Source organism: Photorhabdus khanii NC19 (assembly GCF_000517265.1).
Taxonomy (GTDB): Bacteria; Pseudomonadota; Gammaproteobacteria; order Enterobacterales; family Enterobacteriaceae; genus Photorhabdus; species Photorhabdus khanii.
Genome location: NZ_AYSJ01000014.1, coordinates 142,215 through 185,468, shown reverse-complemented (window position 1 = coordinate 185,468; position 43,254 = coordinate 142,215). Strand labels below are relative to the sequence as shown.

Annotated in this window: 34 protein-coding genes, 1 tRNA gene and 1 pseudogene; 16 read left to right on the top strand and 20 right to left on the bottom strand. The window is 43.1% G+C overall.

Going from position 1 to position 43,254, the window contains the following annotated elements; genetic code table 11:
- Nucleotides 1-585: tyrosine-type recombinase/integrase (locus PTE_RS16395; RefSeq protein WP_036848887.1), on the bottom strand; the 585-nt coding region annotated here is incomplete at its 3' end.
- 173 nt (nucleotides 586-758) lie between these two features.
- Nucleotides 759-846 (bottom strand) — tRNA-Ser (locus PTE_RS16390).
- Nucleotides 847-1,028: 182 nt separating this feature from the next.
- Here PTE_RS16390 and tusE point away from each other — a divergent pair.
- Entirely contained in the window at nucleotides 1,029-1,358 is a 330-nt protein-coding gene (gene tusE / locus PTE_RS16385; protein WP_036848885.1) for a sulfurtransferase TusE, read from the top strand.
- Between the two features lie 12 nt (nucleotides 1,359-1,370).
- Here tusE and yccX read toward each other — a convergent pair whose 3' ends face one another.
- Nucleotides 1,371-1,649: an acylphosphatase gene (gene yccX / locus PTE_RS16380; protein WP_036848883.1), complete on the bottom strand. Its 279-nt coding sequence runs from the start codon at nucleotides 1,647-1,649 to the stop codon at nucleotides 1,371-1,373.
- A 225-nt stretch (nucleotides 1,650-1,874) separates the two neighbouring features.
- Between yccX and hspQ the strand changes: the two genes are divergently transcribed.
- Entirely contained in the window at nucleotides 1,875-2,195 is a 321-nt protein-coding gene (gene hspQ, locus PTE_RS16375) for a heat shock protein HspQ (RefSeq protein ID WP_021326539.1), read from the top strand.
- An 80-nt stretch (nucleotides 2,196-2,275) separates the two neighbouring features.
- On the opposite strand, the gene PTE_RS16370 is transcribed toward hspQ, so the two are convergent.
- Together PTE_RS16370 and helD are read right to left on the bottom strand one after the other, a co-directional pair.
- Nucleotides 2,276-2,716 carry a CoA-binding protein gene (locus tag PTE_RS16370; RefSeq protein ID WP_036848880.1) on the bottom strand — a complete coding sequence of 147 codons (441 nt, stop codon included), beginning with the start codon at nucleotides 2,714-2,716 and terminating at the stop codon, nucleotides 2,276-2,278.
- A gap of 63 nt (nucleotides 2,717-2,779) precedes the next feature.
- Nucleotides 2,780-4,834 carry a DNA helicase IV gene (helD, locus tag PTE_RS16365; RefSeq protein ID WP_036848877.1) on the bottom strand — a complete coding sequence of 685 codons (2,055 nt, stop codon included), beginning with the start codon at nucleotides 4,832-4,834 and terminating at the stop codon, nucleotides 2,780-2,782.
- Between the two features lie 119 nt (nucleotides 4,835-4,953).
- Here helD and yccS point away from each other — a divergent pair, with 119 nt between their 5' ends.
- The gene (gene yccS / locus PTE_RS16360; RefSeq protein WP_036848873.1) at nucleotides 4,954-7,089 is read left to right on the top strand and encodes a YccS family putative transporter; all 2,136 of its coding nucleotides are present in this window, start codon (nucleotides 4,954-4,956) and stop codon (nucleotides 7,087-7,089) included.
- A 63-nt stretch (nucleotides 7,090-7,152) separates the two neighbouring features.
- Here the strand turns inward: yccS and PTE_RS16355 are convergent, their stop codons facing one another.
- Nucleotides 7,153-7,755 carry a TfoX/Sxy family DNA transformation protein gene (locus PTE_RS16355; protein ID WP_036848870.1) on the bottom strand — a complete coding sequence of 201 codons (603 nt, stop codon included), beginning with the start codon at nucleotides 7,753-7,755 and terminating at the stop codon, nucleotides 7,153-7,155.
- Nucleotides 7,756-8,002: 247 nt separating this feature from the next.
- Between PTE_RS16355 and sulA the strand changes: the two genes are divergently transcribed.
- Together sulA and ompA are read left to right on the top strand one after the other, a co-directional pair.
- Nucleotides 8,003-8,527: an SOS-induced cell division inhibitor SulA gene (gene sulA / locus PTE_RS16350; protein WP_036848867.1), complete on the top strand. Its 525-nt coding sequence runs from the start codon at nucleotides 8,003-8,005 to the stop codon at nucleotides 8,525-8,527.
- A gap of 552 nt (nucleotides 8,528-9,079) precedes the next feature.
- Nucleotides 9,080-10,177 (top strand): porin OmpA, encoded by a 1,098-nt coding sequence (gene ompA, locus PTE_RS16345; protein ID WP_036848864.1) that lies wholly within the window; start codon nucleotides 9,080-9,082, stop codon nucleotides 10,175-10,177.
- Nucleotides 10,178-10,359: 182 nt separating this feature from the next.
- On the opposite strand, the gene matP is transcribed toward ompA, so the two are convergent.
- Complete coding sequence (gene matP, locus PTE_RS16340) at nucleotides 10,360-10,815, bottom strand: macrodomain Ter protein MatP (protein ID WP_036849585.1); 456 nt, start codon at nucleotides 10,813-10,815, stop codon at nucleotides 10,360-10,362.
- A gap of 207 nt (nucleotides 10,816-11,022) precedes the next feature.
- Between matP and PTE_RS16335 the strand changes: the two genes are divergently transcribed.
- The 3 genes from PTE_RS16335 to PTE_RS16325 all read left to right on the top strand — a co-directional run bounded on the left by PTE_RS16335 (nucleotide 11,023) and on the right by PTE_RS16325 (nucleotide 14,122).
- Nucleotides 11,023-12,753, top strand: coding sequence for an AAA family ATPase (locus PTE_RS16335; RefSeq protein ID WP_036848861.1), 1,731 nt, complete (start codon nucleotides 11,023-11,025; stop codon nucleotides 12,751-12,753).
- An 83-nt stretch (nucleotides 12,754-12,836) separates the two neighbouring features.
- Nucleotides 12,837-13,355 carry a bifunctional 3-hydroxydecanoyl-ACP dehydratase/trans-2-decenoyl-ACP isomerase gene (gene fabA, locus PTE_RS16330; RefSeq protein ID WP_036848858.1) on the top strand — a complete coding sequence of 173 codons (519 nt, stop codon included), beginning with the start codon at nucleotides 12,837-12,839 and terminating at the stop codon, nucleotides 13,353-13,355.
- A 425-nt stretch (nucleotides 13,356-13,780) separates the two neighbouring features.
- Nucleotides 13,781-14,122, top strand: coding sequence for a hypothetical protein (locus tag PTE_RS16325; RefSeq protein WP_036848856.1), 342 nt, complete (start codon nucleotides 13,781-13,783; stop codon nucleotides 14,120-14,122).
- Nucleotides 14,123-14,595: 473 nt separating this feature from the next.
- Here the strand turns inward: PTE_RS16325 and rmf are convergent, their stop codons facing one another.
- The 6 genes from rmf to rlmKL all read right to left on the bottom strand — a co-directional run bounded on the left by rmf (nucleotide 14,596) and on the right by rlmKL (nucleotide 22,609).
- Nucleotides 14,596-14,763, bottom strand: a complete 168-nt coding sequence (rmf, locus tag PTE_RS23945) for a ribosome modulation factor (protein WP_071992996.1) — start codon at nucleotides 14,761-14,763, stop codon at nucleotides 14,596-14,598.
- A gap of 246 nt (nucleotides 14,764-15,009) precedes the next feature.
- The gene (gene pqiC, locus PTE_RS16320) at nucleotides 15,010-15,573 is read right to left on the bottom strand and encodes a membrane integrity-associated transporter subunit PqiC (RefSeq protein ID WP_081738256.1); all 564 of its coding nucleotides are present in this window, start codon (nucleotides 15,571-15,573) and stop codon (nucleotides 15,010-15,012) included.
- Nucleotides 15,570-17,219, bottom strand: a complete 1,650-nt coding sequence (pqiB, locus tag PTE_RS16315) for an intermembrane transport protein PqiB (protein WP_036848853.1) — start codon at nucleotides 17,217-17,219, stop codon at nucleotides 15,570-15,572. Before pqiB ends, pqiC begins: the two co-directional genes overlap by 4 nt.
- Before the next feature lie 20 nt (nucleotides 17,220-17,239).
- A complete protein-coding gene (gene pqiA, locus PTE_RS16310) occupies nucleotides 17,240-18,487 on the bottom strand; it encodes a membrane integrity-associated transporter subunit PqiA (protein WP_036848850.1) in 1,248 nt (415 codons plus the stop codon).
- Nucleotides 18,488-18,575: 88 nt separating this feature from the next.
- Complete coding sequence (locus PTE_RS16305; RefSeq protein ID WP_036848847.1) at nucleotides 18,576-20,486, bottom strand: ABC transporter ATP-binding protein; 1,911 nt, start codon at nucleotides 20,484-20,486, stop codon at nucleotides 18,576-18,578.
- A gap of 5 nt (nucleotides 20,487-20,491) precedes the next feature.
- Nucleotides 20,492-22,609 (bottom strand): bifunctional 23S rRNA (guanine(2069)-N(7))-methyltransferase RlmK/23S rRNA (guanine(2445)-N(2))-methyltransferase RlmL, encoded by a 2,118-nt coding sequence (rlmKL, locus tag PTE_RS16300; protein ID WP_036848846.1) that lies wholly within the window; start codon nucleotides 22,607-22,609, stop codon nucleotides 20,492-20,494.
- A gap of 101 nt (nucleotides 22,610-22,710) precedes the next feature.
- On the opposite strand from rlmKL, the gene PTE_RS16295 reads away from it, so the two are divergent.
- The 3 genes from PTE_RS16295 to PTE_RS16285 all read left to right on the top strand — a co-directional run bounded on the left by PTE_RS16295 (nucleotide 22,711) and on the right by PTE_RS16285 (nucleotide 26,864).
- The gene (locus PTE_RS16295; protein ID WP_036848843.1) at nucleotides 22,711-23,829 is read left to right on the top strand and encodes a YcbX family protein; all 1,119 of its coding nucleotides are present in this window, start codon (nucleotides 22,711-22,713) and stop codon (nucleotides 23,827-23,829) included.
- A gap of 223 nt (nucleotides 23,830-24,052) precedes the next feature.
- Nucleotides 24,053-25,351: a glycosyltransferase gene (locus PTE_RS16290; RefSeq protein ID WP_081738255.1), complete on the top strand. Its 1,299-nt coding sequence runs from the start codon at nucleotides 24,053-24,055 to the stop codon at nucleotides 25,349-25,351.
- 226 nt (nucleotides 25,352-25,577) lie between these two features.
- Nucleotides 25,578-26,864, top strand: a complete 1,287-nt coding sequence (locus tag PTE_RS16285) for a glycosyltransferase (RefSeq protein ID WP_081738254.1) — start codon at nucleotides 25,578-25,580, stop codon at nucleotides 26,862-26,864.
- Between the two features lie 463 nt (nucleotides 26,865-27,327).
- Here PTE_RS16285 and PTE_RS16280 read toward each other — a convergent pair whose 3' ends face one another.
- From PTE_RS16280 to pepN, 3 genes are all read right to left on the bottom strand, one after another.
- A complete protein-coding gene (locus PTE_RS16280; RefSeq protein WP_036848840.1) occupies nucleotides 27,328-27,873 on the bottom strand; it encodes a cell division protein ZapC in 546 nt (181 codons plus the stop codon).
- Between the two features lie 202 nt (nucleotides 27,874-28,075).
- Nucleotides 28,076-29,086, bottom strand: coding sequence for a quinone-dependent dihydroorotate dehydrogenase (pyrD, locus tag PTE_RS16275; protein ID WP_036848837.1), 1,011 nt, complete (start codon nucleotides 29,084-29,086; stop codon nucleotides 28,076-28,078).
- Nucleotides 29,087-29,254: 168 nt separating this feature from the next.
- Nucleotides 29,255-31,867, bottom strand: a complete 2,613-nt coding sequence (pepN, locus tag PTE_RS16270) for an aminopeptidase N (protein ID WP_036848834.1) — start codon at nucleotides 31,865-31,867, stop codon at nucleotides 29,255-29,257.
- A 348-nt stretch (nucleotides 31,868-32,215) separates the two neighbouring features.
- On the opposite strand from pepN, the gene pncB reads away from it, so the two are divergent.
- The 5 genes from pncB (at nucleotide 32,216) to PTE_RS16245 (ending at nucleotide 39,593) form a co-directional block, all read left to right on the top strand.
- Nucleotides 32,216-33,427 carry a nicotinate phosphoribosyltransferase gene (gene pncB / locus PTE_RS16265; protein WP_036848831.1) on the top strand — a complete coding sequence of 404 codons (1,212 nt, stop codon included), beginning with the start codon at nucleotides 32,216-32,218 and terminating at the stop codon, nucleotides 33,425-33,427.
- Between the two features lie 203 nt (nucleotides 33,428-33,630).
- The gene (asnS, locus tag PTE_RS16260; RefSeq protein WP_036848827.1) at nucleotides 33,631-35,031 is read left to right on the top strand and encodes an asparagine--tRNA ligase; all 1,401 of its coding nucleotides are present in this window, start codon (nucleotides 33,631-33,633) and stop codon (nucleotides 35,029-35,031) included.
- A 335-nt stretch (nucleotides 35,032-35,366) separates the two neighbouring features.
- Nucleotides 35,367-36,512, top strand: coding sequence for a porin (locus PTE_RS16255; RefSeq protein WP_036848825.1), 1,146 nt, complete (start codon nucleotides 35,367-35,369; stop codon nucleotides 36,510-36,512).
- A gap of 497 nt (nucleotides 36,513-37,009) precedes the next feature.
- Complete coding sequence (ompC, locus tag PTE_RS16250; protein ID WP_036848822.1) at nucleotides 37,010-38,170, top strand: porin OmpC; 1,161 nt, start codon at nucleotides 37,010-37,012, stop codon at nucleotides 38,168-38,170.
- 232 nt (nucleotides 38,171-38,402) lie between these two features.
- Nucleotides 38,403-39,593 carry an amino acid aminotransferase gene (locus PTE_RS16245; protein WP_036848819.1) on the top strand — a complete coding sequence of 397 codons (1,191 nt, stop codon included), beginning with the start codon at nucleotides 38,403-38,405 and terminating at the stop codon, nucleotides 39,591-39,593.
- Between the two features lie 77 nt (nucleotides 39,594-39,670).
- Here PTE_RS16245 and PTE_RS16240 read toward each other — a convergent pair whose 3' ends face one another.
- From PTE_RS16240 to aphA, 4 genes and pseudogenes are all read right to left on the bottom strand, one after another.
- Nucleotides 39,671-40,318, bottom strand: coding sequence for an MBL fold metallo-hydrolase (locus PTE_RS16240; protein ID WP_036848816.1), 648 nt, complete (start codon nucleotides 40,316-40,318; stop codon nucleotides 39,671-39,673).
- Nucleotides 40,319-40,363: 45 nt separating this feature from the next.
- Nucleotides 40,364-40,912 carry a peptidoglycan L,D-endopeptidase MepK gene (gene mepK, locus PTE_RS16235; protein WP_036848813.1) on the bottom strand — a complete coding sequence of 183 codons (549 nt, stop codon included), beginning with the start codon at nucleotides 40,910-40,912 and terminating at the stop codon, nucleotides 40,364-40,366.
- Nucleotides 40,913-40,988: 76 nt separating this feature from the next.
- Nucleotides 40,989-42,683, bottom strand: a complete 1,695-nt coding sequence (ldtD, locus tag PTE_RS16230) for a L,D-transpeptidase (protein WP_036848810.1) — start codon at nucleotides 42,681-42,683, stop codon at nucleotides 40,989-40,991.
- Nucleotides 42,684-42,936: 253 nt separating this feature from the next.
- Nucleotides 42,937-43,029: pseudogene (gene aphA, locus PTE_RS24650) on the bottom strand (acid phosphatase AphA); the annotation flags it as partial.
- Nucleotides 43,030-43,254: the final 225 nt, after the last annotated feature.

Genomic DNA, 43,254 nt, shown 5'->3' with positions numbered 1-43,254 from the left:
CGCACCGGCAAGATCGGGGGCTGGATTGTATTCAGCTCTACCTGTAATAACGGCGTATTTCCATACCTCACCACAACGCTGACGGACTTTTTTCAACTTCTCAGTTGCCCCGCGCTTTTCCATTCTTGAAAGAACGTCCAATAACTCCAGTGGTTTTATGTCTGCTATTGGCCTGTCTCCAATATAAGGAAAAACATCATTTTCAAATGCACTCATCATGTCAGAGCGATATCCTACCGACCACCTATCTTTGCGCTTTTCATACCACTCGCGAGTGATTTTCTCAAAAGTATTTTCTGACGTGATGGCATTTTCTCGTCTTCGCTGCTTTCTGTCCTCGGAAGGATTAATTCCACCAGCAACCATTGAGCGGCATTCTACCGTTCTTCTTCTGGCCTCCGTTAAAGGCACCTCAGGATAAGTACCTAAAGAGATCATCTTCTGCTTATCATCAAAACGATAACGGAATCTCCACCATTTAGAACCATTCGGTTCTACTAATAGTGAAAGCCCATTTCCATCAGACAACGTGTAAGACTTTTCTTCCGGTTTGGCTTTCTTGATAGCCATGTCTGTTAGCTTCATCATCTCACCAATGTGTATAGGAAAATTTGTATAGGAAAAACTATACACAAAACTATACACAAATTCTTGTCGATTTTAAGAGATGCCAAGAGTCTTTAAGATACTTGTTTTCTATATTCTTATTGATTTTATTGGTAAAAGTAGACTTTAAGGGATGTTAGTAGAAGTTAAATTGGCGGAGGAGGAGAGATTCGAACTCTCGGATGGTTTCCCATCGGCGGTTTTCAAGACCGCTGCCTTAAGCCGCTCGGCCACCCCTCCGCAATGGCGTGCACTATAAACAGCACTGATAAAGATGTAAAGCCCCCTCTTGTTCAATTGCCGTAAATTTACTCTTTTTCACTGTTATTGGCTTATTTTCTCCGCATATATACAGACCATCCTTGGGTATAACAGTGATTTTTGCTAAATTACTACCATCTTTTCTTGATGGTTAAACGATTATGTTGGTATTCGAAGGTCGTGAGATCGAAACCGATGCACAAGGTTATCTGAAAAACAGCAGTGATTGGCAGGAAGCAATGGCTTCATTACTCGCCGAACAAGAAGATATTGATTTGAGTGAGCAACATTGGGAAGTCATTCGTTTTGTCCGGGGATTTTATGAAAAATTTAATACATCCCCGGCTATCCGTATGCTGGTAAAAGCAATCGCACAAAAGTATGGAGAAGAAAAAGGTAACAGCCGCTATCTTTACCGCTTGTTTCCCAAAGGGCCAGCAAAGCAGGCAACTAAAATTGCCGGGCTACCAAAACCGGTAAAATGTATCTAATAACAATCTGACTCAGTGGCGGACGCTAAAGTCTGCCACATCCTCCACGGCACAGGACTGAGACGAAAAACTATCGATCCGCGCCCTCGGTGGCCCACCCTGCTCCAACCAATGGGTTAATTTATCCAGTTGCTCACTTTCACCATAAGCGACAATTTTGACACTACCATCATGCAAATTACAGACGTAACCAGTCAGCTTATTGGATTTCGCCCAACGAAAAGTTTGATAACGAAATCCAACCCCTTGGACCCTGCCATAAACATAAATGGTTAACCCATATTTCATCATAATGCCCCCCTATCTACCCAGTCACCTTGCGGTATCGCTCACATATATAGTTAAGCACACCATTCTCGGTTGTGTTTTATATTTACTACAGCTAACCTGAAATTAGGTGAAGTCGCTCTCGCAATTATTAAAGCAAGAAAATGACTTCAACTACCGGGTATGCTCTTGTAATTCACCTTACTGCCCTCATATTCGTATCAATGCAAGGTTTTTTTGGAGGTGGCTATGATTATTGCCAGCAAATTCGGTCTCGGCCAACAAGTACGTCACAAGCTTCTAGGTTATTTGGGCGTTATCGTAGATATTGATGTGGAATATTCTCTGGAACAACCCCAAGAAGATGACATTGCATCCAATGCAGCCTTGCGTTCTGCTCCCTGGTATCATGTTGTGATGGAAGATGACGACGGCCAGCCTGTACATACTTATTTAGCCGAAGCGCAATTATCCTATGAAGCATCCGATGACCATCCAGAACAACCTTCCTTGGATGAGTTAGCAGAATCCATCCGTAATCAGTTATTAGCCCCACGACTGCGCAATTAACCCATATTATATTCCTCGAAAGGCAGTTATTCTGTTTTTAAACTGCCTGTACGGCAGTACACCCTCTGTTCGGTTGTTCGTCAATGAGTGAAATTTCTAAGCTGCCTATCCGGCAGTGCACCTAATCTTGGGATTTCAATTTTCGGACAGTGATCCATAACAACTTCCAGACCTGCTTCCTCCGCCAACCTTTTTGCTTGTTCGTTAATAACACCAAGTTGCAACCAGAGCACTTTTGCTTTGATATCTATAGCTTCTTGAACGATTCCATAGGCAGCTTCAGCGTTGCGGAATACATCTACCATATCAACAGGCTGAGGAATATCGGCTAATTGCCCATAAACGTGTTGCCCAAGCAATGTTTGCCCGGCAAGTTTCAAATTGACAGGAATAACCTGATAGCCTTGTTCCAATAAATAAGCCATAACTTTATAACTCGGACGATCAATTTTCTCACTGGCCCCTACCAACGCAATAGTTTTCACTCGTCTCAGTATGTCCGCAATTTGCTGGTCACTCATTTATTACTCCTTAACAAAATCCAGTATTTTCACTTTGTTTATTTATTCAGCCAAAACGATATCTTAAGGCTTACGTTGAACAAGTACATTTAACCGCTCCAGTTGATGCACAAACACAGATGGATTTTTCTTGTCCTGCATCAACCAAACCTGCTTCTTCGCCCGGGTTAATGCAACATACAAAAGACGACGTTCTTCCGCATCAGGAAATTCCTCCGGTTGTGGCAATAAAACCAGCTCTATCACCGATTCCCTTACCGGTGCAGGAAAACCATCTTTTCCCTGATGCAACCCAAGAATAATCACATAATCCGCTTGTTGCCCTTTCGAAGCATGAATCGTCATGAACTCTATTTTAAGTTTAGGCCAGCGAGTCGTTGCTTTTCTTAGTAATTCAGGTTGCAAGTGGTGATAACGTGCCAGCAATAAAATTGTTTCCTGCTCGGTGACATAGCCACTCATTTTATTTAACAAAGGTTCAAGCTGATCTTCCGGCAGGATGACAACAGACTTTTTGTTACCTTTAGTCAAACTGTTTAAGTGCTTCCTCAATTGATTTGGGTTTTGTTGCACAAATGCGTTAGCAATCTCACCAATCCGATCATTAAACCGATAAGAGGTATCCAGTACACATTCAGTACCTTTGCCAAAATAATCAGCAAATGCAGTAGTCAACACTAACTCAGCACCATTGAAACGATAAATTGCCTGCCAGTCGTCCCCTACGGCAAACAAGCAACTTTGGCTGTTTTGCGCCCGCAATGCAGCGAGCAATTTAGCCCTTAATGGTGAAATATCCTGAAATTCATCGACCAGAATATGTTTCCACGGGCTGATAAACCGTCCTTTCTCCAAAATATTCACGGCCTGATGAATCAACCCTGAGTAATCAACAGCGCCTTCTGTTTTCAATTCAGATTTCCACGCTTTTAATAAAGGCCCCATCAAGCGAATACACTTTTGAAACTGATCCAGATACTCTTCCTGAGCCAACTCTGTCATAGCCTTCTGACTACCACCGTGCATACGCATTAAGCCCAGCCAGCGCTCAAGCCTGCCTGACAAACGGTTAGCAAGCTGTTCATCACGCCAAAATTCACCTTCCGGCACTTGCCATTTCAGCCCCTCGGTCAGCCATTCCCGCCAACCCTTAGCTTGTGCTTTTTTCTCACTGCATTGTTGCTGCCAGTGTTTAATCAGAAAATCCCTTCTTTTTTGTCCGTCAGTTTCTAATGTGCTGATTTTAGGTGCTCTATTACTTCCTTGTTGAATAATATACAACGCCAGCGCATGAAACGTTTTCGCTTTGATATCTTTCACACCAAGACGAATCTGAATCCGTTCATTCATCTCATCAGCAGCCTGATTACCAAACGCGAGCAGTAATATCTGTTCAGAAATCGCCTGTTGACGAAGCAATAGCCAACCCGCTCTCGCCACCAGTACGGATGTTTTTCCACTACCTGCACCAGCAAGAACCAGTACTGAATTTTCACCATTAACAACGGCCAGGCTCTGAGAAAGGTTTAAAGGAGATGTTTCTACCCGCTGAAAAAAGTCACGGTGTTGTTCCAACATACGTTCTGTCCATTGCAGATTTATCTTTTCAACAGACTTTTCACCATTCTCAAGCCAACGCAAACAAATTCGATACCCGTCCCGGCAATTATCAAATTGCTCCAGACGCTGTAATGGCAGCGGTAAAGCCTGAAATACTGCCTGAATCCGCTGCTGTAACTGGAACAAATCCGCTTTTTTAAGCCAGTGATCCTGCTGCTCAATTTTATTGATTTCATTAACCTGAGCCGCCAGTACATCAGCACTGACATCACTCATTTCCTGGCTCCATTTCTGCCATTCATCAAGCAGATAATGATAAAAGCGCTGAGTTTGCCGCCATTCAGTGCCATGAAGGCGAATAGCTTGTCCACCGGGTAGTTCAAACTCCAGCTCACCCCAGACAATGCCTCGTTTGCACTGAATATCAATTAGCTGGTTAAATGGGATAAGGTATTGATGCTTCTCACCACTGACTTCGATACCCGCATTCAGCAAACGCACCCGGTTATAAGGATGTTGAGCAAGGCGTTGACCAATTCGTGTTGCTTTAAGTTCCATTATCGTAGCGCCATACCTGAAAAATAGTTGAACTATGTCTTATAAGGGTTTTTTATCACTAATAAACCTTTTATCATAATGGTTATTTATGACCGTTATCATTACCTCAGAGGTATTTTGTGCTAACTGTTTCCCCCGGTCCGCGCCGTTTTCTTTATAACAGTCATCTTCTCTATTATATCCGCATCCTGATAGCCCTGACTGGAACAACATTAGCGCCTTGGTTTCTGGATAAAGAACCTAAAATAACCATACCATTGACCTTGGGCGTTGTTGCCGCAGCACTGGCTGATCTTGATGATCGTCTGATTGGCCGTTTACGCAATCTGGTGATCACGCTGATTTCTTTCTTTATCGCTTCAGCCTCCATTGAATTACTGTTCCCTTATCCTTGGCTTTTCACCATCGGGCTGGCGTTATCCACCTGTAGCTTTATCTTACTGGGCACCCTTGGACAGCGTTATGCAACTATTGCATTTGGCGCGTTGTTGATTGCAATTTATACCATGCTGGGCGCATCTATTTTCCCACTATGGTATCAGCAACCGCTATTACTGTTGACAGGGGCAATCTGGTATAACCTGCTCACCCTCACCGGCCATTTACTGTTCCCTATCCGGCCGTTACAGGACAATCTGGCGCGTTGTTATCAGCAACTTTCAGCTTACCTTGATGCCAAAGCTAATCTGTTTGATCCTGATATAGAAGAAGAATACCAGCAAGCTGTCGTTAATGTGGCAATGGCAAACGGTGATTTAGTGAACACACTGAATCAAGCCAAAGCCTCCTTGCTAACCCGTCTGAAAGGCGATCGCGGCCAGCGTGGAACTCGCCAAACTCTGCATTATTACTTTATTGCACAAGATATTCATGAACGGGCAAGTTCATCTCACGTGCAATACCAAAGCCTGCGGAATATTTTCCGCTATAGCGATGTTCTGTTCCGGTTTCAACGTCTTCTCGCCATGCAAGCCCGTGCTTGTGAACAAGTTGCTCAGTCGATACTTTGGCACAAGCAATATCAGCACAACCCACGCGTTGAACGAGCATTTAATTATTTGGAAAGTTCCCTGCAACAACTCAATGAACAACAGAAACATAATCTCAAAATTACTGCATTATATAACCTGCTGAAAAACCTGCGGGCAATTGATGCGCAACTATCAAGCATCAGTTCTGGGCAATACAATCTTTCCAAAGAAAGAAAAGATGAGACCCAACTATCTGATGAGCGTTTAACTGGCTGGCGCGATATCCGTCTAAGGATCAGCCGTCATCTGACGCCACAAGCAGCTTTATTCCGCCATGCGATCCGTATGTCTGTTCTGTTGTGCAGTGGCTACGCCATGATCCAATGGTTAGATCTACAACGCGGGTACTGGATTTTACTCACCAGCCTGTTCGTGTGCCAACCCAACTACAGCGCTACCCGCCGCCGTTTGGCACTGAGAATAATAGGCACCATTGCCGGAATATTAATCGGCTTGCCAATCCTCTACTTTGTGCCATCTATTGAGGGACAATTGGTACTGATTGTTATCTCTGGGGTACTATTCTTCGCTTTCCGTAATATTCAATATGCACACGCGACCTTGTTTATCACACTACTGGTATTACTATGCTTCAATTTGCTGGGTGAAGGTTTTGAAGTCGCACTACCAAGGATCGTTGACACATTAATTGGCTGTGGTATCGCCTGGTTAGCAGTAAATTTCATTTGGCCAGACTGGAAATTTCGCCAGCTACCACAAGTGATAAGCCGGACCATGAACACCCATTGCCGCTACCTCGATGCGATTTTAGTTCAATATTGTCAGGGAAAAGATAATGGCCTGAACTACCGAATTGCCCGCCGTGATGCTCACAATAGTGACGCAGAGCTGGCATCAGTTATTTCAAACATGTCTGCCGAACCGAAAAGTTACCAGACCTCCCAAGAAGAAGTGTTCCGGTTACTGTGCCTGAATCACACCATGTTAAGTTATATCTCTGCACTGGGAGCGCATCGGGATAAATTGGATAACAAAGTTATTCTGGATATTCTTAATGATGCTATTTGTTATGTCGATGCAGCATTAAAACCGGGATTAATAGATGATGATAGAATTGAGCAAATATCTGTCAACATAGCGACAAGAATTGAGCAAACCCCGGCAGAAAGAGACAGTAAAGAACAGCTGGTATTGCAACAAACAAGTTTATTAATAGGATTGTTGCCTGAAATTGTCTCTCTGATTAAAAAAATTAATCAATAATAGCCAGGTTGATATACTGGGGCAGTTGACTGCCCCTTTTATTTAGCTGTTCACGATAAAGATCTAACAAGCCAATTCCTTATGCCAGCGTAATAAGTCATTACGAATCTGTACCGGCAAAACGGCTGAATGGCATCCTTCAATTGCACCAGCCAGAGCAAGTAATAAATTAACATTAGATTTTCTTTTATACTGATGTAGTTTTAAATAACTGGCTTTCGCGCCTAACAGCCGTAAATCTTCAACTTTACATATTCCTACCTTCCATAACTGACGCTCAAGAGACATTCCAAGATTAGGCAAATCTTTCAAGCGTGTTGGCATCTTTTTTTTACCCGTCATTTCAATTAACGAGTAGTGATAAGCCAAATACGCATATTGAGATAATAATTCTTGATCTTGCCAAAGTGATTCAACAACCTGGTAATAACGCAAAATTACCGGCACTCCCTTTTTCGAGTAAATATAGTTTTTCATCCCTCTGGCTTTAAATAATACTTCAGCATGGCCATTTCCCCGTAAATATAATTCTCCATCAGCAATAATAGCAAACATAATCCCGTCAGCCAGCAGGCTGTAACCGCCGAACTGTGGCTTCCTTGTCAATCTTCCAAATGAAGAAAAACCATTTTTGAGTTGAGTAAAACGCACCTCAGACAACAACATACTGATCACTCCATGAGTTTTGTGCAAATAAATCTTTTATCCATAGATTTGTCCCAACTATTAGAGAAATAAATAACAGGAACAAGCAATTGAAAACATACGCAATTCAATTTTCCCTGCCAATGGTTAAATGAGTTTCAAGCCATTTATCGTAAATATTTGCGAAGCTCTTTGAAAAAATAGACTTGATCTTAGCCTGACATGAAGATACTGTATATTAATACAGTTACTTGTGGCGGGGTTCATTATGGGCATTCAATCATCCTGGGTTTACCTTCCTAAACATCAGCTAACAGAAAAGCGACTATCACTCTCTTCACCTGCGCAAGATAATTCAGCCGGACGTGGTGGTATCGTGAGTGAATTGATTTATAGTGATAACCAAGCTGTCATTAATCATATATTGCTACCTTTGTTACGCCAGTCAGGAAATGAAGCCCGCTGGTTGCTATGGGTTAGTCCACATCAAAAACTGAGCCGCCAATGGCTAATTCGCTCTGGATTACCCTTAGATAAAATTGTGCAATTAAATCGCATCAACTCTATTACAACAGTAGACGCAATGGAAAGAGCGTTAGCAAGTGGTAATTACAGCGTGGTGCTTGGCTGGTTGCCAACGTTATTAGCAAGAGATACAGTAAGATTACAGTCTGCGGCACAAAAAGGTAATGCATTGGCCTTTATTATGCGCCCACAAGATGTAAATAAAGGAGCCAATGGCACTGAATCGCAATCAAATTTACTAAAAATTCATTCTATTTACTATCATTGACCAAAATTAGGAATTATTCCAATATTCATGACACAAAATAACCAATTCAGGCTTAGAATCACTAATCACAACTAAAATCAATTAATTAAGATAGGATTAGTTGTAAAGAATAGTAAAGTTTTTTTTAAAATCATACATTATCTTTTAAATTTTTTGCTCTATTAATCAAGGGCCACTTGTAACTTTTTAACTTCGTTGTAGACTTTACACCATTAAAGGTTACTGCCCTTGGTTCCTTATGTACTGTTTGGTCCATTGATTTGATAGAAGTGCAGTATTCCTAACTGAGTTTTTTAATCAATATGGCTAATAGCCTATCTCAGTAGATATAATTTAGTGCAGGCTATTCTTATGGACAAATAGTGAACACCGATAGCGTACAAAATTTAAAACGTACATGCAGTAACGGTACATGAAGAATTTGAGCCCTGCTCAGTGTTCACTGTTATTACTAAAGAATGGCAAAGGAAATAACCTAATGGGATAGGCAGTAAGTAAAAAGGCTCCCGAAGCCAATTGCCTATTGGGTGATGATAATAACGAGGCGTTAAAATGAAAAAGACAGCTATCGCGGTAGCAGTGGCAGTGGCCGCTTTCACAACTGCAACGCAAGCAGCTCCAAAAGACAACACGTGGTATACCGGTGGTAAATTGGGTTGGTCCCAATACCATGACGTAAACTTCTACGGTAACGGTTATACCAATGAAATCGGTAATGGCCCTACTCACAAAAGCCAACTGGGTGCTGGTGCTTTCTTAGGCTACCAAGCTAACCCATATCTTGGTTTTGAAATAGGTTATGACTGGTTAGGCCGTATGCCTTACAAAGGTAACGTAAACAATGGCGCCTTCAAAGCTCATGGTTTCCAACTGGCGACTAAATTGAGTTATCCAATTATGGATGATCTGGACGTCTATACTCGTCTGGGTGGTATGGTTTGGCGTGCAGATTCCAAAGCGAATTACGGTGCCACCAATACTCATCTGAGAAATCATGATACAGGCGTTTCGCCACTGGCAGCTATTGGTGTCGAGTATGCGGTGACCAAAGACTGGGCGACTCGTCTGGACTACCAATGGGTTAACAATATCGGTGATGCAGGTTCAGTCGGTGCGCGTCCTGATAACGGCTTGCTGAGCGTAGGTGTTTCTTATCGCTTCGGCCAAGATGAAGCAGCCGCTCCAGTTGTTGCCCCAGCTCCAGTTATCGCTCCAACGCCAGCGCCAGTTGTTGAGAACAAACGTTTTACTCTGCGTTCTGATGTTCTGTTCGCATTCGCCAGCGCTGAGCTGAAAGCAGAAGGCAAGCATACTCTGGATAAACTGTATACTGAATTGGCAAACATTGACCCAACTCAGGGTAAAGTGCTGGTTCTGGGTTACACTGACCGTATCGGTAAAAACGAACACAACCAGCCATTGTCTCAAAAACGCGCTCAAAGCGTAGTTGACTATCTGGTAGCTAAAGGCGTTCCTACCGGTAGCATCAGCGCAGAAGGCCGTGGTAAAGCAAATCCAGTAACCGGTTCTACTTGCGACAAAATCAAAAAACCGAATTTAATCAACTGTCTGGCTCCAGATCGTCGTGTAGAGATCGAAATCCAGGGGATTAAAGAAGTTGTTACTCAAGCGCAAAAAGCTGCTCATTAATCGCCGTTATTGATTACATTAGTCATTAAAAGCGCAGAAAGCCCCATTTTCAGATGGGGTTTTCTTTTAGCTGTCTCCCCCTAATCCTAAAAGTTCGTTTCGCTCTCCATGAGAATTTAGGCGGGAAAATTCCACAGTTTTATTAAGAATCTCGTTGCAATACCAACCCACAACAACTGAGGCTACTCGTTCTTACCCAGAATAGCTTCCAAGTCATGCTTCAAACTGGACATTTGGGTGGCGTATTTTTCTTTACGTTCAGCATCTTCAATTAATTGTATGATAGTTTCGGACAGCGTATTACCCCGTCTCTGAGAAAGTGCAGATAAACGATGCCATACAAGAAAATCTAAATCGATAGATTTCTTGCGGGTATGCTGATGTTCTGCATTAAAATGCCGTTTACGCCGGGCTCGGATAGTTTGCTTCATTCGGTTGAATAAATCAGGATTCATATGCTGCTCAATCCATTTAAGTACCCTTACCGGCTCACTCTCAAGTTTGATCAGCTTATCAACCGCTGCATGAGCTGCGCTGTTTTCTATATATTTAGTAATTGGCTCACCTTCCTGATGTTTTCTAATCAGATAAGCCCATTTCCAGCCACATTCCAGATTTTCCAGTTGTTGATATTTCATCTTATTTTCCCGGTGACAGCGTAACTTAAAAATAAGCATAGCAACTATTTTAACAAATTGCTTATAACCAAACTGATTAATACCTATTTTTTGCTCAAAATAATGCCTTACATAAAGCGTCCGAAATAGCAAACATTCAAGCATGTTGGTTTATATCTTAATCTTGTATAATCGACGCTTTCCTACTTCACATATATAGCGATCACTTTGACCAATAACAAACTAGACTGGCAGGCATTACTGCCGAATTGCGCACCCTATGAAGCGCTTTTTCATTCTGCTTCCCAACAGACGCCTGCCAGTATGGAAGCCGTTCAATCACGGCTACATAGTGGTTTGCAGCTTTTCTGCCGGATGGATTCCCGCCAGCCTTTTATGCTGTTGAAAGCCGAAGAATGTGATACTTATTTGTCAACATTGGCTGAATCCATCCATCCATTACTCCCCAAAGAAGCTCCTCAAATTGGTGGTGACTATCAGATAGAGCAACAAAAAATCAGCTGGCACCCCTCAACAGAAGGCCATTTCACACCTGAGTTGCGAGTAGCCTATCGTGAATGGATAGAAGCAGAGCAATTATTTGGTTGCGTCCATTCTCACCACGGAGAAATTCACCTGCAACCCGGCCTGGTCCATCAGGTAAATGGCGGCGTACTCATCCTGCCATTACGTACCCTGTTATCTCAGCCGTTAATGTGGGTTCGCCTGAAACAGATGATTATTCAGCAACGCTTTGAATGGTTATCTCAGGATAATAATAAACCTTTGCCATTACCGATTCCCTTCATGCCATTAAATCTGCGTCTGATTCTGGTTGGGGATCGTCTGAGCCTTGAAGAGTTTCAGGTTACCGAGCCTGAATTAGTAAAAAACGCGCTATATGGTGAATTTGAGCTGGATATGCCACTGCATAATGAGCAAAATTTAAGTCTGTGGTGTAGTTATATCAATGGGCTTATTCAGCAGTGGCAATTGCCGCCATTGAGCGATAATGCCTGGCCTGAATTTATCCAACAAGCAACCCGCTATGTAGAAGATCAATACAGCTTGCCTTTGGATATTCTCTGGCTACACCGGCAACTGACCGCTGCGGCACTCTATCAGCAAGAAAATCAGATTACCGCTCTATCAATTATACAAGCAGAAGAGAATCGTCGCTGGCGCCACAACTATCTGCCCGAACGTGGCTTAGATGAGATTCATCAAGGTCAGATTCTTATCCATACCCAAGGTATGGTTATTGGTCAGATTAACGGATTATCTGTGCTGGAGTATCCCGGTCATCCTGACCCAGTAGGCGAGCCATCCCGTATCACTTGTGTGGCTCATGTGGGAGATGGGGAATTTATTGATGTCGAACGCAAAGTCGAGTTAGGTGGCAATATCCATGCTAAGGGCATGATGATTATGCAAGCCTTTCTGATTTCCGAGCTAAAGCTAGATCAACCGCAACCTTTCTCTGCATCTATTGTATTTGAACAATCCTATGGTGAAGTTGATGGTGACAGCGCTTCACTTGCCGAATTATGCGCACTGATAAGCGCTCTTTCCCAGCAACCCATCGATCAACAGCTGGCTGTCACAGGTGCGGTGGATCAATTTGGCTATGTTCAACCCATTGGTGGTATTAACGAAAAAATAGAAAGCTTTTTTGAAGTATGCCATCGCAGAGGGCTAACCGGCCAGCAAGGCGTTATCCTGCCAACAGCAAATATCCGCCATTTATGTCTTAATCAAGCTGTTGTAGACGCGGTAAAAGAACAAAAATTTCATTTATGGTCAGTAAAACATGTTTCTGAAGCACTACCTTTATTGACAGGTGTCCCTTATTATGATGAACAAGAAGCACACTTGTTAGCTATGATACAGGAACGTATAACCCAGATGAATAATCAGGAACGACCTAAATTTCCATGGTTTCTTCGCTGGTTAGGTTAATTCAGAATGTCTGATCGGAGTTGTTCAGCGTACAAGTGTACACTATTATTTACCCTACATTAAATATAAGGCTATTTTAGAATATGGTTGATAAACGCAAATCCTACACAAAAGAAGATCTTATGGCATCTGGGCGAGGTGAATTGTTCGGAGAAAATGGGCCACCATTACCATCAGGCAATATGCTGATGATGGACCGCATCATTGAGATGACAGAAAACGGTGGTACCCACGGTAAAGGCTATGTAGAAGCTGAATTGGACATTAATCCTGATTTGTGGTTTTTTGACTGCCATTTTACTAACGATCCGGTAATGCCGGGCTGTCTTGGCCTTGATGCGATGTGGCAATTAGTGGGATTCTTCCTTGGCTGGTTAGGTGGCGAAGGCAAAGGGCGCGCGCTCGGTGTTGGCGAAGTTAAATTTACTGGTCAGGTATTGCCAACAGCTAAAAAAATCACTTACCGTATTAATTTCAAACGTGTTATTAACCGTAAATTGATTATGGGTCTGGCTGATGGTGAAGTCCTGGTAGATGGCAAAATTATCTATACTGCAACAGATCTGAAAGTGGGCTTGTTTAAAGATACCAGCACTTTCTGACAAATAACCAGTGAAATATCAAAAAGCAAGGTGACTGGCTAATTGCTTTTCACCTTTTTACTAAAAGCGAAACATCAAGTAACACAGTGTACATATCTGGAATAACATATTCTTCCTGCAAAGGCCATTCCGGCGACACCTCAAAATCTGGGGTTTGATACCCAGCAATGGCAATAGAACGTAAAAATCAAATTAAGTTCTGAATTTTAGACCTGCCTGCACATATTTCTACGTAAAACCATACCTGCTCAATCTGCATCATGGGCCCTTATTCTCTTTGACTGATTAGTATGCAATTGGCAAATTGTGCTATGCTCAAAGTGACCTGATATATCAATAAGCTCACAAAAGCATACTGATAGCAGGTGAAAAATATTCATAAAATTTATAATTATTATTAACAAACACAACCAAGGGTGATTTATATGAACATCAGAAAAATAATGCTCATCATCGTAGCATTGACTCTTACACCAACTACCATAGCAAAAAAACTAGATAGGGTTGACGGTACCGTCGAAATGCTAAAAGCACCTAACACGAATGGAGATTGCTATGGAAAAATAATGACCCCTACTCACGCCCAAGGATTTAGGTGGGTATGTACTATTAATGGCGGAGCGACGCTATTATCATTGCTTCAAACAGCCTATACAAGTCATGAAATTGTAACCATCTCAATCAATGGGATTGAGGAATATAGCCCTCTCTTTTGGGTTGAATTACATCATAAATGTTTATCAAATGCAGCTTACTGCAATTATTAAATTACGCCATCCCGCGTATTAGTAAGTAGATTATTTAATGGCCGCAGCATGAGCCATGTTGAACAGGTTAAATAGGATGTGTCACCTGGCGGCCATTGATTCACATTTTATTGAATTCGCAAATAAAATATCAAAGGTGCACAACAACATGAAAAAATTGGAATCCTGACATTACTAATACTTACCGATTTATTGCACACTGTGCACCAAGACCTTTATCACACAATGCGTTAAAATAAATATTGGTAAGCCATTAGTGCCGGAATAAATTTATTTTTATGCGATATGGCCATTTTTACTTTAATCACCGCAAAGGGAAATCTAAACAGAAAAAATATCAACAAGGCTTAATCTGACAGATATCTGTATTAATCAGTCACTGTCAGATCAAATTTAGGTTAATATACATTGATAAAAAGTAGAGATTTTGCTCACTTAATTATTACTTTAATTCGTGGCCTTAGTTTGCCAGACTAAGCCATCGTTGCCCTGTCTTCCATAGCCTGACGCCACCCTCCTAACCAATGAGAACGGGCATCTAATGAACAATAGGGGCAATGCTCCCTTGGACGTCCTAAAATACCAGCCTGATACCCTTTCGACAACGCACGTGCTAAACGATCTCGTTTCTGTCTCTTCATGCCTTATTTACCTCATAAGCTATATCAGTAGAAAGAAAACAGTGGTCGTCATTTATCCAACCACAATTTAGAAATACCCCTATAAGTTTTGAAAATCAAGTCAAGAAATTCATATTAATGTAATATTTGTTATATTTAGTACAGAGAAATCGATAACAGACTAATAATAAAGAGAAATTTTTACGTTGCGAAGAATATTTATTTTCTCCGGGAATAAAAAACTTTACGCCCGGAGAATGGCAGAGGTTACGATTGGGAAATCAGTTGACTAGCAATAGCTTGCGCCAATTGGCTCCATCCTTTTGCCAATGTGCGGACTAAATCATCATAACCATCTTCTTCCTGTTCCAGTTCCAGATTAAAAGGCTGTTTAATCACACTCCCCTGACGGACTAACGTCCAGTAACCTTGCAGAATCACCTTGCCATCATAGCGACCATGAAAGCGGGTCACTGTCACATCCAAAGTATCAGGTTTATTAATCAGCGGTTGGGCAGAAACCAAACACCAAGGCAACGCCATGGTTAATTCAGCTACCAGAACTTGCTGTAACTGCTGTTCCAATGGACTTGCCCACAGATGATTCGCCGCACTGACATAACTGACATCACTACTTTGATACACCACACCTGGGGATGACAGATAATCGGATAACATAACCCGTTGTACCCATAACTGGCGATCATGCTGCACAACAGCGCTATTTTGTGATGTTATTTCTACTATCGGCAATTGATAATAGGTCTTTTCCGGCTGACTACTACAAGCGGAAATAAAAATTATCAAAGTTAACGCCAACCTTCTCATCATTTTTTAGCCTTCTTCGGTTCTGGATCTTCAATTGGCTTAGCTTCAAAAACTAAGGCATTGCTCTTATTATTCAATGTCCTCAAGACAGGTTGTAATTCACTCAATACTTGATCCAGTCTCTGCATATTATCTAGCATCTTGTTATAAGCCGGTGAACCAGGCTGGAAACCTTGCATACTGCGGTTAAACTCCTGCAATGTCTTCTGTATATCTTTCGGCAGATCTTTCGTTTCAGGATTTGCCAGCACTTTATTCAATTCATCAAGGGTCCGTTGCGCTTTTCTGATAGCCTTCTGACTCTCTTCCAGAGTACGGATAGCCTGATTAAACATCGGTTCAATGGGCATATTATTAATTTTGTCCAGCGCTGAAATAATTTTATGCTGAATCTGAGCAAGACCACCGCTGATTGTCGGCAATAACGGATAACCTGCGATCTCATGCGGTCCGGGCCACCCTTTTTCATTCGGATAGAAATCCAAATCAATAAACAGCGCTCCGGTCAGCAAGTTACCCGATTTGAGAGAAGCCCGCAGACCACGTTTAGTTATGCTATTCAGCTCTTTCTCAACATCAAACCCTTCTCCCAACTCTTTCTCAAAGCGCCCTGGCTCAATAGAGATAAGTACCGGAATACGAAAATCGTTATCCATACGCTGTATCATCCCTTCCGAATAGAACGGTACCTTTGCCACCGTCCCCAAACGAATCCCACGAAATTCCACTGGCGCGCCCGGCTGCAACCCACGGACTGAATCAGAGAAGAGCAACAGATAATCTTTATGTTCGGTATATAAAGAATCCTGAATGCTTTTTTTATTATCGAAAAGTTTGTAAGTGGCTTTTTCTTTAACCGGCCCACCCAGTTCCCAACCTTTAGGTACATCAAAGCTGACACCCCCACCAAACAGAGTTGATAGCGAAGCCATGTCAACGCGTACCCCCTGAGAAGACAGATCAACCGTGATACCACTTTCTTTCCAAAAACGGACATTGGTTGTCAGTAAACCGTCATAAGGTGCATTAATAAACAACTGGTATCGCATCAGATGGGATTTTGGTTCAAACTCGCTGATTTCAACAGAGCCAACCCGATAGCCCCGAAACAGCACTGGATCGCCCGGATTGAGCTGACCCGCTTTATCACTGGTCAGTATTACACGGATACCTTTTGCGTCAGGTGAAGCCAATGGAGGTGAATCCAACAAATTAAATTCATCTTTTTCATCACCAAGTGTTCCCGGTTGAAGTTCAATAAAAGCCCCGGACAAAAGAGTACCAAGACCCGATATACCATCACGGCCAATCTGCGGTTTCACTACCCAAAAGGCACTATCACTATGTAATAGATTTTCCATACCATCATGCAGCCGGGCCTTGACAATAACCTGGCTAAGATTATCACTCAGCATGACCCTCTCAACCACGCCGACATCCACGCTGCGGCTCTTAATTTTAGTTTTACCTGCTTCAATTCCTTCTGCGTTGGAAGTAATCAACGTCACTTCCGGCCCTTGATGGCTGAAATGGTAAAATAATATCCAGGCACCAATCAGCACGGTCACAATCGGCACAATCCAGACTGGCGACCAACTTTTAATTTTATCGATTCTGGCCTGATTCTGGTCTTCAACTTTATCCGTCACTTTGACACTCCTTCATTGCCTTATAACGAATGTTTAACGTTGGCTCTATCCCAAATTAAACGAGGATCAAATGTAATTGCCGCAAACATAGTCAAGATAACAACTAAAGCAAAAATAACCGCCCCCATAGCAGGATAGACACTCATCAATTTCCCCATACGCACCAGTGATGACAATATTGCAATAACAAATACATCAATCATTGACCAACGGCCAACAAATTCCACAATTTCATAAATAAAATGCATCTGTGCGGAATCCCGTTTACCGTGGCCTTTTGCATCCCAACACAACCAGCCAATTGCCAGCATTTTCAGTGATGGCACCATAATACTGGCGATAAAAATGATTAAAGCTACCGGGTATGAACCTACACTCCACAGTAATATCACCCCAGCCATAATCGTGGAATCACTCTGACTGCCGAGCGATTCTGTCACCATCATTGGCATGACATTAGCAGGAATATAAAGCATTAAAGCCGTAACCAGCAGCGCCATTGTCCATTGCAGACTGTTACGGCGACGGGCATGTCCCCGGGTATGACAGCGTGAGCATACCAACTGGTCTGACGGTAAAATAGCCGTACAACACTGACATAACCGGACGCCCTGCACCAAACCCGATTTCCCAGCCTGTAACGGTATATCTACTTTAGGCGCGGGCACAATCTGGTTCCATAGCCAGTGGCGATCCAGACACTGAAATGCTCTCACCTGGAGAAGACAAAACAGACAATATGGCAGAAAACTTAAACCTAACCCAATATCACCATAAGCCATTAATTTGACGAAGCTGACTAATACCCCCGCCAGAAAGATTTCAACCATGCACCAGTTCTTCATCTGAAATAGCACCCGGGCCAGCCAAACTCTTATCTTCTGAGAAATAACAACACCCTGGCACAACAGGATAACCGCTACCATACAGAACGCAGGCACCAATTGAACACAGAGCAGAAAAAATGTTCCTATACTGGCGTAATCTTCATTGAACAGCACTTGTGGGATTTGAGATAAGGTAATTTCGCTGCCAATTCCGGCCACATTCATGCGAACAAACGGAAATAAGCAAGCAATCAACAGCATAAATAATGCACTGATTGCATAACCCGTTGGTTGATGCTTAGGTTCCTTCCACCATGTGACTAACGTCGTTTCACAACGGGGACAAACCGCCTTGGTTCCCTGAACCCATTCTGGCAATGCCACCAGCAAATCACATTGAGAGCACAATACCATGTCATGGTGATGGTTATTGGAACACAAGGTCTTTCTCCTGTAAGAAAACCGGGAATATCCGCAGAATCATACTCAAGGTGATCCTACGGTATGATTCTGCTAAGTATGATGATTATTAGCCGTTTTTCAATGTTTCCAATTCCTGCCAGCGATCAAAAGCAACTTCTAATGCTTGCTCTCTTTCAGACAGTTTTGTCAATATTTTTCCGGTCACTGCATGTGGTTGATTAAAAAACTCAGTATCACTCACTTGAGATTGTAATTGATTAATCTCTTCTTCCAGTTTCTCCAGCAATGACGGTAATTGATCTAATTCACGCAACAAATGGTAACTCATTTTGTTACCAAGACGTTTTGACGACTCTTTAACCTTCTCCGCTTTAACTTCAGCTTGAAGTTTTTTCTCACTTTGCTGGCGCAGTGATACAGTCTGCTCACGCTGTTGTTGAGCATCGTAATAACCACCAACATAGTTTTTGATCACACCATTGCCTTCAAAAATCCAGCATTCAGTGACTGAGTTATCAACAAATTGACGATCATGGCTGACCAGCAATACTGTACCTTTATAACTGTCTACCAGCTCTTCCAGCAATTCCAGTGTTTCCACATCCAAATCGTTGGTTGGTTCATCAAGTACCAGCAGATTACTGGGGTTCAGGAACAGACGTGCCAGTAACAACCGGTTCCTCTCACCACCGGAAAGCGCTTTAACCGGCGTCATCGCCCGTTTAGGATGAAACAGAAAATCCTGCAAATAACCCAAAACATGGCGAGAACGGCCGTTAACCATCACTTCCTGCTTACCTTCAGCCAGGTTGTCCATTACCGTTTTTTCAGGATCAAGTGCTGTACGATGCTGATCAAAATAAGCAACCTCCAGCTTAGTACCACAATGAACACGGCCGCTATCGGGTTGCAAATCGCCTTGCATCAATTTCAGTAAGGTTGTTTTACCACAGCCATTTGGCCCCACCAGTGCAATTTTATCCCCACGCTGAATCTGAGCACTGAAATTACTGACCAGTTTCCTGTCACCAATCTGATAATTCACATTTTCCAGTTCAAATACAATCTTACCGGAACGACTTGCTTCTTCCATCTGTACTTTGGCTGTTCCCATCACCTCACGACGTTGGGAACGCTCAACACGTAACGCTTTCAACGCCCTGACACGCCCTTCATTGCGGGTACGGCGTGCTTTAATCCCCTGGCGAATCCACACTTCTTCCTGCGCTAATCTGCGATCAAATTCAGCGTTCTGCATTTCTTCCACACGCAACGCTTCTTCTTTGCCTTCAAGAAACTTGTCGTAATTACCCGGCCATGAAACCAATTTACCGCGATCCAAATCGACAATACGGGTTGCCATATTGCGAATAAACGAACGGTCATGGGAGATAAAAACAATACTGCCTTGAAAATCTTTCAGGAAATTTTCCAGCCATTCAATGGTATCAATATCCAGGTGGTTGGTTGGCTCATCAAGAAACAAGACTTTTGGTGAACTGACCAACGCCCTTCCCAATGCAGCCTTACGCAACCAGCCACCAGAAAGAGCAGAGAGTTTCTCTTCGGCAGGTAAAGAGAGCTGTTTCAACACGTCATTAATACGACTGTCCAGTGACCATAATCCACGGATATCCAGCACTTCTTGCAATTCCGCCAAACGGTTGAGGTTCTTCTCACTTGGATCATGTTCCACCAAACGGGAAACCTGATGGAAAGATTTAATGTATTCCGCCTGTTCCTGAACACCTTCGGCAACAAAATCAAAAACAGTCCCTTCCACATCACGGGGAGGATCCTGTTGTAAACGGGAAACGATCAGATCCTGTTCATAAATAACCTGACCATCATCCAGCGACTGTTCTTTCGCTAATACCCGCAACAAAGTCGATTTTCCGGCACCGTTACGACCAACCAGACAAACCCTTTCATTTTCTTCTATATGCAATTCTGCATTATCAAGTAACGGCGCATCACTGAATGACAACCATGCACCGGATAAATTGATTAATGACATAGTAATTATTTTTCCTCACCAGCATGACGTAATAGCCAGCAGTTATGAATCTGACGGTTACGGGCAAAATCCTGCGACTGGGTTTTGCTGGTGATCTCTTCCGCCACCAGGCCAATTTTTTCCAGCTCAGAAAAATCCATTTTAAAACCGCGTTTATTGTTGGAGAACATTAGAGTTCCACCACGACGCAACAGGCGCTTAAGCTGTTTCATCAACATGATATGGTCGCGTTGTACATCAAATGTATCCTCCATCCGTTTAGAATTGGAGAAAGTTGGCGGATCGATAAAAATCAAATCAAATTGTTCATGGGTCTGTGCCAACCAAGCGAGGCAATCAGCCTGAATCAAACGGTGTTGGCGTCCGCTCAACCCATTAGCCTGTAAGTTCCGTTCAGCCCACTCAAGATAAGTACGGGACATATCTACTGTCGTCGTTGAACGCGCGCCTCCCAACCCAGTCTGTACCGTTGCTGATCCGGTATAGGCAAACAGATTCAGAAAATCTTTTCCTTCACTCATTTCACCCAGCATTTTCCGGGCAATGCGATGATCAAGGAACAGGCCCGTGTCCAGATAATCAGCCAGGTTGATCCAAAATTTTGCGCCATATTCATTTACCAGAAAGAATTCTTGTTTTTCTGCTATTTTCTCATACTGGCTTTTGCCCTTCTGGCGCTGACGGGTTTTAAGCACTAACTGATTTGATGAAAGCCCAAGAACCTGCATTGTTGCACTGATAACATCGAATAAACGTTGACGTGCTTTATTGGCATCAACACTTTTCGGTGGAGCATACTCCTGGATCACCACTTTATCCGCGTAACGGTCGACAGCAACGTTATATTCCGGTAAATCGGCATCATACAGACGATAGCAATCAATGCCTTGCTGTTTCGCCCATTTAGTGAATTTCTTTTCATTTTTGCGAAGACGGTTGGCATAATCTTCCGCCATATCCATCTCTAATGAGTGAGGTTTATCTGATAGCTGATAGTTTTTCTGTACGCAATCCAGTGGGCCATTTTTGGCTTTAAATTCACGTTCAGCCCGCAATTGCAGGCAGCTCAACAATTCAGGCGACGCACTGAATAGAGAGAGGCGCCAACCAGGAAAGCGGCTTTTCATCACCCGGCCAAATAAACTGTGCAATGCAACCAATGCTGGCTCACTTTCCAGGCGCTCACCATAGGGTGGATTACTTAACACTGTTCCCACCGGTCCTTCCGGTAACGGGTTTTCCAAGCGGCTTGTATCACCTTGCTGGAAAGTGATCAACTGTGCAACACCTGCTCTGCGGGCATTTGACCGCGCCATATCCAGCACTCTGCGATCAATATCAGAACCAACAAAACGGGCATTTGTCTCCTGAAGACCTTTACGGAAACGGATCTGTGCTTCCGCAGTGACTTCATGCCAAATTTCTTCATCATGTTTCAACCAAGCGGTAAAACCCCAATGATCACGATGCAACCCCGGTGCCCGATCAGTCGCCATCATTGCCGCTTCAATTAATAATGTGCCTGAACCACACATGGGATCGACCATCGGAGTACCAACCTGCCAACCTGAACGCAGAATAATCGCGGCTGCCAGATTTTCTTTCAGTGGGGCCTGACCAGCAAGATCGCGGTAACCGCGGATATGCAAACCTTCACCACTCAAATCCAGCGCAACACTGGCTTTTTCTTTACTCAGGAAAACATTAATGCGGATATCCGGCTGCTGCTTTGCCACATTTGGGCGCTGATCCAGCTTACGGATAAAGCTATCAACAATGGCGTCTTTAACTCTGAGCGCGCCATATTGGGTATTCCGTATCTCTTCATTTATGCCACTGAAATGCACAGAGAAAGTGCTGTCTACAGAGAAAACCTGGCTCCAATCAATAGACTGAACTCCAAGATAAAGATCTAAGTCGCTGTAAACATTAAATTCGTTTAGCGGTAATAAAATACGTGACGCTAGCCTGCTCCACATCAGACTTTTATACATCACTCTGTCATCACCTTGAAAATGAACTCCGCCCTGCACAATTTTGCACGATTGCGCACCCAGCATTTCCAATTCGTTCTTTAAAAGTTCTTCTAATCCGCGCGCCGTGCTGGCAAACAGAGAATTCATATTGCATATCACCAAAAAAGAAAATTGTTACGCATTATAGCTAATCCGGGTGACATGTCATAAAGTTGAGCGTGTAAAAAATGTTTCATGGAGATTAATGGATGATAACTCTGTCTCGCCTGTATACTCACCCGGTAAAGTCTATGCGTGGTTTGCAACTTTCCCATGCATTAGTCAGTGAAAGCGGCCTTATATTTGACCGCAATTTTATGATCACTACGACAGACGGGACTTTTATTACCGCACGTAAGTATCCTCAAATGCTGTTGTTCACCCCTGCTATGTTAAATAACGGCATTTATCTGCGTGCACCTAACGGAGAGAACGCCTCTGTACTTTACAGTGATTTCCTGCCTGAACAGCAACCCACTGAAGTATGGGGTAATCATTTCACCGCTCTAATTGCGCCAGAAGCAGTTAATCAGTGGCTAAGCGGTTTTTTTGACATTCCGGTACAACTGCGTTGGTTAAGCCATGAATTAACCCGAAGGGTAAAAAAACATCCTGATATTCCATTATCATTTGCGGATGGTTATCCATTTTTACTTATTAATGAAGCTTCATTTCATTTATTACAACAACGTTGCCCAGCCAGTATTAGATTAGAACAATTTCGCCCAAATATCATTATTACGGGCGCAGAAGCATTTGCCGAAGACAGTTGGCAATCAATCCAAATTGGGGATGTTATCTTTGATTTACCCAAACCATGCAGCCGCTGTATTCTAACAACCGTCAGCATTGACAAAGGAATTAAAAATCCAAACGGAGAACCATTAGCGACATTACAATCATTCCGTACAGCAGAAAATGGTGATGTCGATTTTGGTCAGAATTTAATTGCCCGTTCCAGCGGTATTATTCGGATTGGGGATAGTGTCACAATATTAGCTAAAAAAGATCCCCGTAAATATGGCAGCGGAGAAAAATCTGAAGACATTGATGCGCCAAAGACAAATGAACAATCTGTCACTATTGAATATAACGGACAAACTTTTACAGGTAATAATCAACAAATCATTTTAGAGCAATTGGAACAACAAGGAATAAGAGTGCCCTATTCATGTCGAGCGGGCCTGTGTGGATGCTGTAAAATTTCTTTAGTAAAAGGAGATGTTTCCCCACTAAAAGCCACAGCAATTAAAAATGATGGCTATATCCTGGCTTGCTGTTGTATTCCAAAGAATGATCTCATTCTTGAAAGCAGCGGCGGAAAATAGATCTTAATCCCAAATCAAACCGCCGTGTCATAAGCCGGCACGCGGTTTGGCTCTATAAAACATCCTGAACTACATGCATAACTCCCTGAAAAAATCGAGAATGATGATTATTACTTTAATGAATTAATTATTACCATAATGAATTTATAACTACTGTCATAAAATGATTACACTCTAACAGGAGCTAACGCAACTCAATCAAAACAGTATGAAGGAGCAAGTCATGGCACGTATTGTCATTGCAGCAGTCGCAACACCCGGACATGTCTATCCGATGTTAAAGGTCGCTCAATCACTGATAGCACAAGGACATCAAGTAACCGTATTCACCGGTGCATTATTTCGCCAACAAACAGAAGCTTTAAGCGCACAATTCGTCCCTTTTGATGAGCAGGTAGACTTTGATTACCGTCATTTAGAACAACATTTCCCCGACCGTGCACAGCTTCCGCCGGGAAATGTACAAATGGCGCTGGCATTTAAGAATTTCTTCTCCGCTCCAATCCCACTTCTCGACCGTCAATTACGCCAGATTATCCGTGAACAACAGGCGGATCTGCTTATAGCCGAGAACTGCTTTTATGGCATATTGCCACTGCTGCAAGAAGAAAAAGCCCATCGTATTCCAGTCATCACCATTGGCATAACGCCTTTGGCTTACTCTTCGAAAGATTCAATTTTCTGGGGACCACGTATCCCACCCGCAGTATTACCTCCAGAATTGACACATGAACAATTAGTGGATGAAGAAAACCGACAACTGATAACCGAAGTGCAGGATAGCTTCAATGCCGCATTAGTTCAGTCCGGCTGCCCCGCGTTAACCCGATCTTTCAACGATGAAATCATTTTCGGCTCTGATCGCTTTTTGCAACTTTCAACCCCGGCTTTTGAATACGCGCGCGAAGGATTACCTGATACAGTCCACTTTATTGGTCCTCTCCCCAACCCTGCACAGACAATAGAATCACCTCAATTATGGGAAGAAGATGATCCACGTCCATTGGTTATAGTCACTCAGGGCACCATTTCCAATACAGATCTAAATCAGTTGATTTTCCCCACCTTGCATGCGCTGGCTAAATTACCTGTACGTGTATTGGCAACCACCGGGGGCAGATCGGTAGAAACATTGCGTGAAAACATACCTGAAAACGCCCGCATCGAAGAATTTATCTCATTTGAGCACTGGCTGCCGAAAGCCTCACTGCTAATATCCAATGGTGGTTACGGAACAATTAACTACGCCCTCAGCCACGGTACGCCGTTGCTCATTGCCGATGCAGGAGAAGGCAAACAAGAAGCTGCTTTTCGTGTTGTATGGGCTGGATGCGGTACTAATCTGGATACAGCGCACCCCACTGAATCTCAACTTAAGCAAACAGTGGAGAATATGCTGAGTACAGACTTGTTTAAACAACGTGCGCAAATTGTCCAAAAAGATTACGCAAAACATGATGCATTAGCAGCAATATCCCGTCACGTAGACCAATTAATTCTTGAACAAAGCCGCATTAACTAAGCCTTAGATACCTTCATCTTCCCTCTCCATTTTGGTGCTAACACAGACTAAAAGGGGGAGGAGATCGGCATGTTTCATAACCTTATGAAAAAATAAACAACAGTGATTATTGTCATAACTAATTATTGTTACTAAAATCAATTTATGACAGTAGTCATAAAATGATCACACCCTGAGTCAGGAGTTAGTTAGCGTAATTAAATCAACACAGTATGAAGGAGCAAGTATGGCACGTATTGTCATTGCAGCGGTTGCAACACCCGGGCATGTCTATCCGATGTTAAAGGTAGCTCAATCACTGATAACACAAGGACATCAGGTAGCTGTATTCACTGGCGCGTTATTTCGCCAACAGGTAGAAGATTTAAACGGAAAATTTATCCCTTTTGATGATCATATAGACTTTGATTACCGCCACTTAAAGCAACGTTTTCCTGACCGAGCGCACCTTCCTCCAGGAAATCTGCAAATGGCACTCGCGTTTAAAGATTTCTTCTGTAGTCCAATCCCATTCCTCGACCGCCAACTACAACAAATCATCCATGAACAGCAAGCAGAATTACTTATAGCCGAGAACTGCTTCTATGGCATATTGCCACTGCTGCAAAAAGAAAAAGCTCATCGCCTTCCAGTGATCATAATTGGCATAACGCCTCTGGCTTACTCTTCAAAAGATTCAATTTTCTGGGGGCCACGTATCCCACCCGCATTATTACCATCAGAATTGACACATGAACAACTCGTGGATGAGGAAACCCGACAACTAATAACCGAAGTACAGGATAGCTTCAATGACGCATTAGCTCAGTCAGGGTGCGCTACGTTAACCCGATTTTTCAACGATGAAGTCATTTTGGGTTCTGATCGCTTTTTGCAACTTTCAACCCTGGCATTTGAATACCCACGAGAAGGATTGCCTGATACAGTCCATTTTATTGGCCCACTCCCCAACCCCGCACCGACAACAGTACCACCTCGATTATGGGAAGAAGATGATCCACGGCCATTGGTTATAGTCACTCAAGGTACCATGTCTAATACCGATCTAAACCAGTTAATTTTCCCCACATTGCGTGCACTGGCTACATTACCAGTACGTGTATTGGCAACCACCGGTGGTAGATCGGTAGAAATACGGCAAGAGAACATACCTGAAAACGCACGTATCGAAGAATTTATCTCATTTGAGCACTGGCTAGCAAAAGCTTCATTGCTAATATCTAACGGAGGTTACGGAACCATTAATTACGCCCTCAACCACGGTACACCGGTGCTCATTGCCGATACAGGAGAAGGCAAGCAGGAAACAGCGTTTCGCGTCGTATGGGCTGGATGTGGTATTAATCTGGATACAGCACAACCGACTGAATCTCAGCTTAAACAAACAGTGGAAAACATTCTTAGCACAAACTTATTTAAACAACGTGCACAAATCGTCCAAAAAGATTATGCAAGCCACGATGCACTGGCAGAGATTTCTAAGCACGTAGAACAATTAATTCTTGAGCAATAAAGCCATTAATGCTTTGTCTCTCCTTTCCAATCCTCCAACTCTGACCGCATCACACGCCTACCACTCCGGCAGGCGTGTTTACTTTTTTATGGAGTGTTCAATATGTCAAATAAAAAAGTACAGGCTCCTTGTTTGAAGCGATTTATCAAACTGGAGTTGATGGAATCTGATCTGCTGGAAACAGCGGAACAACTTGATATCCGTTAATTTGTCGCGGAACTGACAGATAAAGGACGAGTAGTTGCAGAGTTTCCTTGCGCGACAATATTTCCCAAGCCGGCCATATCCCCTACTCCACTCTATTATCATTGTACTGAAACAAGGGAAAATATTGAAATGGGCGATCTGTAACTATTACATATCATGGGTAGGTTTCTACGGTAATATATTCTGGTTTGTAATTGAATTACAAAAAGTGGTTTTACTTCCGGGAATCACAGAGCAAATAGATCTTAAACCCAAATCAAACCGCAGTGCCATAAATTGGCATACGAACAGGTTCCACAAATGGCATCAATCGATCATTCATAATTTTGATTGGATCGCAAAAGCTCATTACGCGATCAGATAACGTTAATTTAGGTTGAGCCAGCAAACAAAGACTCGCACTATCTCCAGCTTCCGCCACCAGAAATATAGCCTCTGTTCCGCAATCCTGAAGCTGTACCTGAATTAATTCTCCTTGCACAGGTTTTTCTATCATGGCAAACCGGGAAAAATACCAGCTTCTTGGCATTTGCGGCTTTATAAAGCGAAAAGCAACTAACGCATTAAGAATTAATTCAGCCCTGAATTCATCTGAAATATTAATCCGACGTGTCTGTTCTTCAAAACAATAATAAAGCGCCGCATCTTCTACAGAAAATGAAGTCTCTCCCATTGCATAAGGCGTCAGCATCTTTGCAGGAAAACAGGAACGGAAAACCATACCCTTAGACAGATCGAGCATTACGCGGTCATGGTCAGTATCAAAATACCAGCGCCATTGGTCATCAGGTTTAAGTTTCATGGGTTATCCTTATTATGCAAAAAAACTGACATCGCTAAATAGATGCACTAAACAGATTGTAAATAACTTGTCCGCTATTCAGTGAAATAAGCCCTGCCATATATTAGATATATGAGGGACTGACAAAAATTTAGACGATCAGAGCGAATATAGACGAGTTGGGGGCAAAAATAAACCCCCAATGATAAATTAACAGGAAAATTTAGATGTGATTGACGATATCTTTGACTAATTTTGGACCATGATAGATAAATCCGGAGAAAATCTGTATTAAAGAAGCCCCTGCGGCTATTTTTTCTCTGGCAGCAGTCAGTGAATCTATTCCCCCAACACCGATAATAGGAATTTCACCTCTTAATTCTTGAGAGAGCCGGCGAATAACGTCTGTACTACGTAACTGAACCGGTCGGCCACTTAACCCACCCGCTTGTTGGCAATAGTTAAGCCCCTCAACTAATTTCCTGTCTAATGTTGTATTCGTTGCAATAACACCATCGATATTATGACGAATTAAACTATCTGCAATTTGGATCAACTCTTCTTCAGAAAGATCTGGTGCGATTTTTACCGCAACAGGAACATATTTTTGATATTTTTGCTGAAGTTCACCCTGCTTATCTTTAATCGCAGATAATAAATCATCCAGCGCTTCGCCATATTGCAGTGTTCTTAAACCTGGCGTGTTTGGTGAAGAAATATTAATCGCAATATAGCCGGCATGAGGATAAATTTTATCCATGCAGATTAAATAATCATCTTTCCCATGCTCTACAAGCGTATCTTTATTTTTACCAATATTGATCCCAATAACTCCGCCATATTTTGCCTTTTTGACATTTTCCACCAGGTTATCAACACCAAGATTATTGAAGCCCATACGGTTAATTAGCCCTTCAGCTTCAACAATACGGAATAATCTGGGTTTATCATTTCCTGCCTGAGCTCGTGGGGTTACAGTACCAATTTCAATAAAACCAAATCCCATTGCACCAAATGCATCAATACAATCGCCATCTTTATCAAGACCTGCGGCCAAACCAAGGGGATTTTTAAATGACAGCCCCATACAAGTAACGGGTTTTGTAGCAACTGACTGACGGATAAGAAATTCGAAAGGACTACCGGTAATACGCTTGAGCTGGCGGAAGGTTAACTCGTGCGCCCGTTCCGGATCAAGCTGGAACAACGCCTTCCTGATGAGAGAGTAATACATGCGATCTCCTGAGATCAAGATAACAGGGAGTGACTGCCGTAAATTAAGCGCCGGGCATCTTAATAAGATCTGATCCGAAAGTAAACGATTGCAAGAATAAATTTATTATCTAAGAAAATAGGTCAAAAAAATATCGGGCTAAATAACCATTAGCCCGATAAACAGCTATCAGCTTTCTAACGCCTTAGTGATTTTCTCAAACAGATCACCAGACAGGTTTTCCAATCCTTTCAATTGCTCCAGCGCGTTACACATCATGCTTTGGCGTTTTTCGTCATAACGCTTCAGGCGAATCAACGGTTCAATCAAACGGGAAGCAACCTGTGGGTTACGGCGGTTAAGATCGGTCAAAATTTCCAACAGGAACTGATAACCACTGCCATCTTCAGCATGGAATGCAACCGGGTTGTTAACAAATGCCCCAACCAGAGCACGCACTCTGTTTGGGTTACTCATGCTAAATGAACGATGACTCAATAGATTACGCACATTAGCGAGAACATCTGCCGCCGGGCTACTTGCCTGTAAGCTAAACCATTTATCCATAACCAAGCCATCCTGATGCCACCGCTCATCAAATTCTGTCATCAGTTGATCACAGCAAGGCAGCTCCGCTATCACCGCGCCAGATAACGCCGCCAATGCATCAGTCATATTGTCAGACTGATGATATTGATTCGATATCAGTTTATCGGCCTGCTCTTGAGAGCCAAAGGCCAGATAATACAAACAGATATTACGCAGAGAACGTTTGGCGATATCCTGATGATCGACGCGGTATGCACCTATATTGATAGAGTGATAAACCACAGCAAACTCATCCGCCATTTCCTGTGCCAAAGTACGGGTGATTGTATGCAAAACTTCATGAATCGCCTTTGGATCGATAATCGTAAATAATTCCGCCATCTCACCTTCTGACGGCAAAGCCAGAATATGAGCAGCCAGAGCCGGATCAATGTCACTATCCAACAACACCGCACGGAAAGCATCGACCACATGCATTGGCAGTTCGATTGGCTGCTTCTGCTGGTAACGGATAACATTCAGTTTGATATGGTTTGCCATCAGCGACTGAGCCGCATCCCAGCGGGAAAACGCATTACGGGCATGCTTGATCAAAAATGCCAATTGCTGATCGCTGAATGGGTAATCCAGTTTCACAGGCGCCGAGAATTCCCGTAGTAAAGAAGGAACCGGCAATGACGGCACATCATCAAATATAAACGTCTGCTCTGCATTGGTTACATTCAGCACATGGTGAACCGGCTGACCATCATAACGCAATGGGATCACATGGCCTTTGCTGTCATAGAGCTCAATATCCAGTGGAATATGCAGAGGTTGTTTCTCTTTTTGATCGGCGGTAGAAGGTGTCATCTGGCTGACATGCAACTTATACTGCCGCTTTTCCGCATTATATTCATCACGAACGGCCAGCACCGGTGTACCAGACTGGCTATACCAACGACGGAAAAGAGACAGATCGACATTTGATGCATCTTCCATTGCCTGAACAAAATCATCACATGTTGCAGCACTGCCATCATGACGATGAACATAAAGCTGCATCCCTGCCTGGAATTGCTCTTCGCCCAGCAGGGTGTGAATCATGCGGATAACTTCCGCGCCCTTCTCATACACAGTTACTGTATAGAAGTTATTCATCTCAATCACTTTATCAGGACGAATTGAATGCGCCATTGGGCTGGCATCTTCAGCAAACTGTGCCGCACGCATAACACGCACGTTATTGATACGATTAACAGAACGAGAACCAAGATCAGAGCTAAACTCCTGATCGCGGAATACCGTCAATCCCTCTTTCAGACTAAGCTGAAACCAATCGCGGCAAGTGATACGGTTACCGGTCCAATTATGGAAATATTCATGGCCGATCACGGCTTCTATACCAAGGTAATCTTTATCCGTCGCCGTTTCAGATTTTGCCAGCACATATTTGGAGTTAAAGACGTTCAGACCTTTATTCTCCATTGCGCCCATATTGAAGAAATCCACCGCGACAATCATATAGATATCAAGGTCATACTCAAGGCCAAAACGGGTTTCATCCCACTTCATCGCATTTTTCAGGGAAGCCATTGCCCAATCAGCCCGGTCGAGATTGCCACGGTCGACAAACAGCTCCAGTGCAACTTTACGGCCACTACGGGTGGTAAAAGAGTCGCGCAAAACATCAAAATCACCCGCAACCAGAGCGAACAAATAACTTGGTTTTGGGAATGGATCCTGCCATTTCACCCAATGACGCCCATCATCGGTTTCACCTTGTTCAACCCGGTTACCATTTGACAGCAGATACGGATATTTGGCTTTATCGGCTGTCATGCGGGTGGTAAAACGAGCCAGTACATCAGGACGATCAAGATAGTAGGTAATGTGGCGGAAACCTTCTGCTTCACACTGGGTACAAAGTGCATCGCCAGAAACATACAAGCCTTCAAGAGCGGTATTTTTCGCTGGGTGGATATCATTAACAATTTTCAAAGTGAACTGAGCCGGCAACTGCTCAATGACCAGAGTATCACCCTGTTCACGGTAATGCTCCCACGGTTGACCATCTACATGAAGGCTTTTCAGCGTCAAGTCTTCACCATTCAGCACCAATGGCGTTATTTCATGACTCAGACGTTTTATCTGGCTAATTGCGGTGACTTCTGTGCTATCAGCATCAAGATTAAAATCAAGTTCAATATCAGAAATCGTATAGTCCGGAGCGCGATAATCCCGGCGGTATTTAGCTTGTCGCTGTTGTGTCATAAGAAACCTTTTTGTCGTTTCATACTTATGGAATTAATTCAATACCAAATCTTACGCTGCCACAGAAAGAGGTTAAAGTTCAAGAGTGAAATAACGCACCTTCTGGCATTAAACATGCATTAAGAACGAGTATGATGTTATGTAAAGAATATGTTTGCTCTTTGGTGCTTGTTATCACTTAATGATCAAATAACATGATAACATTCAACCAAAGACCTTTTTAGTTTCGATCATCTGGTGAACGATATGATGTTATGTGACTTCAATAACAAAATAATCCCGGTATACTCTTCCAACTTTATCGATTTAGCTGACACGAATAGGCTCCGTGAGGATGCATAACGCGCTATGACCCTAGACGCTACCCCGATTATTAAATCACTGCTTGATACTGACGCTTATAAACTTCATATGCAACAAGCAGTGTACCACCACTACAGCCACATGCCTGTCGTTGCAGAGTTTCGCTGCCGCGGTGATGAACTGCTGGGTGAATATGCCAAAAAATTACGCCATCAGGTTAATATGATGGCTGATCTGGCATTAACTGATGCTGAGTTTAATTATCTTTCCAGCCTGCCTTTTTTCAAGGCTGATTATCTGGATTGGTTCAAAACCTTTCGTTTTAATCCACAGCAAGTCAATATTTCTGTAACCGGTAGTGGTCAGTTAGCTATCCGTATTTCAGGATTATGGCATGAAGTGATTATGTGGGAAGTGCCATTATTGGCGCTGCTCAGTGAGTTGGTTCACCATCACCACTCGCCGGATAACGCAGCTGAAAATGCCGTCAAGCAGCTTCGCAAATTAATTAAACTGTTCTATCAAGATGCAGAAGATGAAGGAATTGATCTCTCCGGTTTCAAACTGATGGATTTCGGCACACGCCGCCGTTTCTCACACGGTGTTCAACATGCCATTGTCAGCGAACTGCAACAGAATTTTCCTTACCTGATTGGCACCAGCAACTATCAACTTGCACAACAGCTTGGGATCTCCCCTGTTGGTACACAGGCGCATGAGTGGTTTCAGGCTCACCAGCAAATCAGCCCGGAACTGGCAAGCAGTCAGCGGGAAGCATTACAAAGTTGGTTAAATGAATATCCCAACCAATTAGGTATCGCTCTGACTGACTGCATCACAATGGATGCTTTTCTGCGGGACTTTGATGCCCAGTTTGCCAACAGATACCAAGGTTTACGCCATGATTCTGGCGATCCAGTTGAATGGGGTGAAAAAGCGATCGCCCATTATCAAAAACTGGGCATCGATCCCATGACGAAAACTTTGGTGTTTTCTGACAGCCTGGATTTCCAGAAAGCGTTAGCGCTTTATCGCCATTTCCACAACAGAATAAACCTGATTTTCGGCATCGGCACACGGCTGACCTGCAACATTCCAGGCGTTAAGCCACTGAACATCGTTATCAAACTTGTCGAATGTAATGGCAAACCGGTAGCAAAACTGTCAGACAGCCCCGGCAAAACCATTTGTGAAGATAATGAGTTTGTTAACAAGCTACGCGCCGCTTTTGATATATCCGTCAAGCAAGCTTGTTGACACCATTTTTATAAAACACAACTGTGCCGCTGGTAAATAAAGCAGTGGCATATCTGAAAAAACCGGTTTCCCTCTTATTCACCATTCAAATTAGTGATTTCCTCTTGTTTCCTGGAATATGGCAAGTAACATAGAACAAGCAGCCCCTTGCATAGGGGTATTCATTTTCACTAACTTAAATTGATAACAAAAGAGAGAAATTTATGAGCGTAGCGCCTGTAGTCGACGTACTGCAAGGCCGGGTTGCGGTTGATAGTGAAATCACCGTTCGCGGCTGGATCCGTACAAGGAGAGATTCTAAAGCTGGTATCTCTTTCCTCGCCGTCTATGACGGTTCCTGCTTTAATCCATTACAGGCCGTCGTTAATAATAATTTGCCCAATTATCAGAATGAAATTCTGTCTTTAACCACCGGCTGTTCTGTCGAAGTCACAGGGACAGTTGTTGCTTCACCAGGCCAGGGACAGAGTTTTGAACTGCAAGCGACGAAAGTGGTGGTGATCGGTCTGGTTGAAGATCCTGACACCTATCCGATGGCCGCCAAACGCCACAGCATTGAATACCTGCGCGAAGTGGCTCATCTGCGGCCACGCACCAACCTGATTGGCGCGGTTGCCCGTATGCGTCATACCCTTGCGCAAGCGCTGCACCGTTTCTTCCATGAAAACGGCTACTTCTGGGTTTCAACCCCGCTTATCACTGCGGCTGATACAGAAGGTGCCGGTGAAATGTTCCGTGTCTCCACACTGGATCTGCAAAATCTGCCTTTAACCGATAAAGGTGAAGTGGATTTCAACCAGGATTTCTTCGGCCGTGAAGCTTTCCTGACCGTATCCGGCCAGTTAAATGGCGAAGCCTATGCCTGTGCATTAAGCAAAGTTTACACATTCGGCCCGACTTTCCGTGCTGAAAACTCTAATACCAGCCGCCATCTGGCAGAATTCTGGATGCTTGAGCCGGAAATTGCCTTCGCTAACCTCGACGATGCCGCCTCACTGGCTGAAAATATGCTGAAATATGTTTTCAAAGCCGCATTGGAAGAGCGCGCTGATGATCTGCAATTCTTTGCTGAACGTGTAGATAAAGATGTTATCACCCGTCTGGAGAAATTTATCCATTCTGATTTTGCTCAAATTGATTACACCGATGCCGTTGAAATCCTGCAAAATTGCGGCCAGGAATTTGAAAACCCGGTATTCTGGGGTGTTGACCTCTCATCAGAACATGAGCGTTATCTGGCAGAAAAACACTTTCAGGCGCCAGTGGTAGTGAAAAACTATCCAAAAGATATTAAAGCCTTCTATATGCGAATGAACGACGACGGTAAAACCGTTGCGGCAATGGATGTTCTCGCTCCGGGCATCGGTGAAATTATCGGCGGTTCACAACGTGAAGAGCGTCTGGATAGGCTGGATAAGCGTCTGGAAGAGATGGGGCTTAATAAAGAAGACTACTGGTGGTACCGTGATCTGCGTCGCTATGGCACTGTTCCTCACTCCGGATTCGGATTAGGCTTTGAGCGTTTGGTCGCTTATGTGACCGGTGTCGCAAATGTGCGTGATGTTATCCCATTCCCTCGCACTCCAAGAAGCGCCAATTTCTGATAATTCCATAAAGTAAATATTAAAAAATCATTATGTATATAAAGCCAGCGAAAGCTGGCTTTTTTATTTCTTTAATCAAATTTTCGATCAAAAATATTCTTGTATTTACATTTTCACACACATTACTTCAACTTTGTTACAAAAAACGTCACTTTGTATCAATTTAATGGTGGATCAAGCTCACTACCTAATGAAAGACTGTGCGCCGACACGGACAATACGGTGCTCTCATAAATAGTTTCAAAGATTTTCTTAAAGGAATTATTTCTGTAAGTAACAAAAGTCCGGATAACACCAATGATGGTAATTAATGAAGCAATGTAAGGTAACAATTAATGAAAGGTAGTATTTTTGCAGTGGTCATCCCAGCATTATTAGCCGCTGGGGCAGCAAACGCCGCTGAGATTTATAACAAAGACGATAACAAACTGGATCTGTACGGTAAAGTTGACGCACGTCATCAATTCTCTAAAGCCACCGAAAAATCAGAGAATGATCCTATCCGTAGTGAAGATGGTGATGCAAGCTATGTTCGTCTGGGTTTCAGAGGTGAAACTCAAATCAATAGCCAACTGACGGGTTATGGGCGCTGGGAGTACGAGATTCAGGCTAACAACGCTGAATCAGACGGTGCCAAAGGCAACAAAACCCGCCTAGGTTTCACGGGCCTGAAATTTGCTCAGTACGGTTCTTTGGATTACGGTCGTAACTACGGTGTTCTCTATGACATCAACGTCTGGACCGACGTACTGCCAGTATTCGGTGCTGATTCCATGTCCCAGGCTGACACCTACATGACGAATCGTGCCACGGGAGTCCTGACTTACCGTAACACTGATTTCTTCGGCCTGGTTGATGGCCTGAACTTTGCCCTGCAATACCAGGGTAAGAACGACGACAACAACAAAAATGGTCGTAATTCACTTCGCCAGCGAGGCGACATCATTAAACCCAACGGTGGCAGTAATGGTGATGGTTATGGCATCTCCGCTACTTATGATGTTGGGTACGGTATCAGCGTGGGCGGGGCCTATTCCAACGCTGACCGCCCAATCATACATGAAAGACTCGTTACCTCTGTCGCTCGCGGTGAAAGAGCTGAAGCATGGAATATTGGTGCTAAATACGATGCAAACAACGTATATCTGGCAGCGATGTACGGTGAAACCCACAATATGACGTCCTTCGGTTACCAGGATGTTGTCTCGGCAAAAACCCGAAATCTCGAATTAACTGCTCAATATCAGTTCGATTCTGGCCTGCGCCCATCTCTGGCATATGTTCAATCCAAAGGGACAACCTTTTTCACCAAACAGGACTGGGTAAAATATATCTCCATTGGTTCTTATTATAACTTCAATAAAAATTTGTCTGCCTATGTTGATTACAAAATCAATTTGGTAAAGGACAACATATTTACCCGATATTTCGACGTTAACACCAATAACGCGGTTGGTGTAGGTCTGGTATATCAGTTCTAACCTCAACTGAAATAAATACAAAAAACTTAATAAATATGTGATAGCGCTCACTTAAAGTAGGCGCTATTCTTTTTTCAAGAAGAATAATCATCAGTCATCTGTTGAAAAATAGTACATGGCATACAGACAAGAACATCAACAAGTTACCTATAAAAAATCTGATGACAAAATGAACACCGTATTTTACTCTTTTTACTAAGCTCAACAGATAATTTGTCTTCTTCACTGACGGCGATTCATTTCCACTTTCCTGACCAACTGGGCTGACCAGAGTTCAAAAATTAATCTCTCATTTACACTTTGAAACACTTTGTTGCAAATTCTTACTAAATTTTCTTTTTTATAGCATTTTGTGAGTGGATAAAAATAACAACCAATGAAACACTTGACAGAGAAACAGACGACACTAAACTCTCACAAATAGTTCCATAGATTTTTAAAGAATTATTTTTGGCAGTGGCAGGTGTCCGAATATAACACCAATGAGGGTAATAATAATGACGAAGTACAATATTCTTGCAGTGGTAATCCCAGCTCTGTTGGCTGCTGGCGCAGCAAATGCAGCTGAAATTTATAATAAAGACGGTAACAAACTGGACCTATACGGTAAAGTTGAAGTACGTCACCAATTCGCTAACAACAACAGCGGCGAAGACGGTGATGACACTTTCGCCCGTCTGGGTTTCAAAGGTGAAACTCAAGTCAATGACCAACTGACCGGTTTTGGTCGTTGGGAATACAATATCAAAGGTAACCGAGCAGAAGCCGTTGACGAAGAAACCAAAACTCGTCTGGCTTTCGCTGGCCTGAAACTTTCCGACTACGGTTCACTGAACTATGGTCGTAACTACGGTGTTGTTTATGATGTCAACTCTTGGACCGACGTGTTGCCAGTATTTGGTGGTGACTCCATGGCTCAAACTGACAACTTCATGACTGGCCGTTCTACTGGTCTGTTAACTTACCGTAATAGCGATTTCTTCGGCCTGGTTGATGGTCTGAACTTCGCCCTGCAATATCAGGGTGAGAACAGTAATAACACCTCTAATGGCCGAAAAGACCGTAAAGACAACGGTGATGGTTACGGTTTCGCTACAACCTATGATGCAGGTTATGGTATCAGTGTCGGTGGCGCATACTCTAATTCTGCTCGTACTTCTGCACAAAAAGCAGCTTTTAACGATTCAGGGGATAAACCTACAGGTTCTACTGCCTTAGGTGACCGCGCTGAAGCTTGGAACATCGGTGCTAAATACGATGCCAACAACATCTACCTGGCAGCAATGTACGGTGAAACCCGTAACATGACTCGCTTCGGTGGAAAAGTTGATGGTGTAAACTGGCAAAATATCGCCAACAAAACCCAAAACATCGAATTAACGGCTCAGTATCAGTTCGATTTCGGCCTGCGTCCATCTCTGGCATACGTACAGTCTAAAGGTAAAAGCCTGCTCGGTGACATTAAAGGGGAAGAGAAAGAATCTGGCAGCCACGATCTAGTTAAATATATCTCTGTTGGTACTTTCTACAGCTTCAACAAAAACATGACTACCTTTATTGATTACAAAATCAACCTGCTGGATGACAACGAATTCACCAAAGCATTTGGTATCAGCACTGACAACGTTGTTGGCGTAGGTATGGTTTACCAGTTCTAATTACCATTAATAAATATGCTTAACTGAATATGTTAATCATATTTAAACAAAAGCAGCGCTCAGGCGCTGCTTTTTTATTCTATCTTTTCTTGCTGTTAGCTAAACTTTTTCCCACTCCGCAAACTGCTTCACAAGATTATATTCTTTTTACTACAAATAGTTGGCAAACTGTTTCTGCGGCGTTAACCTGACTACCCTTTTAGGCTTAACCCTGAGCTTTGGAATCACAAACATGTTTGAGAAAATCACAGCAGCACCTGCCGACCCTATTCTTGGCTTAGCCGATACTTTCCGTTCTGATCCTCGTACAAATAAAATCAACCTTGGCATCGGTGTCTATAAAGATGAAACAGGAAAAACCCCCGTTCTGACCAGTGTCAAAAAAGCGGAACAATATCTGCTGGAAAACGAAGCAACAAAGAATTACCTGCCGATTAGCGGCCTAGTTGAATTCGGCATTGTGACGCAAGAATTGCTGTTTGGTAAAGATCACCCAGTGGTAACAGACAAACGCGCCCGTACAGCGCAAAGCCCAGGTGGTACAGGTGCTTTACGTATTGCTGCGGATTTTATTGCCAAACAAACTAACGCGAAACAAGTCTGGATTAGTAATCCAACCTGGCCAAATCATAAAAACGTTTTTTCTGCCGCAGGCTTGGAAGTTCGCGAATATAAATACTATGACGCTGAAAAACACGCCCTGAATTTCGAAGACATGCTGGCAAGCCTGTCTGACGCTCAGGCAGGTGATGTTGTTCTGTTCCATGGCTGTTGCCACAACCCGACAGGTATCGATCCAACCCCAGCTCAGTGGGCTAAACTGGCAGAAATGTCTGCGGAAAAAGGCTGGCTGCCCATTTTTGATTTCGCTTACCAAGGATTTGCCAAAGGCCTGAACGAAGACGCGGAAGGCCTGCGTATTTTTGCAAAAAATCATAATGAACTGATCGTTGCCAGCTCTTATTCCAAAAACTTTGGCTTGTACAATGAACGTGTGGGTGCCTGTACTATCGTTGCCGGTGACAGCAATACAGCAGAAAAAGCATTCAGCCAGGCTAAAGCCATTATCCGTGCTAACTATTCCAACCCACCTTCTCATGGTGCATCTGTTGTCGCCACTATTTTATCAAATGAAGAACTAAAAGCCGCCTGGGAACAAGAGCTGACCACCATGCGCGAACGTATTCAGCGTATGCGTCAGCTGTTTGTGAACACCTTACAAGAAAAAGGTGCAAAACAAGATTTCAGCTTCATTATCAACCAGAATGGTATGTTTTCATTCAGTGGCCTGACAAAAGAACAAGTTGAGCGCTTGCGTACAGAATTTGGTATATACGCTGTCAGTTCCGGTCGTATTAACGTCGCTGGCCTGACACTGGAAAATATGGCCCCACTGTGTGAAGCCATTGTTGCGGTACTCTGAGTTAACATTCACCTTACTTTGAAAAGCCGCTCCATTTCAGCGGCTTTTATCGTCTGGCATAAAAACGATATTCAGCATCACCAACTTGGTACTTCATCCTGTAAAAATGGATTAGTCTGCCGTTCATCGCCCAGCGTAGACATTGGCCCGTGCCCTGGAATAAATTTATAATCATCACCAAGTGGCAGAAGTTTATCTTTAATTGAATTAATTAACTGCTGGTGATTACCACGCGGAAAGTCGCTGCGCCCAACCCCCCCTTTAAACAGTACGTCCCCCATATAGATCAGTTTATCTGTATGATTAACAAATACAACATGCCCTGGTGTATGGCCCGGACAGTGCAATACAGACAAATCGACCCCGCCAACATGCAACTCGTCACCTTCATTCAGCCAGCGGTCAGGTTCAAATGATGCACATTCCTCAATGCCAAACATCCGGCTCTGAGCCTGCAAGCCTTCGATCCAAAAAGCATCTTCCTGCTGCGGCCCGTAAACCGGCACATTAAAATGTTCAGCGACTTCTGCTGTTGCACCAACATGGTCAAAATGACCATGAGTCAATAAAATCTGGGTCAATTTCAGGCCACGGCCCTCAATCTCAGCGATCAGCTTTGCCGCTTCACCGCCTGGATCAACAATTGCCGCTTCCTTACTCTCTTCATTCCAAATAAGGGTACAATTTTGCATAAAAGCAGTCACAGGAATAATTTGGTATTTCATTATTTCATTTACTCCATAGTCAAAACAAAATAGTTACTTACCAGATTACCACGTCCTGACGGGACCTGTATCAATATGAACGAAATTACTGTGTGGATAGTACCCCACACCGCCCGCTTTCATTTTCAGAGCGGCTTTACAGATATATCTAAGATCAATACCTTCAATATGGAAATCCATCGCTCGCCCGCGAATATGGTAACTCTGTTTAGCCACGCCTTTACTTTTCTTGCGCAACTGATTGTTGGTCACCAGTGAGCGGTAACCAGAAATGAGTTGTACAGGCTTATTAATGCTCATCATCATTTGCAGCAAATAGATCTGATCAAATAATTGAGGATCGATCGTTTTAACTTTATTTTGACGATAATCCCGAAACAGATGATTCAGACGAGCCAGTTCATCTTTGTTATAACGATGACCATCGAAGAATTCGGCTTTGATAGTTTCGCCCGTATGTAAGTTGTCAAAACGTAAAATTCGTGGGCGGGGAGTGGCCAGAGTCGCAAAAACGTGCCCCGGCAATAAACTCAAACCCAAAGCGGCAGCCCCCACACCAAGCCACTTGCGGCGATTATGATCGATTATATCCATGAAGAAACATCTACCCAGATTATGAAAAAATAAGTCGCTGGTCACTATGACAGCTAATAATGAAAATTAGTTGCATCTAGCTTTGTAAAGACAACAACTTTGACAAAAACTGGGAACCTTGTCTCGCACTATTATCATAGTCATAAATATCAGTGCGATACTGAGGTACACCCTGCTCATCTACCCAGGCAGTCAAATAATACAAATAAACAGGAACACGCTGTGGGATATTAACATAAACCGTATTGCCCTGTTTCAGCGTATTATCCACCTTGCTTTGTGACCAACCAGCATCTCCCAATAACATACTTGCCAATTCTGACGCTTTGTTAACCCTGACACAACCAGAACTGATCGCCCTGATATCTTTGTTAAACAGACTATGGTTCGGCGTATCGTGCAAATAGATGGCTTCAGAATTTGGCATATTGAATTTATAGCGGCCTAATGAGTTAGCCGGCCCCGGAGCCTGCCATACCCGATAAGGAAAATTCGCCGGCGTAATCACATTCCAATCAATAGTGTAAGGATCAATCACACTGGCATCAGCACGCCAGTTTGAAAAAATAACATACCCCCGACGCTGGAAATATCCGGGATCATTAACCGCCCGCGGCGCAATATCTTTTCTCGCCAGACTAGTTGGCACACTCCAGGGGGGATTAATCACGACATTATTCAGCACATTACTCATAATAGGTGTTTTACGGCTTGGACGACCAACGATCACTTTCGAGTTCAGCACTTCCTGATCATTAAGATAATAATGCAACGAATAATCAGGAATATTGACCATAATGCCGGTGGAAACATGCCCTGGGACAATCCGCAAACGCTGAATATTAAGCGCCATTAATCCAGCTCTGGTTTGAGGTGACGTATTCAGCCAATCTCTGGTGCGTTTACCAATCACTCCATCGGGCACCAACCCCTGCCATTGCTGGAAATTTTTTACCGCAGCAACCAATTCAGGGTCATAGATATTACCTGATTTAGTTGTCACATCATTCAGCATGCCGGTACGGATAAGTATTTCTCTTAAGACCGTGATATCCGGGCGACTCTGCCCTGGCTTTAATGCACTTTTGTCAGAAACCTGTGGCCACGGTTTACTATCAGCCAATAGTTTCATCATCTCCTTATGCATATTTTCATATTGAGGATGTTGCGGCATCCATGCCGCAACATAAGCGGCCACATTGTGATCTGTAATCGCTTGCTGCCACCGGTCTATGATCGCAGATGAAGGTAAAACAATTTTATATGGTGTCGTGCGATAGAGCCAGTTTTCGCCCTGATAACTGACATCGGAGACAAATTGCAAATAACCTAACATAGCATCAGATAAAATGAGATCACGCCCCATATCGCTCAATTGAGGATCATTGAGTTCAATCAGCCATTGGCCGAATTGTGGCTGAAATCCAGCTAATGCCAGTTCTAAAAGTTGTTGTTCAAAACGCTGAACAGCGGTTTTGTCCTGCCATAAAGGTTGCATCTGGTTAGATGAATACAGATTGACCAATCGATCAAAGAAAATGGGCTTAATTTGCTTCGGTAACCAGCTTTGAAGCACTCTGCGATTCTCTTCTTGTGCAACCACATAAGTTTGAATCTGTACTTGCTCAGGTATTGCTGTCTCAGATACCTTTTCAGTCTGCATATCACTTTCCATCGGCCTACTCTGCTGATTGGCTAAAGCATAGCCAGCTACCATTAATGTACTGCAAATAACCGAAATGCACAGCGGCTTTATCACTTTTTTTACCATATCAACATGCCCACCTTCAGAACATTCTCATAAATTACTTCTAACTATGGCAGATCCAGCATCCAAGCGAAGGAAAACAATAAGTTAATTACTTTATAAGTTATTTGTCCACACAGGAAATATAATCAGCAACCGCAAGAAAACCAAATAAAAAAGTGCCAAAAAACGCCGAAACATCTTTTTCAAGAGATTTAAACCTTGTTCCTGGCTCAACCAACATGATTAATGCCGGTATTAAAACTGAGAGTTAAATACCAACAGCCATAGGTGGCTGACCTGAAAGGCTTTTCTCGATTTTCTCGATAGAAACCCAATTCACTGCCTGTTGTTGAGCTAATTCAACAACAGGCAGATCCCAACCAGCTACAGTCACCACGATTCTGCCAAAATCAAATCCTACTACTTACGGAGAAAAAATAAATGAACGTTAGAATAATTTATGCAGAAATTGATAACGCATGTCTGGCAAGGCGAGATCTCATACTTTTAATATGGATATTTCACTTAAAAACAAATCAATTAAAGCTCAAAAACACACATCAGAGCTATCAAAGCTTATTAATAAAGGTGC

What these genes read in the sequence shown, in the direction of transcription:
- pncB (WP_036848831.1), top strand. Translation starts at nt 32,216, where the DNA reads ATGACCCTAGACGCTACCCCGATTATTAAATCACTGCTTGATACTGAC.
- PTE_RS16280 (WP_036848840.1), bottom strand. Translation starts at nt 27,873, where the DNA reads ATGAAACTTAAACCTGATGACCAATGGCGCTGGTATTTTGATACTGAC.
- hspQ (WP_021326539.1), top strand. Translation starts at nt 1,875, where the DNA reads ATGATTATTGCCAGCAAATTCGGTCTCGGCCAACAAGTACGTCACAAG.
- rmf (WP_071992996.1), bottom strand. Translation starts at nt 14,763, where the DNA reads ATGAAGAGACAGAAACGAGATCGTTTAGCACGTGCGTTGTCGAAAGGG.
- pqiC (WP_081738256.1), bottom strand. Translation starts at nt 15,573, where the DNA reads ATGATGAGAAGGTTGGCGTTAACTTTGATAATTTTTATTTCCGCTTGT.
- PTE_RS16255 (WP_036848825.1), top strand. Translation starts at nt 35,367, where the DNA reads ATGAAAGGTAGTATTTTTGCAGTGGTCATCCCAGCATTATTAGCCGCT.
- ompC (WP_036848822.1), top strand. Translation starts at nt 37,010, where the DNA reads ATGACGAAGTACAATATTCTTGCAGTGGTAATCCCAGCTCTGTTGGCT.
- PTE_RS16240 (WP_036848816.1), bottom strand. Translation starts at nt 40,318, where the DNA reads ATGAAATACCAAATTATTCCTGTGACTGCTTTTATGCAAAATTGTACC.
- fabA (WP_036848858.1), top strand. Translation starts at nt 12,837, where the DNA reads ATGGTTGATAAACGCAAATCCTACACAAAAGAAGATCTTATGGCATCT.
- PTE_RS16305 (WP_036848847.1), bottom strand. Translation starts at nt 20,486, where the DNA reads ATGTCATTAATCAATTTATCCGGTGCATGGTTGTCATTCAGTGATGCG.
- PTE_RS16285 (WP_081738254.1), top strand. Translation starts at nt 25,578, where the DNA reads ATGGCACGTATTGTCATTGCAGCGGTTGCAACACCCGGGCATGTCTAT.
- rlmKL (WP_036848846.1), bottom strand. Translation starts at nt 22,609, where the DNA reads ATGAATTCTCTGTTTGCCAGCACGGCGCGCGGATTAGAAGAACTTTTA.
- tusE (WP_036848885.1), top strand. Translation starts at nt 1,029, where the DNA reads ATGTTGGTATTCGAAGGTCGTGAGATCGAAACCGATGCACAAGGTTAT.
- PTE_RS16325 (WP_036848856.1), top strand. Translation starts at nt 13,781, where the DNA reads ATGAACATCAGAAAAATAATGCTCATCATCGTAGCATTGACTCTTACA.
- sulA (WP_036848867.1), top strand. Translation starts at nt 8,003, where the DNA reads ATGGGCATTCAATCATCCTGGGTTTACCTTCCTAAACATCAGCTAACA.
- PTE_RS16290 (WP_081738255.1), top strand. Translation starts at nt 24,053, where the DNA reads ATGGCACGTATTGTCATTGCAGCAGTCGCAACACCCGGACATGTCTAT.
- mepK (WP_036848813.1), bottom strand. Translation starts at nt 40,912, where the DNA reads ATGGATATAATCGATCATAATCGCCGCAAGTGGCTTGGTGTGGGGGCT.
- PTE_RS16355 (WP_036848870.1), bottom strand. Translation starts at nt 7,755, where the DNA reads ATGTTGTTGTCTGAGGTGCGTTTTACTCAACTCAAAAATGGTTTTTCT.
- asnS (WP_036848827.1), top strand. Translation starts at nt 33,631, where the DNA reads ATGAGCGTAGCGCCTGTAGTCGACGTACTGCAAGGCCGGGTTGCGGTT.
- pyrD (WP_036848837.1), bottom strand. Translation starts at nt 29,086, where the DNA reads ATGTATTACTCTCTCATCAGGAAGGCGTTGTTCCAGCTTGATCCGGAA.
- ldtD (WP_036848810.1), bottom strand. Translation starts at nt 42,683, where the DNA reads ATGGTAAAAAAAGTGATAAAGCCGCTGTGCATTTCGGTTATTTGCAGT.
- ompA (WP_036848864.1), top strand. Translation starts at nt 9,080, where the DNA reads ATGAAAAAGACAGCTATCGCGGTAGCAGTGGCAGTGGCCGCTTTCACA.
- pepN (WP_036848834.1), bottom strand. Translation starts at nt 31,867, where the DNA reads ATGACACAACAGCGACAAGCTAAATACCGCCGGGATTATCGCGCTCCG.
- matP (WP_036849585.1), bottom strand. Translation starts at nt 10,815, where the DNA reads ATGAAATATCAACAACTGGAAAATCTGGAATGTGGCTGGAAATGGGCT.
- PTE_RS16245 (WP_036848819.1), top strand. Translation starts at nt 38,403, where the DNA reads ATGTTTGAGAAAATCACAGCAGCACCTGCCGACCCTATTCTTGGCTTA.
- helD (WP_036848877.1), bottom strand. Translation starts at nt 4,834, where the DNA reads ATGGAACTTAAAGCAACACGAATTGGTCAACGCCTTGCTCAACATCCT.
- yccX (WP_036848883.1), bottom strand. Translation starts at nt 1,649, where the DNA reads ATGATGAAATATGGGTTAACCATTTATGTTTATGGCAGGGTCCAAGGG.
- PTE_RS16295 (WP_036848843.1), top strand. Translation starts at nt 22,711, where the DNA reads ATGATAACTCTGTCTCGCCTGTATACTCACCCGGTAAAGTCTATGCGT.
- PTE_RS16370 (WP_036848880.1), bottom strand. Translation starts at nt 2,716, where the DNA reads ATGAGTGACCAGCAAATTGCGGACATACTGAGACGAGTGAAAACTATT.